The sequence below is a fragment of the Polyangium fumosum genome (assembly GCF_005144585.1).
Taxonomy (GTDB): Bacteria; Myxococcota_A; Polyangia; order Polyangiales; family Polyangiaceae; genus Polyangium; species Polyangium fumosum.
This window is the reverse complement of record NZ_SSMQ01000045.1, coordinates 1-57,671: the sequence shown is the minus strand read 5'-3', so window position 1 is coordinate 57,671 and position 57,671 is coordinate 1. Positions and strand designations below refer to the sequence as shown.

General features: G+C 69.7%; 42 protein-coding genes (1 of these 42 running past the window's edge). 23 read left to right on the top strand and 19 right to left on the bottom strand.

Translation table 11 applies throughout. The features are described from left to right. Window positions 1–4,237 carry the 3' portion of a translocation/assembly module TamB domain-containing protein gene (locus E8A74_RS33650; protein ID WP_136933220.1) on the top strand. 587 nt of this gene lie to the left of the window's left edge, so the window shows 4,237 of its 4,824 coding nt (coding positions 588–4,824); the start codon falls outside the window, past its left edge; its stop codon occupies window positions 4,235–4,237. On the opposite strand, the gene E8A74_RS33645 is transcribed toward E8A74_RS33650, so the two are convergent. Further along, window positions 4,234–4,731 (bottom strand): hypothetical protein, encoded by a 498-nt coding sequence (locus tag E8A74_RS33645; RefSeq protein WP_136933219.1) that lies wholly within the window; start codon window positions 4,729–4,731, stop codon window positions 4,234–4,236. The genes E8A74_RS33650 and E8A74_RS33645 overlap by 4 nt on opposite strands. A gap of 127 nt (window positions 4,732–4,858) precedes the next feature. On the opposite strand from E8A74_RS33645, the gene E8A74_RS33640 reads away from it, so the two are divergent. Further along, window positions 4,859–5,620 (top strand): class I SAM-dependent methyltransferase, encoded by a 762-nt coding sequence (locus E8A74_RS33640; protein ID WP_136933218.1) that lies wholly within the window; start codon window positions 4,859–4,861, stop codon window positions 5,618–5,620. A gap of 194 nt (window positions 5,621–5,814) precedes the next feature. Further along, window positions 5,815–6,447: a hypothetical protein gene (locus tag E8A74_RS33635; RefSeq protein WP_136933217.1), complete on the top strand. Its 633-nt coding sequence runs from the start codon at window positions 5,815–5,817 to the stop codon at window positions 6,445–6,447. A gap of 120 nt (window positions 6,448–6,567) precedes the next feature. Here the strand turns inward: E8A74_RS33635 and E8A74_RS33630 are convergent, their stop codons facing one another. From E8A74_RS33630 to pyk, 3 genes are all read right to left on the bottom strand, one after another. Further along, window positions 6,568–7,512 (bottom strand): hypothetical protein, encoded by a 945-nt coding sequence (locus tag E8A74_RS33630; protein WP_136933216.1) that lies wholly within the window; start codon window positions 7,510–7,512, stop codon window positions 6,568–6,570. Between the two features lie 187 nt (window positions 7,513–7,699). Further along, window positions 7,700–9,652, bottom strand: coding sequence for a serine/threonine-protein kinase (locus E8A74_RS33625; RefSeq protein WP_136933215.1), 1,953 nt, complete (start codon window positions 9,650–9,652; stop codon window positions 7,700–7,702). After that, window positions 9,649–11,070 (bottom strand): pyruvate kinase, encoded by a 1,422-nt coding sequence (pyk, locus tag E8A74_RS33620; protein ID WP_136933214.1) that lies wholly within the window; start codon window positions 11,068–11,070, stop codon window positions 9,649–9,651. The genes E8A74_RS33625 and pyk overlap by 4 nt, the downstream gene beginning before the upstream one ends. A 171-nt stretch (window positions 11,071–11,241) precedes the next feature. On the opposite strand from pyk, the gene lysA reads away from it, so the two are divergent. After that, complete coding sequence (gene lysA / locus E8A74_RS33615; protein ID WP_136933213.1) at window positions 11,242–12,543, top strand: diaminopimelate decarboxylase; 1,302 nt, start codon at window positions 11,242–11,244, stop codon at window positions 12,541–12,543. Between the two features lie 98 nt (window positions 12,544–12,641). Here the strand turns inward: lysA and pnp are convergent, their stop codons facing one another. Then, window positions 12,642–14,915, bottom strand: a complete 2,274-nt coding sequence (pnp, locus tag E8A74_RS33610; RefSeq protein WP_136933212.1) for a polyribonucleotide nucleotidyltransferase — start codon at window positions 14,913–14,915, stop codon at window positions 12,642–12,644. A gap of 369 nt (window positions 14,916–15,284) precedes the next feature. Continuing rightward, complete coding sequence (rpsO, locus tag E8A74_RS33605) at window positions 15,285–15,551, bottom strand: 30S ribosomal protein S15 (protein ID WP_136933211.1); 267 nt, start codon at window positions 15,549–15,551, stop codon at window positions 15,285–15,287. Between the two features lie 289 nt (window positions 15,552–15,840). Between rpsO and E8A74_RS33600 the strand changes: the two genes are divergently transcribed. After that, on the top strand, window positions 15,841–17,457 hold the full coding sequence (locus tag E8A74_RS33600) for a serine/threonine-protein kinase (protein ID WP_170229568.1): 1,617 nt from the start codon (window positions 15,841–15,843) through the stop codon (window positions 17,455–17,457). A gap of 122 nt (window positions 17,458–17,579) precedes the next feature. Here E8A74_RS33600 and ruvX read toward each other — a convergent pair whose 3' ends face one another. After that, the gene (gene ruvX, locus E8A74_RS33595; RefSeq protein WP_136933209.1) at window positions 17,580–18,092 is read right to left on the bottom strand and encodes a Holliday junction resolvase RuvX; all 513 of its coding nucleotides are present in this window, start codon (window positions 18,090–18,092) and stop codon (window positions 17,580–17,582) included. Between the two features lie 92 nt (window positions 18,093–18,184). Between ruvX and hisS the strand changes: the two genes are divergently transcribed. Genes hisS through E8A74_RS33580 form a run of 3 tightly spaced genes read left to right on the top strand, consistent with a single transcriptional unit; the run spans window position 18,185 to window position 22,048 of the window. Next, window positions 18,185–19,474: a histidine--tRNA ligase gene (hisS, locus tag E8A74_RS33590; RefSeq protein ID WP_136933208.1), complete on the top strand. Its 1,290-nt coding sequence runs from the start codon at window positions 18,185–18,187 to the stop codon at window positions 19,472–19,474. Next, window positions 19,471–21,177 (top strand): hypothetical protein, encoded by a 1,707-nt coding sequence (locus tag E8A74_RS33585; RefSeq protein WP_211365505.1) that lies wholly within the window; start codon window positions 19,471–19,473, stop codon window positions 21,175–21,177. Before hisS ends, E8A74_RS33585 begins: the two co-directional genes overlap by 4 nt. Before the next feature lie 52 nt (window positions 21,178–21,229). Further along, window positions 21,230–22,048 (top strand): SGNH/GDSL hydrolase family protein, encoded by an 819-nt coding sequence (locus tag E8A74_RS33580; RefSeq protein ID WP_136933207.1) that lies wholly within the window; start codon window positions 21,230–21,232, stop codon window positions 22,046–22,048. Between the two features lie 6 nt (window positions 22,049–22,054). On the opposite strand, the gene E8A74_RS33575 is transcribed toward E8A74_RS33580, so the two are convergent. Further along, the gene (locus E8A74_RS33575) at window positions 22,055–22,933 is read right to left on the bottom strand and encodes a PAS domain-containing protein (protein WP_136933206.1); all 879 of its coding nucleotides are present in this window, start codon (window positions 22,931–22,933) and stop codon (window positions 22,055–22,057) included. Between the two features lie 17 nt (window positions 22,934–22,950). After that, window positions 22,951–26,937, bottom strand: coding sequence for a serine/threonine-protein kinase (locus tag E8A74_RS33570; protein ID WP_136933205.1), 3,987 nt, complete (start codon window positions 26,935–26,937; stop codon window positions 22,951–22,953). A 183-nt stretch (window positions 26,938–27,120) separates the two neighbouring features. On the opposite strand from E8A74_RS33570, the gene E8A74_RS33565 reads away from it, so the two are divergent. Beyond that, entirely contained in the window at window positions 27,121–28,380 is a 1,260-nt protein-coding gene (locus E8A74_RS33565) for a tetratricopeptide repeat protein (RefSeq protein ID WP_136933204.1), read from the top strand. Between the two features lie 21 nt (window positions 28,381–28,401). Here the strand turns inward: E8A74_RS33565 and E8A74_RS33560 are convergent, their stop codons facing one another. Then, a complete protein-coding gene (locus E8A74_RS33560) occupies window positions 28,402–30,045 on the bottom strand; it encodes a hypothetical protein (protein ID WP_136933203.1) in 1,644 nt (547 codons plus the stop codon). Beyond that, complete coding sequence (locus tag E8A74_RS33555; protein ID WP_136933202.1) at window positions 30,042–31,328, bottom strand: hypothetical protein; 1,287 nt, start codon at window positions 31,326–31,328, stop codon at window positions 30,042–30,044. The genes E8A74_RS33560 and E8A74_RS33555 overlap by 4 nt, the downstream gene beginning before the upstream one ends. A gap of 346 nt (window positions 31,329–31,674) precedes the next feature. Between E8A74_RS33555 and E8A74_RS33550 the strand changes: the two genes are divergently transcribed. Further along, a complete protein-coding gene (locus tag E8A74_RS33550; RefSeq protein WP_136933201.1) occupies window positions 31,675–32,388 on the top strand; it encodes a hypothetical protein in 714 nt (237 codons plus the stop codon). On the opposite strand, the gene E8A74_RS33545 is transcribed toward E8A74_RS33550, so the two are convergent. The 4 genes from E8A74_RS33545 to E8A74_RS33530 form a co-directional block, all read right to left on the bottom strand. Beyond that, window positions 32,389–34,833 carry an ATP-binding protein gene (locus E8A74_RS33545; protein ID WP_232379873.1) on the bottom strand — a complete coding sequence of 815 codons (2,445 nt, stop codon included), beginning with the start codon at window positions 34,831–34,833 and terminating at the stop codon, window positions 32,389–32,391. Window positions 34,834–34,844: 11 nt separating this feature from the next. Continuing rightward, the gene (locus E8A74_RS33540; RefSeq protein ID WP_136933199.1) at window positions 34,845–37,169 is read right to left on the bottom strand and encodes a tetratricopeptide repeat protein; all 2,325 of its coding nucleotides are present in this window, start codon (window positions 37,167–37,169) and stop codon (window positions 34,845–34,847) included. Window positions 37,170–37,171: 2 nt separating this feature from the next. Beyond that, the gene (gene lon, locus E8A74_RS33535) at window positions 37,172–39,571 is read right to left on the bottom strand and encodes an endopeptidase La (RefSeq protein WP_136933198.1); all 2,400 of its coding nucleotides are present in this window, start codon (window positions 39,569–39,571) and stop codon (window positions 37,172–37,174) included. Between the two features lie 66 nt (window positions 39,572–39,637). Next, window positions 39,638–40,402 (bottom strand): hypothetical protein, encoded by a 765-nt coding sequence (locus E8A74_RS33530; protein ID WP_136933197.1) that lies wholly within the window; start codon window positions 40,400–40,402, stop codon window positions 39,638–39,640. A gap of 70 nt (window positions 40,403–40,472) precedes the next feature. Between E8A74_RS33530 and hisB the strand changes: the two genes are divergently transcribed. Next, window positions 40,473–41,060, top strand: a complete 588-nt coding sequence (gene hisB / locus E8A74_RS33525) for an imidazoleglycerol-phosphate dehydratase HisB (RefSeq protein ID WP_136933196.1) — start codon at window positions 40,473–40,475, stop codon at window positions 41,058–41,060. A gap of 2 nt (window positions 41,061–41,062) precedes the next feature. Further along, on the top strand, window positions 41,063–41,707 hold the full coding sequence (hisH, locus tag E8A74_RS33520) for an imidazole glycerol phosphate synthase subunit HisH (RefSeq protein WP_136933195.1): 645 nt from the start codon (window positions 41,063–41,065) through the stop codon (window positions 41,705–41,707). Between the two features lie 3 nt (window positions 41,708–41,710). Here hisH and E8A74_RS33515 read toward each other — a convergent pair whose 3' ends face one another. Genes E8A74_RS33515 through E8A74_RS33505 form a run of 3 tightly spaced genes read right to left on the bottom strand, consistent with a single transcriptional unit; the run spans window position 41,711 to window position 45,212 of the window. Further along, entirely contained in the window at window positions 41,711–42,139 is a 429-nt protein-coding gene (locus E8A74_RS33515) for a nuclear transport factor 2 family protein (protein WP_136933194.1), read from the bottom strand. Window positions 42,140–42,162: 23 nt separating this feature from the next. Further along, window positions 42,163–43,539: a DUF1552 domain-containing protein gene (locus E8A74_RS33510; RefSeq protein ID WP_136933193.1), complete on the bottom strand. Its 1,377-nt coding sequence runs from the start codon at window positions 43,537–43,539 to the stop codon at window positions 42,163–42,165. Then, entirely contained in the window at window positions 43,536–45,212 is a 1,677-nt protein-coding gene (locus tag E8A74_RS33505) for a DUF1592 domain-containing protein (protein WP_136933192.1), read from the bottom strand. The genes E8A74_RS33510 and E8A74_RS33505 overlap by 4 nt, the downstream gene beginning before the upstream one ends. Window positions 45,213–45,414: 202 nt before the next feature. On the opposite strand from E8A74_RS33505, the gene E8A74_RS33500 reads away from it, so the two are divergent. Both E8A74_RS33500 and E8A74_RS52975 read left to right on the top strand, forming a co-directional pair. Next, window positions 45,415–46,791, top strand: a complete 1,377-nt coding sequence (locus E8A74_RS33500; RefSeq protein WP_136933191.1) for a hypothetical protein — start codon at window positions 45,415–45,417, stop codon at window positions 46,789–46,791. Between the two features lie 7 nt (window positions 46,792–46,798). After that, window positions 46,799–47,323 carry a hypothetical protein gene (locus E8A74_RS52975; protein WP_170229567.1) on the top strand — a complete coding sequence of 175 codons (525 nt, stop codon included), beginning with the start codon at window positions 46,799–46,801 and terminating at the stop codon, window positions 47,321–47,323. A 475-nt stretch (window positions 47,324–47,798) separates the two neighbouring features. Here the strand turns inward: E8A74_RS52975 and E8A74_RS33490 are convergent, their stop codons facing one another. Beyond that, window positions 47,799–48,095 (bottom strand): DUF2288 domain-containing protein, encoded by a 297-nt coding sequence (locus tag E8A74_RS33490; protein ID WP_136933190.1) that lies wholly within the window; start codon window positions 48,093–48,095, stop codon window positions 47,799–47,801. Window positions 48,096–48,152: 57 nt separating this feature from the next. On the opposite strand from E8A74_RS33490, the gene E8A74_RS33485 reads away from it, so the two are divergent. From E8A74_RS33485 to E8A74_RS33445, 9 genes are all read left to right on the top strand, one after another. Further along, window positions 48,153–48,875 carry a HisA/HisF-related TIM barrel protein gene (locus E8A74_RS33485; protein ID WP_136933253.1) on the top strand — a complete coding sequence of 241 codons (723 nt, stop codon included), beginning with the start codon at window positions 48,153–48,155 and terminating at the stop codon, window positions 48,873–48,875. Window positions 48,876–48,947: 72 nt separating this feature from the next. Then, the gene (locus tag E8A74_RS33480; RefSeq protein WP_136933189.1) at window positions 48,948–50,285 is read left to right on the top strand and encodes a tetratricopeptide repeat protein; all 1,338 of its coding nucleotides are present in this window, start codon (window positions 48,948–48,950) and stop codon (window positions 50,283–50,285) included. Next, window positions 50,275–50,967 (top strand): CDP-diacylglycerol--glycerol-3-phosphate 3-phosphatidyltransferase, encoded by a 693-nt coding sequence (gene pgsA, locus E8A74_RS33475; protein WP_136933188.1) that lies wholly within the window; start codon window positions 50,275–50,277, stop codon window positions 50,965–50,967. Before E8A74_RS33480 ends, pgsA begins: the two co-directional genes overlap by 11 nt. 13 nt (window positions 50,968–50,980) lie before the next feature. Then, window positions 50,981–51,382 (top strand): hypothetical protein, encoded by a 402-nt coding sequence (locus E8A74_RS33470; RefSeq protein ID WP_136933187.1) that lies wholly within the window; start codon window positions 50,981–50,983, stop codon window positions 51,380–51,382. Between the two features lie 18 nt (window positions 51,383–51,400). Further along, window positions 51,401–52,663 (top strand): EF-P lysine aminoacylase EpmA, encoded by a 1,263-nt coding sequence (epmA, locus tag E8A74_RS33465; protein WP_211365504.1) that lies wholly within the window; start codon window positions 51,401–51,403, stop codon window positions 52,661–52,663. Continuing rightward, on the top strand, window positions 52,660–53,217 hold the full coding sequence (locus E8A74_RS33460; RefSeq protein ID WP_136933186.1) for a hypothetical protein: 558 nt from the start codon (window positions 52,660–52,662) through the stop codon (window positions 53,215–53,217). The genes epmA and E8A74_RS33460 overlap by 4 nt, the downstream gene beginning before the upstream one ends. Before the next feature lie 13 nt (window positions 53,218–53,230). After that, on the top strand, window positions 53,231–54,556 hold the full coding sequence (locus tag E8A74_RS33455; protein ID WP_136933185.1) for an MFS transporter: 1,326 nt from the start codon (window positions 53,231–53,233) through the stop codon (window positions 54,554–54,556). Between the two features lie 160 nt (window positions 54,557–54,716). Continuing rightward, window positions 54,717–56,597: a protein-arginine deiminase family protein gene (locus tag E8A74_RS33450; RefSeq protein WP_136933184.1), complete on the top strand. Its 1,881-nt coding sequence runs from the start codon at window positions 54,717–54,719 to the stop codon at window positions 56,595–56,597. Continuing rightward, complete coding sequence (locus tag E8A74_RS33445; RefSeq protein WP_136933183.1) at window positions 56,594–57,544, top strand: HEAT repeat domain-containing protein; 951 nt, start codon at window positions 56,594–56,596, stop codon at window positions 57,542–57,544. The genes E8A74_RS33450 and E8A74_RS33445 overlap by 4 nt, the downstream gene beginning before the upstream one ends. Window positions 57,545–57,671: the final 127 nt, after the last annotated feature.

Here is a 57,671-nt window from a genome sequence, read left to right as displayed (position 1 = left end):
GTTCGCGTCGGTGCACGTGAGCCCGCGTGGGGTCGCCGTGGACGTGGAGCACACGGGCATCCGGGAGCGCTCGATCGCGCCGGTGCCGCTCGCGGGCACGTTCGATTACCACCTGCACATCGACACGCCGCCCGAGGCGACGACGACGAGCGGAGCGCCCGACCCGACGAGCCCGGCCAGCGTCGTGCGGATGTGGAGCAGCTTCGCGGGGCGCGCGGGGCCGCTCGAGGTGCAAGCGCGCGCGGCGCTCGAAGGCGCGCACGTCACCGCGGCGGTCGAGCTTCCGCGCGCCGAGCCCGCGGATCTCAGGCTGCTCGTGCCGGATTTGCCCCTGCGCGAGCGGGTCTCCGCGAAGGTCACGCTCGAAGGGGATGCGCCCTCGTTCGAGGTCGAGGGGCGGCTCGATGTGATGCCCGCGGAGCGTTCGCCGGGCTCGATCGCGCTGCGGGGCAAGCTCGACGTGGCGAATGGGGCGCGGCTCGCGCTCGACGTGACCGCGGACGACGTCGATCCGCGCATGTTCGTGGAGGGTTTGCCCGAAACGAACGTGGACATGAGCGCGCGGCTCAAGCTCGACACGAACCCCGCGCTGCGGCTCGTGGCCGATGCGAGGACCGAGCCGACGGTCGTGCAGCAGCAGGCGGTGCCGGCGGCCGACGTGCACCTGGTCTACGATCACGGCGAGCTCGAAGGCCGCGTGACGTTGTACGAGCAGGGCGCGCCCACGTCCGGCTCGTTCATCGTGCGCCCGGGCGGCGCCGTGCGGTTCGAGGCGGAGACGTCCGTCGCGTCGCTCGAAGCGGCGCCGCGGCTCGCGGGCCCGGCCACGGGCAGCGCGCGTGTGCAGGTGCAGGGGACGATCAGCGCGGGGAAGATCGACGCGCGTGCCTTCGGCTCGGTGCGCGCTCTGCACGCGAAGGGCGGCGTGTCGCTCGAACGAGGCCGCGTGGAAGGGCGCATCCGCGGGCCCTTCGAAAAACTCGACGTCGAGGCCGCGCTCGAAGGCGAAGGCCTCATCGCGGGCGGGCGCAGCGCGGACAAGGTGACGGCGCGCGTGAGCGGGCCGGTCGTGGCGCCGAGGGTGGAGGCGCGGCTCGAAGGCGGCGACGTGGGCGAGCTCGAAGCGTCGGCGCGCATCGAGACGAAAGAGAAGAGCGCACGCGAGGTGGCGGTGCGGCTCTCGCGCGAGGGCGAGCGGATCGAGGGCAAAGCAAAGCGCATCGCGATGCGCGGTGGGGCGCTCGCGATCGAGGGGATCTCGGCCGAGGGTCCGGGCGTGGGCTCCCTCCAAGGGTCACTCGCGGTGGACGGGCCCGAGTTCACGGGCAAGCTCAAGGGCGAAGGCGTGGACCTCGGGCGGCTCGGTCGGCTGCTGGATCTCGATCGCAACTTGCGGGGCCTCGCGGACGTGGACGTCGCGCTCGCGCGCACGAGGGACGGGCGCAAGGGGCATGTGCACCTGCAGATCGAGGAGGGGACGTTCTCCGCAGGGGGCTTGCCGATCACGGGCGCGAGCGGCTCGCTCGTGGCGACGTTCGACGGCTCGCACGCGGCGATGGATGGCACGTTCCGCCTCGTCGATCGCGACAAGAGCGACGCGGAGGACGCGTGCAACGGTTCGATCGCCGAGGTGCGGATCTCTGGCGCCGAGGGGAACTTGCGCGGGTCGCTCCTGGAGCCGTCGACGTGGGCGCATCTCACGGGCGCGGCGCGCGTGGACGCGCCCGACTGGGATCTGCGGTGCATCGCGCGGCGCCTGCCGGTCGCGCTCGTCCTCAGCGAGGTCTCGGGCCGCCTCGGTACGGGCTTCACGATCGAGCGGCCTGCGGGGCAGCGGTTCGTGTCGGTGCGCGACCTCGACGTGCGCACGCGTGACCTCGTGGTCGCGGGGCCCGTGGGGTTCGGCGAGGACAAACCCGCCTGGGAGTCGCGCGCGATGGACGTCGCGCTCTCCGGATCGGTGAATGGCGCGACGGGCGCGACGGACGTGACGCTCTCGCTGCTCGACACGTCGACGATGGTGGAGCTCGCGACCCACGTGGATCTCGATCTCCCGACGCTCGTCGACGATCCGAAGAAGCGGCGCGCCTCGCTGCTCGCGTCGCGCGGGACGGCCGAGCTCACGATCCCGCGGCGAACGGTGCGCTCGTTCCAGAGCTTGCCCACGGTCCTGCGCGAGGCGCTCCCGCCGATCCGCGGCGCGATCGCGCTCTCCGCGTCGGCGAGCGGGACCTTGGAGCGGCCGGCGATCCGCGTGAACGCGCGTGGGTTCGGCCTCGCGCACGACACACGGACGCTCGGCCCGAGCCCGTGGGCATTCCCCGTCGACGTGGACGCGACCGCGACCTACGACGCGAGCAAGGCGACCCTGCGCGCGGCCGTGCGCAAGGACGCGCGCGAGCTCGCCATGGTCGAGGCGAACGCCGACGTCGACCTCGCCGCATTGCGCGCGGGCCGCGACATCCCGCCGCGCGGCGACGCACGCGCGACGCTCCGGGATCTGCCGCTCGAGCTCATCCCGTTCTTCGCGGATCGAGACGTCGCGGGCCGCGTGAGCGGCGTCCTCCGCTTCGAGCAGCGCGGCACCGAACCCCAAGCCGCGGTGCGGCTCGAGGTGTCGGGCCTGGAGCTCGGCAGCCAGTCGGCCTTCGATCGCGCCACCCTGGAGCTCTCGATCGGAAACCCCGGCGGCGCAGGGAACCCCGCGCGCGGCGTGGCGCAGCTCGAGCTCGTCGGTCGTGGCGGCGGGCGCATCGACGCCACGGGGTACGCGGGCGTAAACTGGCAAGGCATCGTCCCGCAGATCGACGCGACGCGGCCCGCGGACTTGCTCCTCAAGGCGAACCAATTCCGCCTCGCGAGCCTCACGCCGCTCGTCTCCGGGACGCTCTCGCGGCTCGACGGATCGCTCAACGGGGATCTGCGCGTCGGCCTGCATCGCTTCGGCGAGGACGACGGGCGCATCGAGGCGAACATGGAGGTACACAACGGCGTCTTCCACGTCCCGCAGATCGGCCAGGAGTTCAAGAACACGCACGTCTCGATCCGCACGACGGACAAGGGCGAGCTGCGCTTCGACGACCTCCGCGCCGAGGGCATCAGCGGCGCGGTGGAAGGGTTCGCGGTCGTGCAGATGAAGGGCCTCGCCTTCCATAAGGCGAACGGCGAGCTCACGATCGATCGCGACGAGGAGCTGCCCGTGACGTTCGAGGGTGTGCCGCTCGGGCACGCGCACGGGAGGATCGTGCTCGCGGCGGAGAAGAAGGAGCGCGAGGTGTCGCTCATCGTGAGCGTGCCCGATCTTCATCTCGCCCTGCCTGCGTCGAGCACGCGCGGCGTGCAGTCGCTCGATCCCAATCCCGACGTCGTGGTCTCGCACGCGCTCGGCCCGCCGAAGGAGGAGCGCGCGAAGGACGCGCTCGCGTATCTGATCACGTTCGAACTCGGCGACATCACGATCGTGGGGATGGGCGCGGATGTCGACCTCACGGGCGGCAGCACGCCGCCGCGCATCTCGCTCACGGACGAGACGCAGCTCTCGGGCGACGTCGAGGTCAGCCGCGGCTCGTTCGAGATCGTGGGCAAGAAGTTCGAGCTCGAACGAGGCCTGCTGCGCCTGCGGCCGGAAGAAGCAGGCAACCCCTACGTGAACGTGACGGCGCGCTGGGACGCGCCCGACGGCACGCGCGTGTTCGTCGACTACGTGGGAGATCTCAAGCCGATCACCGAGCAAAAGCTCCGCTTCCGATCGAGCCCGCCGATGTCGCAGCAGGCGATCCTGTCGATGATCCTCATCGGCGACACGCCCGAGTCGAAGGACACGCAGTCGCAGGCGACGGCGCAGGCGTCGCCGCGCGCCACCGACGTGGCGGCGGGCGTGGTGGGCGGCGAGATCGCCTCGGCGCAGATCAACGCGATCCTGTCGCAGATCGCCCCGCTCCGAGGTCTGTCCACGCGCGTCGGGACGACCGAGGCCGGCAGGCTCCGCACGACGGTGATCTACGAGCTCGGCGACACCGTGACCGCGCAGGCGAGCTACGAGGGTTCACCCGCGTCGAGCCGCCTCGAAGGCATCCAGAGCCCCACAGGCGCGACGCAGGGCACGGAGAACCGCACGGAGCTGAACCTCGACTGGCGCTTCAAGCGCAACTGGGCGCTGCGCGGATCGTTCGGCTTCGGAGGAATCAACCAGCAGCCGAGCTCCGGCCTCGATCTGTTCTGGCAGTATCGCTACTAGACCGCGCGCTCCGAGAGCTCCGCGGACACGTCGCCCACGCGCACGATCGGAGGCTCCGCCGACACGAGCAGCGGCGCGAGGCCGGCCTGCGCGTGCCGCGAGAACCGCGCGTCCTCCGCGCCCTCCTTGACCCGCGCGAACACCACACCGTCACTCGACACCGAGAGCACGCGCGGATCGAGCCGCTCCTCCGTGCCATCCGAGAGCACGAGGAGCGCCCCGCGGCCCTCGTCCTCGACGCGGACGAAGCGCACGACGAACGGCGTCTCCTCGGCGCGGAAGTAACACCAGTCGTAGCCGTTCGTCAGGATGAGCCGCCCATCCTCGGGGTGCCGCGCGATCCAGCGATGGAGCGCCTCTTCGAGCGCAGGGTGGTCCACGCGCGCGCCGTCGTGCCAGAAGCGACCCTCGCGATCGAGCACGATCGTACTCTCGCGCGACGTGCCCGGCGGGGGCGCGAGCCTGTAAAAGTCGGGGTGATCGCCGGGCTTCATGGTCGTCTCCTGTCCGGCCGCCCGTTCGGCGGTGACCTGTCCATAGGGCCGACGGCGCGAGGCGTCACGCCCCGCTGCACGCCGTCGGGGCTGCGATCACGCCCGCGTTGGGCTACAACCGGCCGGGATGAACGAAGCGCCGCGAGAATCGCTCCCGCACGACGACCACCTCCAGGCGACGCGCGCGTACTACGACGAGTTCGCCGCCCGGTACGAAGACCGACGCGACGGCCGCGATACCTCGGGCTACCACGACCTCGTCGACGATCTCGAGATCGACTTCCTCCGCCGCTTCGGCGAAGGCCGCGACGTGCTCGAGGTCGGCTGCGGCACCGGCCTGCTCCTCCGGCGCATCGCAGACTTCGCGCGGACGGCCCGCGGCGTCGATCTCTCGCCCGGGATGCTGGAAAAAGCCCGCGCGCGCGGCCTCGACGTGACCGTCGGCAGCGCGACCGAGCTCCCCTTCCCCGACGCGAGCTTCGACGTCGCCTGCGCCTTCAAGGTGCTGCCGCACGTCCGCGAGCTGGAACGCGCAATCGCCGAGATGGTACGCGTGGTTCGTCCGGGCGGAACCATCCTCGCCGAGCTCTACAACCCCGTGAGCCTGCGTGGTTTGGTGAAGCGCTTCCTGCCGGCCGGCGCCATCAGCGCGCGCACCAAGGAAGACGCCGTCTACACCCGCTTCGTCAGCCCCTGGGGCGCCCATCGCCTTTTCCCGGCCGGCGTGCGCGTCCGCGCCTCACGCGGCGTACGCATCGTCACGCCCGCGGCCGCCGTGATGCGCGTGCCGCTCGTCCGCGGCGCCCTCGTCCAAGCCGAGCGCGCGCTCTGCGACTCCCCGCTCCGGCACCTCGGGGGCTTCTGGATCGTCGCCCTCGAGAAGCTTTGAGCGGGTGCCCCTCGTCCCTGTTGTTCGGGTCGGAAATCACTGATATTTTTGATCATCGTGGCCTTCGAGGATTCGCGCATCGTGCAGGTGGACCCCCGCTCCCCGGCGTCGATGTTGGCCCCGCCGCGAAGCAGAGCGATACTGCACGTTGCAGGGCCCCCTCCGAGCGCCCGTCGTCGCTGAAAGGACCCGCGATGCCTCCTACGTCCACGAGCTCGATCCCGACCCTCCTCACCGGCGCGGACAACGACCGCGGCGCGCTCATCGGCGCGCTTGCGTTCGTCGAGGGTGTCGGCATCGGGGCCATGGGCGCGCGGGAGCTCAAGACCTGGATCGAGGAGTACCTCGTGCGCGCAGGTCGCATGCAGCGCCCCGTCCAAGTCGCCGAGCCGATGGCAGGCACGCTGCTGCTCGACACGCTGAACACCGTGGGCGCGCCGCCCTCCGCGACGAAAGCGCTGCTCGATCGAATCCTCGGCCGCGCACGGTCGCGTGTCGTCTTCACGTTGCGCGGACTCATCACGGATCCACCCGAAGACGGCTTCCTCGAGCTCGCCACGAAGTCGAGCCGCGTGCAGCCCATCGGCATCGGCACGAAGGCCTCGTGGATCGCGCGGCCGCAAAAGGAAGACTCGCTGAGCGACATCGTCCTCAGCCTCTTCGCCGCCGACATCCTTTCGAACCGCAACCTCTACGACCAGAACCTCTGCGTCTGCGACACGTGCGGTCGCGTGTCGTTCCGCGCAAAGATGATGTCGCGCACCGGCTGCCGCGAGCACAACGACGGCCCTCCCGGTGTGAGGCCGACGAGCAGCCGCAGCACCTGAAAGCGTAGCGCCGGGGTTTCACCCCGGACCCGACGAGGGGTTGTCCACCCCTCGACCCGGACCAGGGCCAGCCCTGGACCTTTGGTGCATCGACCACGATGTGGTCGATGCAAAGGCGCTTCAGAACGCGCCGATGACGCCCACGCCAAACCCGTCGGGCGTCACCGCCACCGTCGGCACGACGCGCACCGCAGGGCGCGGCGGCACGGGGCGTTTTTCGATCGTGACCTTTTGCGGCACGTAGGCGATCTGCGCCTGCACGATGCCCGCGACCGTGAGCCCAGCCCATAGGCCGAACGCGACCTGGTTGATGATCAGCGTGATCTGCTGGCGACGCACGAGCTCCTCGCGCTCGGCGCCCGTCGCGATCGTCTGATCGAAGCTCGCGTAGTAGTTGAAGACCTGCGACGCGACGATCGACGTCGCGCCCGTGAACGCCTGCGTGATGGCGAAGGTCCAGCCGAGCTTCTTGCTGCCGTTCTGAAACTGGCCAATGCCAAACGGCATCGCCGCGACGATGCGCGAATTCTGCATGACGATCTGCCGCTCGGAGGCCGCCTTCACGAGCGACTCGATCCAGCGTTTTTCCTCCTCCTTCGCCTTCTGCTCCGCGATGCGCCGCTGCCGCTCCTCCTCGGCGCGCTTCTGCTCCGCCACGTCGAGCTCCTGGCGCAAGCGACCCCGCACGAGCGTGAAGCGATCCACGACCTCCTGCGGGAAGACCGCGGGGTCGGGCGAATACGTCGGGTTTTGCCGGAGGATCGTGGCAATCTCGGCCTCAGCCTCGTCGTAACGCTTGAGCGCGACGAGCGAGGCCGCGCGGAGCGTGCGCGCGCGCTGGATGAGGTCCGTGTCCGTGAGGCGACACGGCGCGGTGCCGCTCGTCGGGACAGACTCGCAAGGCTTCTGCGCCGGATCGAGCATCGCCGTGAAACGCGAGGCCGCCTCGTCGTACTCGGCCGCGTCGAAGCGCGTCTTGCCGAGTTCGAACTGCTGCAAATCGTCCGCGCGCGCGGCTCGGGACACGAAGGCGAACACGAGGCCCGTCGCTGCGGCGAGCGCCACGCGGCCGAACGAAACGCACCCTTTGGCCCTGGGGCCGCGGCGGTCCCGCCCGAACCGAAGCCCGCCGGGCAAAGCCCGCTGCAGACGAGGTCGCGCCGTCATTCCCCGTAACCGAGTAACCGAGGGACCCTTCTACCGGAATTTGGGCACCGTGGGGACCGCTATCCGCGAAGCGAGGCCCCCCGCCTCACCGCGCCGACCAAGGCACGACGTTGTGCTCGCCGGCGCGCAAACTCACGTTGCGCCGGAAGGCCTCCTCCCCCGGCGCCGTGAACTGACACTTGTTGTCGTACGTGATCTCTTCGAGCTGCACCTTCTTGGTAGCACCTGGAAAGAGCGTCAGCTTGATGTCCGAGCACACCACCTGCGCGTACGCGGGCGCCGGGCCGAGGGCGACGGTCGACGGCAGCGGCGTGAGCCGCACACGGTAACGCTGGACGTCGTCGGGATCATTCTCGGGCGGAGGCTCGACGATGAGGGTGCTGTCGAAGGTCCCGCAGCACTTCGAGTCCTTCACCCGCGCCGACACGGAGTGACCGCCGGGTTTGAGAAGGAACACGCGCGAAAAATGCTTCTCCTCCTTGCCGTCGAGGACGAGGGTTGCGCCCTGCGGGCTGACGAGGAAGACGACCTTGCGCAGGTCCGGAGGTGAAGACGGCGGCGTGGCGGCCGAGGTCGTCGCGGCGCTGAGCGGGAGCTTGATGCGGATGCTGCGCGGCGGATCGACCATGCTGATGGACGACGCTGCGCTGCTCGGCGTGCGGGGATCCGCGGACGCGTCGGGCGCGGTCGGGTCCTTGGGGCGCTCCGTGGTGGCCGTCGTGGCGTCGGCCTTCGGGCCCGCGTCAGGCTCGAGCGCGGCTGCGGGCTTGCGAAACCGCGCGACGGCGAAGGCCGCAAGGCCGAGCGCGACCGTGCCCGCGACGAGGCCGGCCACCCTGCGCGCGAGCTTCTGGCGCTCGGCGCTCGCGGAGAGGCTCGTCACGCGCTTCAGGATCGCGAGGTCGTGCGGCGCGAGCGCGTGCGCACGGTTGAAGTCGGCCGCAGCGCCCGTGCGATCGCCGGCCTTGCGCGCAGCCTCGCCGCGGGCGACGAGGCACGGCACGAGCCGCGTCGTGAGGGCGTCGGCGTAGCCGACCGGGTCCTCGAAATAAGCCTCGATCTCGCGCTGCGGATCGGTGATGCCGAGCGCTTCGAGTTCGGCGCGGATGAGCTCGCCGAGCTTACCAGGGCCCGCGACGCGATCGGCCGCGGCGCGCGCGAGGGCGCCGTCGATGATGCGCGCGAAGCGACCCCCGACGGTGGACCGCTCGTGATCCGCGGGTGGATAGTCGCCTTCGAGCACACGACGAAGGACCTGCGCCGGGTTTTTCCCTTCGAACGGCAGGTGCCCCACGAGGCACTCGTACATGAGCACGCCGAGCGCGAAAACATCCGTGCGCCCGTCGACCTCGCCCGCCTCGATCTGCTCGGGCGCCATGTGCGCCGGCGATCCGAGCACCTGCCCGGTCGACGTCACGCCCTGCGCGTCGAGGATCTTGGCGATGCCGAAGTCCGTCAGCTTGATGAGCACGCCGAGATTTCCGGCGCGGCTTGGGACGGGCCGCGGCGTGGATCGCGGCGCGTCGGGGACGGGCGTCTCGTCGACCTTGTCCACGCGCGCTCGCGACTCGCTCGTACGATCGGTCGGCAGCTCCACGAGCACGTTCTCCGGCTTCACGTCGCGGTGCACGATGCCGCACGCATGCGCGTGCTCGAGCGCCTCGCAAAGCACGAGGACGATCGCCGCGCCGATCTCGGCGGGCATGTCGCGATGACGCTGGAGGACCTTCCGCAACGTGGTGCCGCGGCAGAGCTCGACGACGAGGTACCGCTCGCCGTCCTCCTCACTGGAGACGTCGTAGACCTCGACGATCCTCGGGTGGCGGAGCTTCGCGGCCGCGCGCGCCTCGGCGACGAACCGCGCGCCGACCTCGGCGTTCTCGCGCAGGTGCTTGTGGATGAGCTTGATGGCGACCTCGCGCCCGAGACGTTTGTCCCGGGCGCGATAGACCGTCGCCATCCCACCGTGCCCGATCTCCTCGATGAGCTCGTACTTCGCGAGCCTGGGGAGCCCCGGCAGGGCGGAGGCTTCCGTCATTCCACGACCTTCACGCGAATCGAGTTCGTCGAGCCCCGCACGCCGATGGGCGCGCCGAAGATCGCGACGAACTTGTCCCCCGGCGAGACGAAGCCGTTCGCGAGCAGGATCATGCTCGCGCGATCGACCATCTCGTCCGCGCTCGTGACCTTGTCGATCGGCCACGGAACGACGCCCCAGAGAAGCGCGAGCCTGCGGCGCGTCGCCTCGTTCGGCGAGAACGCGATGATCGGAACGACGGGCCTGTGCTTCGAGGCGTAGAGCGCCGAGGATCCGCTCTCCGTGAAGGCCACGATGACCCGCGCGCCGATGTCGCGCGCGATGTCGCAGCCGTTGCGCGCCACGGCCTCGGGCACGTTCGAGCGCACGCCGGGCATCTCGCTCGAAAGAGGACGGAAGAACTTGCTCTGCTCGGCCTCCATGACGATGCGGCTCATCACCCGCGCGACGAGCGACGGATGCGCGCCCGTCGCCGTCTCCTGCGAGAGCATCACCGCGTCCGTCCCCTCGAAGACCGCCGTCGCCACGTCGCTCGCCTCCGCGCGCGTCGGGCGTGAGTTCGTGACCATCGACTGGAGCATCTCGGTCGCGACGATGACCGGCTTCTGATGCACACGCGCGAGGCCGAGGATCTCGCGCTGGATGACGGGCACACGCTCGGGGTTGAACTCCACGCCGAGATCTCCGCGCGCGACCATGACCGCGTCCGTCGCCTGGATGATCGCCTCGAGGTTCTCCACCGCCGCGGGCGTCTCGACCTTCGCGACGATGGGCGTCGGTCGGCCCCACGCCTCGCAGATGTCGCGCACGAGCCGGATGTCGTCCGCCGTGCGCACGAAGGAGAGCGCGACGTAATCGATGCCGAGCGAGAGGCCAAACGAGAGGTCGGCCTTGTCCTTCTCGGTGAGCGCCGCGAGCCGCACGCGCCGCGCCGGCAGGCTCACGCCTACGCGATCGCGGAGCTGCCCGCCCTGCGTGGCCACGGCGTGCACGCGCCGGCCGTCGACCTTGGTCACCGTGAGGACCATGCGGCCGTCGTCGACGAGCACGATGTCGCCCGGTTGCAGATCTTCGGCGAGGCCCTCGTACAGGATCGGCATCTCGCCGGGCCCGCCGGACGGCTGCTCTTTCGTGGCTTCGGTGAGCACGATGTGAGCGTCCGTGGGCACATCCATCGTGCCGCCCTCGAACTTGCCCGCGCGGATCTTGGGACCACAAAGGTCTTGCAAGATCGCCACGGGTTTGTCGCACGCCTCGGCCGCAGCACGGACGGCCTGGAAGCGGCGCGCGTGCTCGTCGTGGGTGCCGTGGGAAAAATTCAGACGCGCCACATCCATACCGGCGCGGATGAGTTGCTCGAGCTGGGGCTCGGAAGCAGGACCAATCGTGCAGACGATTTTCGCGCGACGTACGACCACGGGCGCAGCATGGCATGACGTCCGCGCGGCTAACAGGGGCCTTCCGCCGGGAAGCTCCGTGAGCCGTCCGACTTGGACCGGGGCGTCCTCCCGGGTCGCGGGACGAGCCCGCTCGACGCCCCGCGCCATGCCGTCTTTACCCCCTGCCCGCGCCGCGCTACCCGAGGGCCCATGCTGAAACGCGACGCGCGCGGGGCCGCCACGATGGGCGGTCTCCGCCTCGAGGACCTCCTCGACCTCGGGACGGAGTCCCCCCAAGGAGAACGACCGCGCACCCCCGCCTACGTGTACGACGTGGATGCGATCGTTCAGGCAGCGCGGGATCTTTCCGCAGGCTTCGAAGGCGCGCCGCACCTGATCGCCTACGCCGTCAAAGCAAATACGGCGGGCCCCATCGTGCGCGCGCTCGGCGCCGCCGGCTGCGGGGCCGAGGTGGTCTCCGGCGGCGAGCTCGCCGCCGCGCTCGGCGCGGGCATCCCCGCGGATTCGATCCTGTTCAGCGGCGTCGCCAAGACGGCACGCGAGATCGATCAAGCGATCGGCGCTGGCGACCGCGGGATCCTCGCGCTGCAGATGGAGAGCGTCGAGGAGATCCCGCGCGTCGTGGCCCGCGCCCGCGCGCTCGGACGCAAGGCACGCGTGGCCTTCCGCGTGAACCCGAGCGTCGAGGCCGACACGCACGCGCACGTGGCGACGGGACACGACGAGGCGAAGTTCGGCATCGCGCTCGCCGATCTTCCGGCGGCGTACGAAAGGGTCGACGCGGCCCGCGACGCGCTCGAGCTCGTGGGCCTCGGCTGTCACGTCGGCTCGCAGCTCACGCGCACGGACGAGTACCTCGAGGGCGCGCGTGTGGTGCTCGATCTCGCGGCCGAGCGCCGCGCCGCGGGCAAGCCCCTCGCCTACGTCGATTGCGGCGGCGGCTACGGCATCGATTACGGCGCGGGTTGCCCCGTGACGCCCGCGGATTTCGCGCGCGCGGCGAGCCGCCTCGTCGCGGAGCGGGGCTTCGGCGGCACGCGCATCGTCGTCGAGCCGGGGCGCGCGCTCGTGGCGCCGTACGGCGTGCTCTGCGCGAGCGTGGTGATGGCGAAGCGCTCGCGGGGGGAGCCGACGCGGCGGTGGCTCATGATCGACGCGGGCATGAATGATCTCATCCGCCCCGCGCTCTACGGCGCCAAGCACCGCATCGAGCCGATCGACGCGCCCCCGCCCGCAGCCGACGCGGCGCCCGGCTACCGCGTCGTGGGCCCCGTCTGCGAAAGCTCCGACGACTTCGGCGAGCATCCCTTCGCAGAGCCGCTGCCGCGCGCCGTGGTCGTCCGCGACGCCGGCGCCTACGGCTTCGTGATGGCGAGTGAATACAACGGGCGTGGGCTGCCCACGGAGATCTTCCTCGCGGGCGGCCGCGTGGTGACGGTCCATGCCTCGCGTGACGCCGCGGCCTGGGCCGCGTCCCGCCTCTTCGGCTGACAAAAACGAAGGGGGCGAGCCCATGAGGCCCGCCCCTTTCACTTGCGGATGTCGACATGATCCACGTCGACGACGTGGATCATGTCGCTCCACGTGGATCAGCGACGATCGCGCGGCGGACGGTCGCCGCGCGGCGGACGATCCCCGCGGTCGCCGCGCGGCGGACGATCCCCGCGGGGGCCGTCACGACCCGGCTCGCTCCGACGCGGCGGCGGACCACCCGCGTCGCGCTCGCGGGCCTGATCGAGCCGCGCCTTCGCCTCCACGCCGGCCTGCCCCTCGGGCAGCGGCAGCACTTCGCGGCGGCTCAGGCGAATCTTGCCCTCGCGGTCGACGCTCACGACCTTCACCTCGACCGTGTCGCCTTCCTTCACCACATCCTCGACACGCTCGACGCGCGTGTGCGCGAGCTCCGAGATGTGCACGAGGCCGTCGGTGCCCGGGAGGATCTCGACGAACGCGCCGAAGTCCGTGATGCGCTTGACCGTGCCCTTGTAGACCGCGCCGACCTCGGGCTCGGCCGTCAGGCCCTTGATGATGTCGAGCGCCCTCTTCACGGCCTCCGAGTCCGCCGACGCCACGTTCACCGTGCCGTCGTCCTCCACGTCGATCGCCACGCCTGTCTGATCGACGATGCCCTTGATGGTCTTGCCGCCGGGGCCGATGATCAGGCGGATCTGGTCGGGCTTGACCTTGATCGTCGTGATACGCGGCGCGTACTGGCTGAGCTCCGGCCGCGGCGCGGGCAGCGCCTCCAGCATCTTGCCGAGGATGTGCAGCCGGCCCTCGCGCGCCTGATCGAGCGCCTGCGCCAGGATCGCCCGCGACAGGCCCGCGATCTTGATGTCCATCTGGATCGCCGTCACGCCGCGCGCCGTGCCGCAGACCTTGAAGTCCATGTCGCCGAGGTGGTCCTCGTCGCCGAGGATGTCGCTCAGGATCGCGTACTTGTTGCCTTCGGCGATGAGGCCCATCGCGATGCCGGCGACGGGCGACTTGATCGGCACGCCCGCGTCCATCAGCGAGAGGCAACCGCCGCAGACGGCCGCCATCGACGACGAGCCGTTCGACTCGAGCGTCTCGCTCACGATGCGGATCGTGTAGGGGAACTGCTCCTGCGCGGGGATCATGCGGGAGAGCGCGCGCTCGGCGAGGGCGCCGTGCCCGATCTCGCGCCGGCCCGGGCCGCGCATCGGCTTCGTCTCGCCCGTCGAGAAGGGCGGGAAGTTGTAGTGGAGGTAGAAGCGCTTCCAGCTCTCCCCCATCAGGCCGTCGATCTTCTGCTCGTCCGTCGAGGTACCGAGCGTCGTCGTCACGATCGCCTGCGTCTCGCCGCGCTGGAAGAGCGAGCTGCCGTGCACGCGCGGGAGCAGCCCCGCCTCGCACATGATCGGCCGGATCGTGCGCGTGTCGCGGCCGTCGATGCGCTTGCCCTCGTCGAGCACGTAGGTACGCACGACGTGCGCCTTGCGCTCCTCGAACTCCGCCTTGATGAGCTTCTCGTTCGCGAGGTACTTCTCCGCGCCGAGCTCTCCGAGCAGCGCCTCGCCGAGCTTCTTCTTGAGCGTCGAGTACCCCTCGTAACGCGCCTTCTTGTCGGTCACGCGGGTCGCCGACTTGAGGTCGTTGTCCACGACCTCGGCGACGCGCGCCTTGATGGCGTCGTCGAGCTGCGGCGCCTGGAACGCCTTCTTCGGCTTGCCCACCGCCTGGCGGACGCGCTCGATGAGGTCGATCACGGGCTGCGCCGTCTCGTGCGCGAACATGAGCGCGTCGATGATGTCGCTCTCGGTCGCCTCGGCAGCGCCGCCCTCGACCATCACGATCGCGTCGCGCGAGCAGGCGACGACGAGGTCGATGTCGCACTCCTCGATCTCGGCCGCCGTCGGGTACGCCACGAACTCGCCGGCCTTGCGGCCCACGCGCACGCCGACGATGGGCCCGTTCCACGGGATGTCCGAGATGTGCAGCGCCGCGCTCGCGCCCGTGAGGGCGAGGACGTCGGCCTTGTTCTGCTTGTCGCTCGAAAGGACGGTCGCGATGATCTGCGTGTCCTTCTTGAAGCCCTCGGGGAAGAGCGGGCGGAGCGGGCGATCCATGATGCGGCAGGCGAGGATCTCCTCGTCGCGCTGGCGTGCCTCGCGCTTGAAGAAGCCGCCGGGGATCTTGCCGGCGGCGTACGTCTTCTCGACGAACTCGCAGGTGAGGGGGAAGAAATCGAGCCCGGGCCGCTCGTCTTGCGACACCGCGGTCACGAGGACCATGGTCTCGCCGTAGGTGACGAGGACGGATCCATGGGCTTGCTTGGCCAGACGGCCGGTCTCGAGCGTGAGGGCTCGGCCGCCGACCATGACGGATTCACGAACGTACATGTATCTTGCGCTCTCTCTCGCGGTCGCGAGCGCGCTCCCGAAGACCCGTGACATCCGAGCGCAAGGCGGATCTTCTTCCTCGATTCCTACCCAGGAGCAGCCTTGCTGCTGGGCACGAAGCGAAGACGAAGACGCTCCGTAGCGCTCACGGCCTCGGGGAACGCCCCCGCGCCCCGTTATTGTCCAAACCGACGTATTTCGGCTCTCTGTGTAGAGCCTCCCGCCCAAACCCGCCACTTTTTTCGGCGGACCGGTGCGCCGTTCTTCCGGAAGCACTTCATGAAGCGCGAAGACAAACGCTACAAAAGCGAAGAGGGCCCGCTCCCCGTGGGGAACGAGCCCTCTCGTCGCTCGCGCGCCTTTGTGCGCTTACTTGCGGATGTTGAGGCGGCTGATGAGCGACCGGTAGCGCTCGATGTCGATGCGCTTCAAGTAGTCGAGCTGGCGGCGGCGCTGGCTGACGAGCTTGAGGAGACCACGGCGCGAGTGGTGGTCCTTCTTGTGCGTCTTGAAGTGCTCCGTGAGCTGCGTGATCCGCTCGCTGAGGAGCGCGATCTGCACCTCGGGCGAGCCGGTGTCGCCCTCGTGCGTGCGGAACTTGTCGATGATCGTCGTCTTGTGAATCGGATGAAGCATCGGTCTGTCACTCCTCGGCGTATCCTGGCGCTGCCGAGCGCCCGGATCGTCCAAGCGTCGCCCGACGGCGAGCGCACGCCCGGAGCGGCGCGTGCCCACGTGATCGGGCCGAACGAAAAACGGACGCGGAGTATACGCATCTCGTCCGTTCGGTCAACGGACCGTGTTGCCCACGGGCGGACGAGCAAGGTTTGCAGCGGGATTGTCCCCCTCGGGAAGCCGACTTCCGCTAGTCTGCCTCGCGATGGCCGGTAATGTTCGGCCCCCCGATTCGGGGGCTTCTCCCCTTATGGCTGCGTCCTCGTCGGCGCAGCCGTCGATCGTCGTGGGACCCGCGACGACGAACCTCACCGGGATCGGCTCCGCGGCCACCGGATACGGATCGGCCGACTCGTTCGTCGCAGGCGTCGCCGCCCCGGAGCGCATCTGCCCGACGTGCAACAGCCGCTACCCGGGCGAGTACAAAATCTGCCCGAAGGACGGTGCCGAGCTCGCGGAGGAGACGCGGGACGAGCTCGTCGGCCAGACCCTGCGCGAGTCGTACACCATCGTCCGCGTGATCGGCGAAGGCGGCATGGGCCGCGTCTACGAGGCGCGCCACACGCGCATCGGCTCGAAGCGCTTCGCCATCAAGATGCTGCACCCGGAGTACGCGCGTCAGGCCGACGTGCTCTCCCGCTTCCAGCGCGAGGCCGAGGCCGCTGCGCAGATCAAGAACCCGCACGTCATCGACGTCTACGACATCGATCGCACAGCCGACGGACGTCCCTTCATCATCAGTGAGCTGCTCGACGGCAAGGAGTTCGCCGACCTGCTCACGCAGCGGGGCAAGATGACCGTGGCGCCGGCCGTGCGCATCGTCCGCCAGGTCTGCAAGGCCCTCGCCGCCGCGCACGCGAAGGGCGTCGTGCATCGCGACATGAAGCCGGAGAACGTCTTCCTCATCGGCGACCTGAACCGCCCGATGGCGAAGGTGATCGACTTCGGCATCTCGAAGGTCGAGGACAACGCCACGGGCAAGGCCCTCACCCGCACCGGGATGATCATGGGCACGCCCTCGTACATGGCGCCCGAACAAGCACGTGGTCACCGCGTCGACCACCGCGCCGACATCTACGCCGTGGGCGCGATGCTCTACTGCGCCCTCACGGGCAAGCGCCCGTTCGACAACGGCGACCCGGCCGCGACGCTCATGGCCGTGCTCTCCGAGGATCCGCCGCGTCCGCGCTCGCTCGAGCCGAGCATCCCCGAGACGCTGGAGATGGTCATCCAGCGGGCGATGGCCAAGGAGCCGGACGATCGTCACCAGAGCATGGCCGAGCTCGACGCCGATCTCGCGGCCTGGGACACGGAGGAGCCGGCCAGCGCCGCGATGGTCCCGATCGGCGATCCGACCGCGACCGGGACCGCGGCGCGCCCGTCGGCCCTCTTCATCAAGCAGCAGCAAGAGGCCACGATGGCGCGGCCGATGCTCGTGCTCATGATGGCGCTCGGCGTCTTCTTCACGCTCGGCGGCCTCATCACGACCGCGGCGTCCATCTTCCGCATCACGCGCGGCGGCGGCGCGACGGCGAACCTGACCGTCTCGGAGTCCGTCCTGCTCCTGCTCCTCATCCCGGTCGCGCTCGCGACGCCCATCATCCTGCTGATCCGCCACATCCGGAAGACGGTCTGGGACAACACGGTCAAGGCGATCGAGATGCTCGGGCGCCTGCGTCGCCCCGTGGTCGTGGGCCTCTGCTCCTATGGGTTCGGCGCGATGCTCGTGCGGCTCATCGAGTCGGTGCTGCTCCGGCGCGCGGTCGGCGTGGCGTGGCCCGTGTGGGACGTGCTCCTGCTCGTCATCGCGTTCATCGCGGCGCTGGTGGCGCACCTGATGCTCGACGACAACAAGAAGGCCGCTTAGCAGCCTGTGGAATTATCGTCGCGAGCGCCCCGAAGCTAGGGCGACGGAGCGAGGAATCCTGAAGGATTTCGAGCGATGTCGACCGACGATTCGGGGCGCGCAGCAGATAAGTCCACAGGCTGTTAGCGCCGGCCGCCCCGTCCGCGCGGCGGCGGGGGTGGTGGCATGACGAGCGCGTCGGCGCTGCCGAGGCCCTGGGCGCGATCGAGGTAGGCCTGGAGCATCACGGCGGCGGCCATGCCGTCGATGACGCCCTTTTGCCGCTTGCCCGAGGTCCCGCTCTCCCGGAGCTTCCGGGCCGCCTCCACGGTCGTCCAACGCTCGTCGAAGAACTCCACAGGCACGCCCGTGGCCTGGCTGATCTCCTGGGCGAGGTCCGTGGCGCGCGTGGCCATGGGGCCGTGCGCGCCCGACATGTCGAGCGGCAGGCCGACCAGGAAGAGGCCCACCCCTTCCTCGCGGGCGAGCTCGCCAAGGGCGCGAATCAGCGCCTTTTTGTCGCGCCCGTCGAGCGGGGGCCGGGGGTGCGCGAGCAGGCCGAGCTCGTCGGCGATCGCCACGCCCACCCGGGCCTTGCCCAGGTCGAGCGCACATACACGCGGGGGGTTTGGAGGACGGCCAGGACGCTCAACCATACCCGGGACAAGGGAGGACAGACCCCGTCGTACGTCAAGAGGTCGGCAAAGCTTGACCCTCATCGGCTCTCCGACCATAAGCCGCGGCGGACATGGAACTTCGCGCGGTCAAGGGGATGAACGACATCCTGCCGGACGAGGCGGCGCGCTGGCAGCGCCTCGAGCAGGCGTTCCGCGAGCACGTCGCTCGGTACGGCTACGACGAGGTGCGCACGCCGATCCTCGAACACACCGCGCTTTTCTCGCGGCAGATCGGCGAGACGACCGACGTCGTGGAGAAAGAGATGTACTCGTTCGCGCGGCACGGCGACGAGCTCACCGTGCGCCCTGAAGGCACGGCCGGCGCGGCGCGCGCGTATGTCGAGCACAAAGTCCACACGAAGGAGCCCGTCTCGCGCTGGTCCTACCTCGGCCCGATGTTCCGCGGCGAACGGCCGGCGAAGGGCCGCTACCGGCAGTTTTACCAGGCGGGCTGCGAGCTCTACGGCGACGCGGGTCCCCTCGCCGACGCCGAGATGATCGAGATGATCCTCTCGCTCCTCAACCAAGGACTCGGCATCGGCAACATCGAGGTGCGGCTGAACTCGCTCGGCGCGGCGGGCACGCGTGCGCGCTACCGCGACGCGCTCGTCGCGTACTTCACGCCGATGAAGGACAAACTCTCCGAGGACTCCCAGCGCCGGCTGGAGAAGAACCCGCTGCGCATCCTCGACTCGAAGGATCCGCGCGACCGCGAGGCCTCGAAGGGCGCGCCCTCGATCCTCGAATTGCTCGACGAGGCCGACGCTGCGCACTTCGCGGGCGTGCGCCGCCACCTCGACGCGCTCGACGTGCGGTACATCGTCGATCCCACGCTCGTGCGCGGGCTCGACTACTACACGCGCACGCTCTTCGAGTTCGTCACGACCAGCGGGGATCTCGGCGCGCAGAGCACGGTCGTCGGCGGGGGCCGCTACGACAACATGATCGAGGGCCTCGGCGGCCCGAGCGTGCCCGCGATCGGCTTCGCGATGGGCATCGAGCGGCTGCTCACGTTGATGCCTGGCGAGGTCTCGCGCGAGCGCCCCGCGGTCTACGTCGCGCCGCTCTCGGACGCGTGCACGAGCCGCGCGCTCGTGCTCGGCCGTGACCTCCGCGCGCGCGGCGTGCGGGTCGAGGTCGACGGCCGCGGCGGCCGCCTCAAGGCGATGCTCCGCCGCGCCGATGCGCTCGGCGCGAAGTTCTGCGTGATTCTCGGCGACGGCGAGCTCGAACGGGGCGTCGCGTCGGTCAAGGACCTCGCGGGTCACAAGCAGGACGAGGTGCCGCTCGCGGATGCGGCGGACGTCCTCGCGGCGCGGGCGCGGGCCGAGGCGTCTCTTCCGCCGGGCGAGGCGCGGTGAGCGTCCTTCGAAGGCGCGGCGCCTCGCTGGCCTCTCTCGTGATCGCGGCGCTCGTCGCGGTCCCACTGGTCTCGCACGCGCAGGGCGGCATGGGTCCGGGTGGGCCTGGCGGGGGCCCTCCTCCCTCGCAGGGGCGCCCGAAGCAGCCGCCTCCGGACCAACCGCAGACGCACGCCGCCTCCGGCGCGGACGAGGCCGGGCAGCTCCAGACGCAAGAACCTTCGCTGCCGCAGGATCCGCTGGCGGTCCCGCCGGGCGTGGCGAAGCGCCTCGGATCGAGCGCCGATCCCGACGCGACGCCGCCCCTCGAGCCGTCCGAGCGCCGCTTTTATGGCCTGTGGTATTCGGAGAAGAGCCCGAAATACGAATTTCGCACGCTCTTTCCTCTGTGGGCCGAGTGGAAGAAGCCGCAGGAGCAGGACCGTTCGAGCCTCTTCGGGCTCTTTTATTACAACCGCCGCAGCCCCAAGGCCGACGCCGACGTCCTCTTCCCGCTGTTTTGGCGGCTCCGTGACGGCGAGACCCGCACGACGGTCGTCGGCCCGTACGTGCACCAGGAGCGCGAGGCGACGGCGAAGCAGCCGGCGAGCCACATGAACCTCCTTCCCCCGCTCTTCTTCGAGGGGAAGACGGGGTCGAAGAGTTATTTGCACATCCCGCCGCTGCTCACGTTCACGCAGCATACGGATCACGACGGCCTCGACATCGTCGGCCCGATGTTCTGCAAATGGAAGGGCGGCCCTGCGTGCGACACGCGCACCGCCGACGAAATCGACCTCGGCGTCGCGCCGCTTTATTTCTACGGCCGGAACGAGACGACCGAATACGAGGTCATCCCGCCGCTCCTCCATTATTATCGTTACAACGAGATCGGCGAGAGCTGGCTCAACGTCTGGGGCCCGTACATCCGCCGCCACGACAAGGAGAGCGACAGCCGCCACGTCGTGCCGTTCTACTGGCACACCTGGGGCAAGAACAAGGAAAACCTCACGGTCTTCCCGCTCTTTCATTACGGCTACGAGGGCAACGCCTCGCGGCTCGCGACGCCGCTCTTTTATTGGGAGCGGGGCGAGAAGGGCGAAAAGACGTTCGCGACCTGGGGCTATGCCCATTACCAGGGCCGCACCGAGCTCGAGATGATCACGCCGCTCTACTGGCATTACCGTGATCCGGACATCGGGCTCGATCGGAAGCTCTTCCTGCCGTTCTTCTACAAGGGCGAATCGCCGCGCGGCAAGGAGCTCGCGATCTTCCCCTTCTATGGCCGGTTCCAGCGGTACGGCCTCAGCGACGAGACCTGGATCACGCCGCTCTTCCGGTATCGCGCCGACACCACGGGCTGGGCGGCGAACCTCTCCCCCATCTTCCACATGGGGCGCACGAATCAATCGTCGCACCTCGTGCTCGCGCCCTTCGTGTGGGATTTCGCCTCGCCGACGTCGCGCGCGACGGTCGTGCTCCCGGGCTTCTTCCGCTTCGCCGACCAGGACGGCGTCTCGCAGCTCGCCCTGAACACGTTCTACCGCGAAAAGAAGCTCGCGAACGGATCCGAATGGGAGTTCCACTTCTTCCCGCTCTTCTCGTACGGCCAATCGCCCACGGGGCACTGGTGGAACGTCCTCTACGGTTTGGCAGGGTATACGCGCGACGGGACGATGTCCAAGATGCGCCTCGCCTACATCCCGATCACGCTCAGCAAATGACCCGGCCGCGCGGAGCCTTTCCGCGCGACGAATGGCGTGGTACCGTAGGCGCGTGCTTGCCTTCCGTCGTGTCGTCTCCCTGGGGATCGCGCTCGCTTCGCTCCTCGTGACCCGCGCGGAAGCGCAGGCGGCGCCGTGCGGGCGGGTCCGATTCGCCACGGTCTACGATTCGCACGGCCTCACGGCCTTCGGCGACCGGCTCGACGCCTGGCTGCTCGCGCAAAAAGACGCCGAACTCGAGAGCTACACGCTCGGCGGCGCGTCCACGGAATGGCTCCTCACGGCGAAGGTATCGCGGAGGGGCTACCATTACCATAGCTGTGGCAAATCGCCGATCCTGGCGCGGGTCCGATTGCCGGAGCGCAAGCTGCGCGCGCCGACGATCGACGACTTGCTCGCGCCGCCTGGCACGTACGAAACGCAGGTCGTGATCGTCGGGCTCGGCAGCAACATGCCCGGGGAGCCCTCGTTGCAGGTCGGGAACGTCGAGCAAACCGTCCGACGCATCCGGTCGCGACCGAATACGGTCTGCGTCTGGATCGGCCCGCCCTCCATGCGGAAATGGTCGCCCGCCTTCGGCGACAAGGTCTACGCGATGCTGCGCGCCGGTATCAAGGCCGCCGGGGACGACCCGAAAGCCGCGCCGGCCTGCCACCTCGTCGACAGCCGGAAGCTCTCGGCCTACCCCGACGGCGGCGACGGCTGGCATTACGGATTTTTCCCGGCTGGCATCGAGGCCGCCACGAAATGGGCGGACGGCGTCACCGGCGAGGTCGAGAAGATCCTGCGCGCCGCGCGACCCGCGCCCGCACCGATGGCCAAAAACGAGACGAGCACGCGGCCGCCTCGGTTCTTGACGCCGAGCCCCTGACGGGGTTCACGCGCGTCCGGCCTGTGGCCCTTTGCGCCGGACGTGTTGCTTCATCGCGAACGCGATCCCGTCCTCCAGCGTGGACCGCGTCGTGACGCGCCCGAAATCCACCTGAAGCTCCACGAGCGTCCGCGCGACCTCCGGGCCGATGCCCACGAGCACGCACGGGCAGCCGAGCAGCTCGGCCGCTTGCACCGCGCGCACGACGTGCCCCGCCACGGCCGTATCGAAGGTCGGCACGCCCGTCACGTCGAGGATCACGATCTCGGCGCGGCGCTCGTGAATCGCGCCGAGCAACGTCTGCAGCGAGCGTTCGGCCCGCCGATCGCTGATCTCGCCGACGAGCGGCAGGAGGAGCACGCCCGGCCCGACCTGGAGCACCGGCATGCTCATCCGATCGAGCATCGTCGTCTGCGCCTCGATGACCGCGCGTTGCTCGCGGTTCTCCGCTTCGAGCCGCTCGGCCCGCTGCAGACGCTCCTTCATCGTCGTGATGTCGGTGACGATGCCGCAGAGGCCCACCACCTCGCCGCCGACGTTCCGAAGCGGGAACTTGCGCGTCCAGATGGTGCGCGTCGCGCCGTCCGAGCTCGTGGCGAGCTCCTCGTTCTCGTTCGGCTGGCCGGTGCGGAACACGACGTTGTCGAAGTGCCAGAAGACGTCGGCCTGCTCCTTCGGCATGAAGTCGGGATCACTCGCGCCGATCACCACCTCGTAGGGCTGGCCGACCAGGCGGCAAAACCCCTGGTTGCAGGCGATCAGCCGGTGATCGAGGTCCTTGACGAAGATGGGATCGGGGATCGTGTCGAGGACGAGCTGCAGGAGCAGGAACGTCTTCCAGTCGGCTCGTTCGATGCTCGGAAGGAGGAATCCCGCGTCGCTCACGATGCCCCCCCGCGCGCTCAGCCCGTGATCCCCCAGGTCTGCGCGATCTCGCGTGTCTCCACGTGCTCGGGGATCGCGGCGAACGTTTGTCGCGCGTCCGGATCGGCGATCGTCGCCGTGCGCCGATCGATCTCCTGCAACGCCTCCACGAGGACGACGCGCGCCTCCTCGACCTCGCCGGCCGCGTGGAGCGCGCGCGCGAGGATCAGCCGCACGAGCCCCTCGCCCTCCTCGAGCGCGCCCACCTCCGTGAGCAGCTTGCGCGACGCGCGCGCGTTCACGAGCGCCTCCTCCACGTTGCCCACCACGAGCAGCACCCGCGCGAGCGTCGCGTGCCCGTGGCAGAGGTACGGCGGCGCGACCGCGAGCCGATCCACCGCGCGCCGCGCCTCGGCCTCTGCCTCCGCGACATCGCCGCGCATCAGGTGGATCGTCGCGAGCTCGTCGCGCCCCACGCCTTCGAGCCGACGATCCCCGTGCGCCGAAAACTCCGCGACGGCCTGCTCTTCGAGCGTCTTGGCCTCGTCGAGCCGGCCCATCCGCGCGAACGCGTACCCGAGGTCGCGCTGCGCCGACGAGACGATGTGCTTCGCGCCCATGCGCTCGGCGTCCACGATCGCCGGCACGAGCGCCTTCTCCGCGCCGATCCAGTCGCCGACTTCGAGACACGACGCGCCGTAGTTCGCGCGCTGGAGACACGCGTTGCGCACGTCGCCGGCCTTTTCAAAACCTTCGGCCGAGAGCGCGAAGAACCGCGCCGACGCGCCCGTCTCGCCCACGAACGGCGCGCGGAACGCCCGCGCGCGCTCGCGCCAGCCGACGGCCAGTGGTTTCTCCGACGCGCCCCCGAGCCGCTCGAGCTCCTTGAACAGCGACTCCGCGAGCTCGTTTTTTCCGAGCAGCAGCGCCGCCGTCGAGGTGCGCGAGAGCGCCGCGATGTGCCCGTCGCTCGCGGGCGCCTCCTGCATACACGCGACCGTGAGCAGCGCGTCGCCGAGGACCTCGACGCGCTCGACGCTGCCGAGCTTGCCGAACACGCTCGCCATCTCGCCGACCGCGAAGAGCCACGGATCGCTGCCCGCGGGCAGGATCTGGATCGCTTCGAGCCCGCGCTCTTCGGCCTCGCTGAACTTGCCTTGCCAGCGGTACGCCTCGGCCTGGCGCAGCCGGAGGCGACCCAGCTCTTCGCCCTGCGCGCCGCAGGTGATCGCTCGCTCGCTCCGCTCGATCACGGCCTCGAAGTCGCTGCCTTCGAGCGCCGTCTCCGCCGCGCGCGCGTACCACGAGGCCGCGCGGATCAGATCCCCGCCACGCTCGTGGTGCTGCGCGAGCACCATCGCCTCGGTCTCGCCCACCGATTCGAGCCATGCGGCCGCGAGGCGATGGCCGAGCATGCGATCGGCGTCCGTGAGCGTCGCGTACGCCGCCTCGCGCACGAGCGCGTTGCGGAACGCGTGATCCTCCTGATCGAGGAACCTGCGCGAGGTGCGGCGCACGACGAGCTCGCGCTCGACGAGCGTGCCGAGCGCCTCGCGTACGGACGCCTCTTTTTTCTCGCCGCCGACGAGCGCGGCCGCGCCCGCGGGCCAGAAGACGTCGCCGAACACGCTCGCGGCGCGGAGGATGCGGCGCTCGACGGCCTCGAGCTCTTCGAGGCGCGCTTGCACCATCGCGAGCACCGTGCCCGGCAGCGCGTCGCCGCGGCCCGAGGCGACGGCGCGCACGATCTCTTCGAGGTAAAACGGATTGCCCGCCGCGCGCTCGATGATACGCGCCGTGAGATCCGGCGTGGCCGTGCTCCCGAGCCACACCTTGCAGAGCTGCTCGCTCGCCCGCCGCCCGAGCTCGCCGAGGCGAACCTCCTGCATGCCGCGCTCCTCCCACAGGCGCGGGAAGACGCGCGAAATTTCGGTGCGCGCGAGCGCGAGCACGCAGAGCGGCTTCTCCCGCGCGTGGCGCAGCGCCGCGTCGATGAGCCGCACCGTCGACAGATCGCCGAAGTGCAGATCGTCGAGCAGCAGCAGCACGGGCGTCTTCGTGCACTCCGCGAAGAGCCAGTCCTCGAACGCGCGGCGCATCTGATCACCCATCAGCATCGCGTCCGCGCGGGCCGCGGCGAGCAGGTGGCTGCGCTCCGCCGGCAAACGCAGGCCGAGGATCTCGCCGAGGAAGACGGTCACGCGCACGACGTCGTCGGCAGCGACGCACGACGCGACACGCGCGAGGAGTTTTTCCTCCTGCACGGACGCGAGCGCGCCGACCTCGATGCCCGCCGCGGCGCGGATGATCTGCGCGAGCATGTTGAACGTGGAGCCCGCGGCCATCGGATCGCCGCGCGCGACCCACACTTCGAGGTCGTGCCCTGCCGCGTCGAGCCTGCGGAGCACCTCCGTCGCGACGCGCGACTTGCCGACGCCCGCGGGCCCCGTCACCAGCGAGACGCGCGCGATCGGCTCCGCGATGCTCTCCTCCATGATCGCGACGAGCGTGCCGATCTCGCGCTCGCGCCCGACACACGGGCTCGGCTTGCCGAGCAACGTGCGCGCGGCATCCGCGCGATCCCGCACCGCCTCGAGCACCCGCGTAACACCCTCTTCCCGCACGTCGAAGCGCGCGTCGAGCAGGCCCGCCGTCACCTCGTCGACGAACACGCGCCCCTCCATTTGCACGCCCTCGCGGCGCGCCGCCGAGAGCGTGCGCGCGGCCGACTCCGCGGCCTCGCCGACCGGGAGCTGCTGGGCCACGAGGCCACGCCCCGTCGCCACCGCGATCGGCACGCCCGGCAAGAGCTCGCGGAGCGCGATCGCCGCCCGCGCGGCCCGCGCCGCGAGATCGATCGCGGCCGCGGCGCCCGTGAACACCGCGAGCAGCGAGCCGTCGACGAGCTGTTCGAGCTTGCCGCCGTACGCCGCCGCGGCGCCGTTCAGATCGTCGAGTGTGCCCGCGGTGCCGCTCACGGCGTCGCCGCCGAAGCTCGGCAGGCTGCGGCGGAGGATGGCCTCCGCCATCATCCCCGGCGTGAGCGTCACGTCCGTCTCGGGGGAGTCGCCGTCCGCGATCGTCTTCGAGAACGTGCTCGTCGCGAGCACGACGCAGAGGAGCTGCTGCTCGCGCACGGTGATCGCCGGCCTGCTCACCACGGACGAGTGCACGAACTCGCTGCTCGACGGCCCTCCGGGCAGCGGCCCGAGCGCGTCGACCGCGGCCACGATCATCGATCCATCGCGCGGCCTGCCTGCGGGATCCTTGCAGAGCATCGACGTGACCAGCAGATCGAGCGCGGCCGGCGTCTCGCTGCGGATCGTGCGCACGCGCGGCGGCTCCTCGAACAGGATGCGCGAAAGCGTGGCCATGAGCTGCTCCGAGGCGAACGCGGGCCGCCCCGTCAGGCACTCGAAGAGCATCGCGCCGAGGGAAAACACGTCGGCGCGCGCGTCCACGTCCTTGCGCCCTTGCGCCTGCTCGGGGGCCATGTACCCGGGCGTCCCGAGCAACGTGCCCGTGCGTGTCGCGAGCGTCCGGCCGTAACCGAGCCGCGCGATGCCGAAGTCGAGCAGCTTCGCCTCGTCCACGTCGCCGCGGGGCAGGAACACGTTGCTCGGCTTCACGTCGCGATGAACGATCCCGCGCGCGTGGGCTGCGCCGAGCGCGTCTGCCACGCGCCGCGCGAGCCGGATCGCCTCGTCGAGCGGCAAGCGGCCGCGCGCGAGGCGATCGGAGAGGTCCTCGCCTTCGAGCCACTCCATCACGAGGAAGAGCTCGCCTGCGGGCAGCGACCCGTGGGAGACGTAGCGGACGATGCCGGGATGCCGGAGCTCGGCGAGCAACACGGCTTCGGCCGAGAAGCGCTCCATCTCGCGCACGTTGCGTCCGCCGAGGACCTTGACCGCGACCACGGCGCCCGTCTCCAGATCACGCGCGCGGTAGATCGTGGCCATCCCGCCCGCGATCGTGTGATCGTCGAGTTCGAAACGCGCGGCGACCCGCATCCCTGGCTTCAACATCGCCCCGGAATTCTATCCGGGCGGATGTGCGATCATCCAAGTCATTTCGCGGCCCTCCGCGTGTCCTCTTCGATCGACCCGGGCGGTTCATGGTCAGGGCCGACACCAAGACAAAAGCCCCAAGGCGGCGCGCCTCCCCCCCTTGCTCGCGCACCTTCCGGCGGCGCATGATGCACGCGTCAAATGGGCCATTTCCTCATCGGTGACGCGGATTTCGAGTACCGGAGCTTCGCGACGTTCCCGCTCCTCGCGCACGTCCTCGGGGTCGGGCGGATGTTCTGCGCGCCGCGCTTCGAGCTCGTCGACGAGGAGGGCGCGCCACTCGACGAGGAGGACGCCTTCCTCGCGGAGCTCGGCGAGGCCGCGCCGCAGCTCTTTCTGCCTTACGGCGAGGACCTCGTCACCCTGCCCTCCACGGCGGACCTCGACCTCGTCCTCGGCCACCTGCTCGCGAGGCTGCGGCAAGCGGACGTGCACATCCGTGTGCTGCGCGATGAGGGCCATGACGGCGCGCGCGTGCGCTGGTCCCTCCCCTTCGTGTGGGAGCTGCGCAAAGACGAATGGGGCGCGTTGCTCGCGACGATCCAGGCGGCCCTGCCTGGAGAGACGTCACTCTCGCTCGAATTTTTGCAGGCAGAGGAGACGGAGGAGCTTCTCGATCGGCTCTTCGATCCGGACACGCCGCTCGGGCGGCTCGTCTCGGTCTTGCCGGAGACCCACGCCTTCGGCCTCGCGGCGCTGGCCTTCGCGGTCGCGCACGACATGCCGGTGTTCACGGTCGAGGACGAGCCCGTGTTTTACACGTTCGACGAAGGTGGCGAGTCGCCGCGGTTCATGAGCCGGCTCGAATCGACGGTGCTCGCCGCGCCGGAGGAGACGCGGATCGAGCAGGTGAACGTGCACGCGGATTCGGCGCTGCAGGCGCTCGAAGAGGAGCGGATCGCGGACGCGCTCGCGGACGCGGCGCAGGCGCGGGCGTGGACGTGGGGCGTGCGGGACGCGGCGGCGATCGCGGGGGCGTATCGATCGAGCGCGACGGCGTGGCTCGAAGCGGGCGAGCTCGATCGGGCGATCACGGACGCGTCGTGGGCGATTTACCTGGAGCCGGACGCGGACGCGTTCGATACCCGCGGGATCGCGCGGCACCTCGTGGGCGACGTGGCGGGGGCGATCGCCGATTACACGAGCTCGCTGGAGCTCGATCCCGAGGCGGCGCGGGTGCTCTCGAACCGGGCCGAGGCGTTTTTCGATCAAGGGGACGACGAGGCGTGTATCGCGGACGCGGAGCGCTCGATGGCGCTGGATCCCGAATACGCGACGGCGTTCGTCTGGCGAGGGCGGGCGCTTTTGCGGATGGGGCGCGCGGACGAGGCGAGAGCGGACGCGGAGCGGGGCGCGGCGCTGGGGGATGCGGCGTTGTGGGAGGAGATGGGCGCCCGGTAGTCAGCGCTTCTTCGGGCGGCGTTACTCCCCGGGCTTCCGTACGAAGGCGCGGAGGGCTTCGATCTTGCCTTTGAGATTCGCCTCTGCGTCAGATTCAACCGGCAGCCGTGCGACGAGTTCCAGGGCCTGCTGGGCAGAATCTTTTGCGCCCTCGACGTCTTCCTTTTCGAGGAGCATGGCGCGCTTGAGATGGCATTGGGCGAGCACCCAGCCGAGCTTCACGTTGTCCGGCGTTCGCTCGAACTGTCGTGTCAAGTTTGAAAGGGCACGCACGCGAACGCGGTCCACCGCATCCGAGTATTTCACCTGGAACGAGAGTACCCTGGCGAGATCCAGGTAGAACCGCTCAAGCACATTTCGCCAAGGAGACCGCATCTCGCCGTACGACTCCAGCTTCTTCGCAAGAGCAGCGACGGCCACCAGCGTTTGGGCGGCGGACCCCCTATCCTTTTTCGCGAGTTGGACCTGGCCCAACATCACGGAATTTCGCAGGCGTTCGAATTCCCATCGCGGGTCTTCCCCGTGCCGGGACGCACATTCCTGGATAATCAACGCGGCTTTCCGAAGCGTGCTCTCTGCTCCGTCGAGGTCTTTATGTTTGGCCAATAAACCAGCAAGCCTGACATAGACCCCCATCAGGTCGGTCTGCATCTCTGGCAGCAAGTCGACGACCGACTCCGGTAGGATTAATTCAACATAGGCAAACAAACTCTGTATTGCCGCGTAAGGCTCACCCATGCGAACGAACAGCCCGGCTTGCTCCTCGGCAATGCGTGTCGTGAGCAGCATGCATCCAAGCGCGTCGTCCGGTTCGCGTGCAGAATGTGCCTCCAGAAGTCGAAGTGCCTCGGCCCAGAAGTCTAGCGCCTCGTTCGTGTCGTCTGCGCGGAGGATGCGGATCCGGGCCAGAATGACGCAAGCCTGCGCTCGCTGGTACGCGTATTTCTCGGGTTCGACGGAACTGGCTTCGAGCCTCGAAAGAAGGTCACGCGCAACCCGCTCCGCCTCGTCATAACGAGCTGTGTTGTAGAGGCTCGTCGTCGCCCCCAGTTCCGCATCGATCCAGTCCTCCGTCGTTGCGAGAGCTTCGAACATCGTGAGCCGCTCCAGCCGCGCGAGTGCAAGATCGGGATCCACGTCGTCCGCAGACACCATCGACGCCAACGAAAATGGTTCCTGCCATTCAGGCAGGTCGGTCGATGCCGCTTTGGGCTCCTCCCCCGGCTCGGCGATGAACGCACGGATCGAGAACAGATCCGGCGCCATTTCTCGCAGGATGCGCTTCAAGGACGAGCGCCCCTCCACCACGATCCCCCCATCGAGCCGTTTCCGATACGCTTCCCGGCGCTCGTTCATCGCCATGAGCATCTGCGTGGCACCCGCGTTCCAGACATCGACGAGCCCCCGCACCCCATCCGCGACGATCCAGTGCACCCCGGGGCTATCGCCACGGGCCAGCTCCACCGCGAGCTGAACGAGACCATCGGGCTCCGGCTCGTGCAACACAAAAGCCCGGCCATGCTCCTTGCACCAGGCCGCCGCCGCCTCACAAAGCCGCGCACGCGGGCGCGGATCATCCCCCACGACCAACCCGAACCAGAACCCTGTCTGGTTCTCCAGGTGGAAAAGGAGCCGCTCGCGCGCCTCCTCCTCTTCGGGGCTCATGGAGTGCGCACGACGTCACGCACGAGCGGGTGAACGTCGTACCAGAAGTCGTCGTTCATGTAACAAAGCACGAGCCCCGAATCGAGGAACCGCAGGAGATATTCCTGCTCGTCGGTATTGATCTCCCGGACGTCTCGCTTCTCGGCAATTCGACGCAAAACGCCGATCTCGTCCTTGTAGAGAGGCATATACGCGCGCCGCGCGACATTCACGATCTTATCGGCCGCCTCAAGGCTCACGCCCTTTCCCGCGAGGTGGATCGCCTCAATGAGCATATTGAGGAGATCCCGCAGGTGTCCGCCGGAAGCTAGAATGAGCTTTTCGAGCGCCTGCTGGTCCGGCAGGATCCGGCGCCAGTCACCGCGCTTGCTCACCAGCGAGATCATCCGGTCCACCACGGCCGTACGTACTCCGGCGCGACTCGTGACACGATAAGCCGGCCACGCCTGGACGGCACCATTGACGAATTGCGCCGGGAGGTTATCGCCCTGGAGCACCAGAAAGGCGGGCACGCTCATCACCATGTGCGTGTTCGGCAGGCCGATTTGGGCCGCATGCGTGAAAAACAGCTCCTCCACGCTGCGCCGCACGCCCTCGGCCCTCTCGAACGTCCCGCGGAGGTGCTCGAGGGAATCCAGGATCACCACCAGCTTCACCGCTTTGCCCGCGCGCTTCGCGAGGGCCTTGAGCACCTCGGCATGATGCGCCCGCACCTGCTCGACCAGCTCGGCGAGCCGGCCGGTGAATGCCGTGCGGACCCGTTCGCGGAAGGACGGGTCGCTCCGGAACGCGAGCTTCAAGTCCCCCACCGGCGTCTTGACCGCGGACTCCTTGACCTCAACCCCACCGGGAACGAGGTCCCGCACGCGCTCCCAGAAGCCCTTTTTCAAGCCCTCGTTGACACCGAGCAACCTCTCATCCGTCAGCCTGTCGCTGATCGCGCCCGCCATGATCAGCAGGAAATCACGAATGTCGACCGCCGAGTGCATGTCAAGGTACTCGTCCAGGTCGACCCGGATCACGAAATACCCCGCCTCCCACAGATCCCTTTCGAGGCGAGAGAACTCCGTCGTCTTGCCCGTCCCGCGAAAGCCAGCGACGAGCTGGACGCTCTCGTTCTCGCTGAACTCGATGTTGTCGAACAGCCGCCGAACAGGGTCGTGATCGTCGTCGTGCAGCGGCTCGTAGAGCTTGCGGTCCGCCTCGTCGAGCAAATCGAGCGGGCGATCACGCAGCGCCTGGAAAAGCGCTTTCTGCACCACGCGAAGATCGGGCTGTTCCATGATCCGTGCGCGAACGCTAGCGGGTCGATCCAAGGACGTCCACCTTCCGAGGTCCCCCCGACCCGCCCGCCCGCGCCACAAGCCGCACCCGACGGCAACCCCGAGCCGCTCCCCCGCCCCGTCGATCGCCCCCGCCCCCTGCCCCGACTCGCTCCCTCCTGCCGTCCACCGCGCCCCCATCCTGCCCCGACTCGCTCCCTCCTACGGTCCACCGCTCCCCCACCCTGCCCCGACGCGCCCACCTGCACGGCCGACCGCACCCCCAAGCGACCCCAGCTCGCCCGAGCATGCCGTCGACCTCATCTTCCGGTGTCCGTCCCACACACTTCACTTACACTCCCGCCCCATGTGGACCCTCACCTCCATCAAGCTCGGCCTCCGGGACCTGCTCGACAAGCGCCGCCCGGACCTCGTCCTCTCGAAGGCCGGCGCCTACTACGAAGCCCAGCTCGAAGAGCAGCTCGCCACGATCGAGGCGCTCCCGCCCGCGCTCACCGGGGGCGCGCCCCACGCGGCGACGCTGGACACGCTCAACGACACACACGACGGATTCGGCGCCGCCATTTACTTCACGACCGAGGTGTATCTGCGACTGCCCGGCGCGAGCCCCCAAACCGTCGCCGCTGCCGAGCGGATCCGCGCCGCGTTTATTCCCCAAATGGCCGAGCTCGGCGCCTCCTATGCCGTCCAAGCCGAGCGCGCCCTCGAACGAAAATCCCTGCTCGTCTCCATGAAAGCCGACCTCGAACGTTTCCCCCTCGCGGACGGCGGCACGTTGCTCGAAACAACCAAAGGATTCCTTGACGCCGGCGAGCAGATCCACCTCACCCTGAGCGATCGCGCCGACGTGCCCAAAGCCGCCCGGAAACAGGCCGCTCAGCTCCGTTCGTCGGCCGTCGGATTGCTCGGGCGCCTGCGAGACGATCTGGTCCGCGAGATCAAGAAAAACCCGGCGCTGCCCCGGGACCTCGAAGCCAAGGTGTTCGGGTACCTCGACACGCTGGAGGCGATGCAGCCAGCCGGAAAGGCCCCGTCACCTGGAGCCACCTCCGGCGGCTGATCACCGCGCCGGCAGCGGCGCCCGCCCGTGCCGCGTGACGACCTTCTGGATCACCGCGAGCGCATCCTCCGCCGAAAACGGCTTTTCGAGCACCGGCCGCCCCGACTCCGCGAGGAACCGCTCCACGTCGGCGCCGAAGCCCACACCCGTCATGAACACGAATCGCTTCGCGACGTCGGGTTTGTCTGCGGCGACCTTCTCGTAAAACGCCTCGCCGCTCATCCCCGGCATCCGGAGATCACAGAGGATCACGTCGAACCGCTGCACCAAAAGGGCCTCCATCGCGCCCTGCGCCCCGCCCGCCACGGAGACCTCGTGCACCCGACCGATCTCCTCGGCAAGAGCACGCGCGAGCGGCGCCTCGTCCTCGACCACGAGCACACGCACGCCGCTCTTGATCGAGCGCGGCGGCGTCGAGGGCATCGGCGGGATTGACGAGTCGCCTCGGCCCGCGGCGGGCAAGACGATCACGAAACGCGCGCCGCGCGGCGGCGCTTCGGCCTCGATGGGGCTCTCGACGTAGATGCGGCCGCCGCTGCGCTCGATGATCTCACGGCTGATCGAGAGGCCGAGCCCCGTGCCCGCGCCAGGCTCCTTCGTGGTGAAGAAGGGATCCCAGATCCGATCGAGGATCTCCGGCGAGATCCCCACGCCCGTGTCGCGCACCTCGATCTCCACCGTGCGTGGATCCTCGCTGCGCGTCGTGACCGTCACGGCGGGCTCGCCGGGCGCGTTGCGCGGGATCGCCTGGGATGCGTTGACGAGCAGGTTCACGAGCACCTGCCCGAGCCGGCCCTCGTCGATGATGACGGGCGGCACGTCGCCGAGGTCGCGGACGATCCGCGCACGCTCGATGATCTGGCCCCGCGTGAGCGAGAGCGCGCTCTCCACCGTGCGGTTCACGTCGACCGCGATGCGGCGGGTGCCGGCCGGCGCGCGCGCGAACATGCGGAGGTCGCGGACGATGTCGACGATGCGGCGCGTCGAGTCGCGCAGCTCGCCGAGCATGTGGTGCACCTGCTCGGAGACGGTCGGGCCGAGATCGACGCCGGGGCCGTCGAGCATGCGCGCCATCATGTCGATGCCGAGCAAGATGAACGCGGCGGGGTTGTTGATCTCGTGCGCGACGCCGGCCGCGAGCGTGCCGAGCGTGGAGAGGCGATCGGCCTGGATGAGGCGCGTGCGCGCGGCGTGCTCGACGCTCACGTCCATGAAGAGGCCCTCGATCGCGACGACCTCGCCGCCCTTGCCGACGAGCGGATAGATCGTGCCGCGCGCGGTGATGGCGTGCGCGCCGCGGCGCGCGAGGCGGGCCTCGTAGGGCGAGGAGCGCATGCCCGCGCGGGCCCGGAGGACGGCCTCGTCGTACGCGGCGGCGCCCTCCTGATCGACGTGCACGCCGCACAAGAACCCCGGCGTGGCGAGCGCCTCGTCGAGCGGGACGCCGAGCAGCCGCTCGGCGCAGTGGTTCAGGTACACGAGCTCGAGCGTCCTCGGATCGAGCCGGAAGATCACGAGCGGAGCGTTGTCGAGCAGCGTGCGGTGTTGCTCTTCGAGCTCACGAATACGCGCGAGGTGCGCGACCACCTCGTGCTCGCTCGCCTCCCACGCCGAGAGATCACGCAGGAGCGCGTGGCAAGCGACGAGCGGATCGTCCTCCACGGCCGTGATCGTCACGGCCACGGGCAGCCGGCGCGCTTCGCCTTCGGGCGTGCGCGCGACGAGGACGAGGCGCGCGTCGGGCTCGGGCAGCCCCACGGCCGGATCGGGCTCGGGATCGAGGAGCGAGCCGATGTTTTGGCCGATGAGCGCCTCGCGCGTGTGGCCCGTGAGCGCGAGCGCGGCGCGGTTCGCGTCGGTGACGCGGCCGCTGCGATCCCACGCGAGCATCGCGTCCCCCGAGGTGTCGAGGATCATCGCGAGCCTGCGCTCCCGCGCGGACCGGAGCGAACGCTCGATGCTCGCGCCGAAGATGTCCCCGATCTCCTCGATCAGATCGACGGGCGCGCGGCTCGCGGCGCCCGGCTCCGCGAAGGTCATGGTGAACGTGGCGAGCGCGCGCTTGCCGTCCGGCGAGCGCACGGGCGCGGCTACGTAGGACCGGTAGCCGGCCTCGCCGACGGAGCGCTCGATCTCGTTGCCGAGGCGCGTGTCGTCGCAAATGTACGGCCGCACCTCGACGTAGACGCGCTGGTAGAAGCTCGGATCGAAGGGGATGCGGGCGCCGAAGCGGACGTTGCCAGGCAGGTTCGGATCGGCGTTGTCGGTGTAGAAGCGCTGGTGTTCCTCGTCGTCGGGCAGGAGCACGGCGATGGAGGCGAACGAGAGGTGCGCCGCGAGCGTGCGCGAGAGGTCCTCGAACGCGGCCGGCGCGAGCAGGCTCGGGTGACGAGCCGCCACGCGGAGCACGGCGTTGAGGACGACGAGCTTGTCCGAATCGGGCACCAATCCCTCCCTCATGGAAGCGCGCCCCCGGCTTTCGTGGCCTCGGGGACGGCCGGCGCCAAAGCGCCCGTGCAACGAGCATACAAGCTCGCCGCGGCCTCGCGTCGCGCGCGTGGCACATCTTTCCGCGCGACGTAGGCGAGCGTCATCCGCTCGGCGGTCGGCCGATCGTCGAGCGCGCAGGCCGTGACCAGGCGCAGGCGCTCGGCCTCGGCCGCGACCCGGCCGATCCCGAGGCGGCGACCGAGCGCGCGATCGAGCCGCCGGGCGGCCTCGGCGAAATCGCCGCTGCCCACGTAGCTGCGCGCGAGCAGGTAGTCGGGCAGACCGTCGTCCGTCGCGCTCGCGGCCCAGGCGCCGAGCTCCTCGGCGGCGCGAATCTTGTCGGGCCCGCGGCCCGTCGTACCCACGAGCAGGGCGACGATCGCGTCCTTGCCGCGCGGGTTTTGCGTGGCTTCGAGCTTCACGTCGAGGGTGCGGAGCGGGTCCTCTTCGACGGTGCGGGACATGACCTCGCGATATTGCACCATCGCCCGCTCGTGATCGCCCTCCGCGAGCGCGAGGTCGCCGAGCTCCTCCAGGGCGCGATCGCGGACGTGCCGGGGAAAACGCGCCTCGTCGGCGATCACCTGGAGCTCGGCCTTGCCTGCGTCTGGCTTGCCGAGACGAACGAGGGCGCGGGCGATGGAGACGCGCGCGCCGCTCTCGCCCGGATCGAGCGCGAGGACTTCACGGAGCGCCTCGATCACGCCCTCGTCGTCGCCGCGGGCCTTCTGCTCCTCGGCGCGCTTGCGGCAGGCGTCGACCACGTGCGGGCACCGCCGGCCGAAGATCCCGGGCCGCTCGAAGCGCGCGCGCGCCTGGGCCGCCGCCGCCTCGGGCAGCACCACGCGGTCGAGGTCCTCGTGAAACGACCGCTCGAGCTCGTCCCAGCTCGCGCCCGTGATCTCCGGCAGCGATCCTCCGCCGTACCACGCGCGCACCGCCGCCGCGCCGTACCGTTCCTTGACGAACCCCACGAACGCGCCGCTCGCTGTGTATGCGACGCTGGAGTTTTCCCCGAGAAACCCGAGCGCGAAGAGGCGCGAGAGCTTCGGGAGCTTGCCGAGGTCCTTCATGGCCTTGGCCCACTCGCGGGCCGAGAGCGCGCCCTCGTGCGGCGAGGTCGCGACGGCGATGCCCTCGATGAGGCCGGGGTTCGGCAAGAGGCCGCCGAGGCTGCCGGCGATGCGGAAGGGGCCTCGACCGAACGATCCGGCCATCACGTGCGCGATCTCGTGGCCGAGCACGGGGTGCGGATAGCCGTTCTGCTGGACGTAGACTTCGTTCCGCCAGGGCTTGGCGATGTAGGTGTCGGCCGCGCCCATGAGCGCGCCTTTTTGCGTGGGATCGGCGAACAAGTACGCCGTGATCTTGGCGGGCCCCTTCGTCTCCAGCCACGCCTCCTGCGCGACGACGTGCGCAGAGCAGTCCCGCGCGAAACGCAGCGCGTCCTCGCGGGGCATGCCGCGCGGGTAGACGACGTCGCAACGCTCGCTCTCCACCCTGCCGCCGAGCGTCTCGGCGATGCTCGTGGGCGTGTGCCAGTGCCCGAGGCGATGACCAAAGAGCGTCATCCCGAGGCTCGCCGTCGCCGCGAACACGCCGAGCACGATCGCGCCCGGCTGGCTTTTCGAGCGGCGCGCGAGCTTGCCTTCCTCCGTACGCGTGAGGTGCGACGCGAGCACGGCGCCCGCGAGCAACGTCGCGGCCGAGCCCGCCCGGTACGCGTAGAGCCCCGAGGCGTCGATGACCGTGTCGTAGAGGCTGCCGCTGAAGTAGCCGACGAACGGGTCGTACGCGAAGACCATCGGGCTCGTGTAGAACCGGACGAGCGAGACTCCCACGGACACGAGCGGCGCCGCGAGCGCGAGCAGCACCGCGCAGAGCCGCCGCCGCTTCACGCGCCCCGCGATCTCGCCTGCCGCCGCGCCCCACGCCCCCGCGAGCAGCGCGCCGACCCCGGGGCCGAGGGCAAACAGGACCGAGCCGGAGAGCGGATCACAGAACCCCGCGCGCAGGCCGTGGACGATCGTCACGAGCCACGCGGCGCCCACGAACATCGCGCCCCGCGCGAGGCCCGAGGCGAACGCGTCGAACGGCGCCGGTCGCGCCTCGCTCGCCGAAAGCGCCGTCGTGATCGCCGCGGCGCTCGGCACGACGAGGCCCGCGGCGAGCGCGCTCTCGTAGCCGGGCCCGTCGAAGAGCGGCAGAAACCCGATCGCGCCCACGAGCAGCACGACCGCCCCGATGCCGATCGAGGACGGCCGCGCGCTCGCCAGTCGTTTCAGGTTCACGCTCACGCCAGGGGCGGCGGCGGCGTGCTCACGGACGTTTGTCGCGGGGGTTCGAGCACGAGCGGGAGGATCTCATCCATCGCGTTGACGAGCGTCACCTTGACCTCGTCGAGGATGTCCTGCGGCACGTCTTCGAGATCCTTGCGGTTCTTCGCCGGGATGATGACGTGCTTGATGCCGGCGCGGTGCGCGGCGAGCAGCTTCTCCTTCACGCCGCCCACGCTCATGATGCGGCCGCGCAGCGAGATCTCGCCCGTCATCGCGATGTCCGAGCGCACCGGGCAGCCGAGCAGGAGCGAGCAGACCGCGGTGAACATCGTCACGCCCGCGCTCGGCCCGTCCTTGGGCGTGCCGTGCTTCGGGATGTGCACGTGCAGGTCGATGTTCTTCAGCCACTCGGGATCGAGGTGCAGCTCGCCGGCCTTGCTGCGGACGAAGGAGACGGCCGTCGTGGCGGACTCCTGCATCACGTTCTTCATGTTGCCGGTCAGCACGACGTTGCCCTTGCCGGGCATCTTCGTGGCCTCGATGAAGAGGATCTCGCCGCCCGTCGGCGTCCACGCGAGGCCCGTCGCCACGCCCGGCTCGAGGTTGCGCTCGGCGATCTCCGGGCGATGCTTGTGCGGCCCGAGGACCTTCTCGACGTGCTCGGGCGAGACGACCTCCAGCACCGCGTTGCCCTCGGCGAGCTTGACCGCCGTGGCCCGACAGACCGCCGCGATCTCGCGCTCGAGCCCGCGCACGCCGGCCTCGCGCGTGTAGTGGTCGATGAGCGTGGCGATGCCGGGCTCGGTGAACTCGAGCCGCTCGTCCGTGAGGCCGTGCGCCGAGAGCTGCTTCGGCACGAGGAACTCGCGCGCGATGCCGAGTTTGTCCGTGCGCGTGTAGCCCGGGACCTCGATGACCTCCATGCGGTCGAAGAGCGCAGGCGGGATCGTCTCGCGGTTGTTCGCCGTGGCCAGGAACATCACCTGCGACAGGTCGAACGGCATGTCGAGGTAGTGATCCTGGAACGTCGAGTTCTGCTCGGGATCCAGCACCTCCAGAAGCGCCGCCGCCGGATCGCCGCGCAGATCGACGCCCATCTTGTCGACCTCGTCGAGGACGAGCACCGGGTTCTTCGTGCCCGCCTTCTTCAGCGCCTGCAGGATGCGGCCCGGCAAGGCGCCGACGTACGTGCGGCGGTGACCACGGACCTCGGCCTCGTCGCGCACGCCGCCGAGCGCGATGCGCTCGTACTGGCGGCCCATCGCGCGGGCGATCGAGCGGCCGAGCGAGGTCTTGCCGACGCCGGGCGGCCCGATGAAGAGCAGGATTGGCCCCTTCTTGTCGGCCCGGAGCTGCCGGATCGCAGCGTACTCGACAATGCGCTTCTTCACCTTTTCGAGGCCCATGTGGTCCTCGTCGAGGCAACGCCGCACCTCCTGCACGCTGATGCGATCGACCGTCGTCTTCGACCACGGCAAGTCCGCGATCCACTCGACGTACGTCCGCGTGACGTTGTACTCGGCCGACTGCTGCGCCATCGAGCGCATGCGGCCGAGCTGCTTCTTCACGACCTTCTCGACCTCGGGCGGGACCTTCGCGCGGCGCACCCGCTCGCGAAGCTCCTCGATCTCGTCGTCCTCGCCCGCCTCGCCGAGCTCCTCGCGGATGCTCTTCATCTGCTGGCGCAGGATGTACTCGCGCTGGCTCTTGCCCATCTCCTCCTGGACCATGGAGGAGATCTCCTTCTTCACGCGCAGCACTTCGAGCTGGCGGCCCACCATCGCGAGCACGAGCCGCACGCGGGCCTTCACGTCGAAGGCTTCGAGGATCTCCTGCTTGTCGCCGACGGACGCCTGCGCCTGCGGGAAGTTCGAGGCGATGAGATCGGCGAGCGCGCCGGGCTCGCGCACGTTGTCGAGGATGCCCGCCGTGTCGCGCGGCAGGTTCGGCATGAGCTGCAGGACCTCGCGCGTGGCTTCGCGCAGGCCCGTGCCGAGCGCGTCGAGCTCGACGTCGCGGACGAGCGACTCGGGGATGCGCTCGATCTTCGCGCGCATGTACGGCTCGAGCGCGACGATGTTCTTCACGCGGAAGCGGCCGAGCCCGTTCAGGACGACGGAGTAGTTGCTCGGTCCGAGGCGGATCACCTTCACGACCCGCGCGATGGTGCCGACCGTGTAGAGCTCCTTGAAGGTCGGCTCGTCGATCTCGGGCGAACGCTGGCTGATCACGCCGACGAGGGCCCGCTCGCGGCCGAGGAGGTCCTCGACGAGCCGGACACTGCGGGGACGCCCGACGTTGATCGGGACCACCGACATCGGAAACAAGACGGAATTCCGCAGCGGGAGGATCGGGACGCTATCCTCACCCGAGGAAGAGGGTGGTCGAGAGGGGGGCGCGCCGTTCGAGGCCATACGCGCGACACCCTAGTACATTTTTTGCGGACCCGCTCGTAACGCGCAGGGCCCGCGCGGGCCGCGTCAGAAGTCGCGAATTTTCCAGAGCCCGTGCTCGCGAACGAGGGCGACCGTACCGCCGGCGCCGTAGGACATCGACGCGCTGTCGCCGGTCTCCTCGATGACGGCCGTCGGAAGCGCGGTGCGGATGGCCTGGGCGATCCGGTTGATCTGGTCCTTCTGCGGGCCTTCCCAGGCCGCGCGGAGCTTCTCCGCCGTGAGCTCCGTGCCGGTCGTCTTCGGCGCGGGCGCGTCGGCCTTTCCGGCCGGCGGGGCCGCCTCGGGCGTCGCGGCGGGCGCGGGCTCCTCGCCGAGGGTGATGCCTTCTTTTTCGGCGTCGGGGACGTAGCGAAGGACGACGTCGTAACGCTTGCGCTCGAAGGCCCGCAAGAAGCCCGCGAGCGCCTGGCGCGGCGTGGCCTGGCTGTAGAGGTCGATCGCGGCGGCGTCGATGCGCCATTTGCCGTCTTCGTAGACGAGGAGCAGCTCGTCGCCGTTCGGCAAGCTCACGGTGGCCGTGACGAGCGGATCACTCGCGGGGCGCGAGACGGCGCGGGCGATCTCGATGACCTCGTCCGGGCTCTCCTTCACGGCGCGGCGAAACGCTTCGAGCGACATCGAGCGCTTCGCGTCGTCGGAGAGCAGGCGATAGGCCTCGTCGACGTGGCCTTCTTCGAGGGCGCGGGCGTAGGCGCGGAGCGTGTCGCTGGGCCCTTGCTGGACGAGGGTGCTCGAGCTGCAGGCCGTGCCGAGGAGCGCGAGGGCGACGAACCAGGCGGAGAGCTTCACGAGGCGGGCATAACACATCCTGGGCGCAGGAGCTTCGCCATGGGCGCGCGGGGCCGCTACGATGGCCGCCATGCCGCGTGCTAGCCGGGTCGAACGCGTGACCCACGAGACCCGCATCGCCGTCGAGGTCGATCTGGACGGGACCGGAAAAAGCCGCATCACGACGCCGCTGCCGTTCCTCTCGCACATGCTCGATCAGATCGCGCGCCACGGGCTCTTCGACCTGAGCGTGGAGGCCCAGGGCGACGTGGAGATCGACGGGCACCACACGACCGAGGATCTCGGGATCGTGCTCGGCTCGGCCGTCGCGCAGGCGCTCGGGGACAAGGCCGGGATCACGCGTTACGGCGAGGCGACGTTGCCGATGGACGAGGCGCTCGTGACGTGCGCGCTCGATCTCTCGGGTCGTCCGTATTTCGTGTTCCGCGTGCCCCTGCCGAAGGCGAAGGTCGGGACGTTCGACGTGGAGCTCGTCCCGGTGTTCTTCGAGGCCTTCGCCCGGTCGGCCCAGTGCAACTTGCACCTCAAAATGCAGGAGGGCGAGAACCTGCACCACATCATCGAGATCAGCTTCAAGGCCTTCGCGAAGGCGCTGATGCGGGCGACGCGGATCGATCCGCGCGTGGCCGGCGTGCCGTCGACGAAGGGGAGCCTCTAGCCATGGCGCGGATCGTCGTCGTGGATCTCGGGATGGGCAACCTGCGCAGCGTGGAGCGGGCGATCACGCGCGCGGCCGAGGATCGCGGCGTGGCGAGCGAGGTCGTCCGCAGCGGGCGGGCGGAGGACGTGCTCGGCGCGGACAAGATCGTGGTGCCCGGGCAAGGCGCGTTCCGCGATTGCGCGACCGCGCTCGCGGGCGAGCTCGGGGAGGCGCTGCGGGAGGCCATTCGTCGAGGCAAACCCTATCTCGGCATTTGCTTGGGGCTGCAGGCGCTGTTCGCGTCGAGCGAGGAGGCGCCGGGGGCCGCGGGGCTCGGCGTGTTTCGCGGCGCCGTGCGAAGGCTCGATCCAGGCGCGGGCGCGGGCGCGGTGAAGATCCCGCACATCGGGTGGAATCGGCTTGAGATGACGCGAACGCCCGAGGGCGCGCTCGGCGCGTGGGGCGCGGAGGCGCCGCACGTGTACTTCGTGCACAGCTATCACGCGGTGCCGGAGGACCCGTCGATCGTCGTGGCGACGGTGACGCACGGGCCGAACGTGGTCACGGCGGCGGTCGCGCGGGACAACGTGACGGCCGTGCAATTCCACCCCGAGAAGAGCCAGGGCGCGGGGCTCGTGCTGCTCGGGGCGTTCGTCGCGGCGTAACGATTAGCGCTCGAAGAACAGGGCGGTGAGGCGCGGATAGAGCTTCCGGACGCCGGGGACACTCGCGGCCACGGACGAGAGCACGTCCCAGTGATCGCGGTGGTAGACGACGACGCCGCTCTCCGCGCGGAACTCGCTCACGCCCGGGGCCGTGATCGTGAGGCCGAGGCGGCTCTCGATCGTCGCGGTCCACGAGAGCATGAAATGGGGCTCCTCGCCGACGAGCGCGAGGTCGTCGAAGCGCATTTCCCGGAGGCGCTTGAAGAGGTTCTCGTTGATGCGGAGGAAGCGGTCCTTGCCCGTGACGTCGTTGAAAGGATCCACGAAGCGGACGTCGGGCGCGTAGAGCGCGTCGAGGTCCACGAGGATCTTCTCGCGGCGAATGTGGTAGGTGGCGAAGAGCGTGAGGATGCGCTCGGGCAGCGTGGGCATGCTGCCCGATATACCATTTCAACTCACGCGATGATCTCGGTGAGCATGCCCTTCGGCAGCTCGGGGTCGCCGAAATCGTCGAGCGGGCCTCCCGCGGCGTTCTTGCAGCCGAGGGCGGCGCCGATCGTGCCGAGGAGGCGGCCGTTGTGAACGCCGTTCACGTCGACGTACTGGCCCGTCTTCAGGTAGCCGTTCGCGCCGCCCACGAGGACGTACGGGACGTCGGTGTACGAGTGGTACTTGTTGCCGAGATCGTTCAGCCAGACCGCGACGCCGAAATCGAGGAGCGATCCGGAGCCGAGATCGTAGGCCGCGAGTTTGTCGAGCAGGTACTTGAACATCCGCGCGTGGATGCGGTCGATCTCGTGGTGGAGCAGGTACGCGCCCTCGATCGGCGGGCCCTCGGAGCCGTCGCTGTCGATGCGGTGCGAGATCTTGTGGAAGCTCTTTTGCCGGACGCCGTTGATGTAATACTCGGTGCTGTCGTTGCCGTCGCCGATCTGGATCGTCGCGGCGCGCGTCGTGCCGCACGCCATCGCGAGCGCGATGATGTCCATCTGCATCCGCGCGACCTTCTCCAGGTTGTCGTTCGCGCGTGCGTCCGGGCTCATCACCTCCATCGCCGCGACCTCTTCCTTCGTGAGCGCGCACTGGAGCCCGACCTCGAGGTCCCGGATCGACTGGAAATGCAGGTCCAATCGATCCCGGTCGGCCTTGCCGAGCTCCTTGCGCGACATGAGCGATTGCATCTGCTCACGCACGAGATCGTTCACGCTCTTGCGTTGCGCGGCGAGCCGCTTCAGGACCTCGGGGTCGAGGTCCGAGAGGCCAAAGAGCGCCTTGTAGGCGTTGATCGGGTTGTGCTCGGCCGCGCGGATGACCTTCGCGTCGCGGTACGAGAGCACCTCATTGATGTAGCCGGCCTTCTTGCCCGCATACAACGTGAGGGGCTCGACGCCCGGCGCGTTGAGCTCGCGCGCGATGCGGTTGTCGATCGACTCGCCCATCGCGAGCGACTCGTTGCCGACCGGGTCCGTCGAGACCTTCTGCGCCGTGAGGCACTGGTTGCCGCCGCCGGAGTGGCCGCAGCCGTTGCCCGGGAACGCGAAGTTGATGCCCTTCACCAGGAGGAGGCGCGAGGCATATTCGCTCAGCTCGCTGACCGCACGATCACTCTCGGCCTTCATCGACTCGGTCGTGAGCGCGCCCGTCTGGCTCGGCCAGAACATCTCCGGCTCGTCGTTGGTCTGCTGCACGACGCCGTTCGCCTGGCGCATGAAGATCGCGAACGGAGGGACGTCGCCCGCGCCGGCCTCGGCCTTGCGCGGCGAGAAGCTCTCGAGGAACGGGAGCGCGAGGGAGACGCCGAAGAGACCTCGAAGCAAATGACGGCGATTCATTGCGCGACCTCCACAGGGCGGCGGGTCGAGAAGGCGTCGGAGGAGACGAGCTCGAGCAGGAGCTCCTTGACGGACATGCCGGTGCGCGAGGCCTCGCCGAGCTTCGCGATGAACTTGGCGTCCTCGACCTCGGCATCCCTGCCGTAGGCGAACTCGAGCCAGTTCTTCGCGAAGCACTCGTTCGCCTCGCGGCTCTCCGCGAGCAGTTGGCTCCACGTGAGGGCGTCGCTGAAGCTCGCCATCCCGCCGCCGAGCGGATAGGCGTCCGCGGCGTCGACCGGGAAGCCGTTGTCCTCGGCCCGGTACCGGCCGATCGCGTCGTAGTTCTCGAACGCGAAGCCGGCCGGGTTGATGAGCGTGCCGTGGCACGAGGCGCCGCACGTGCCCTTGCCCGTGTGGCTGGCGACGATCTCGCGCGTCGTCTTGCCCTCGACGGGCGGCAGCGGCGGGACGTTGTTCGGCGGCGGCGGCAAACGCGCGCAGAGGACACGCAGGTTCACGAAGACGCCGCGGTGGATCGGGTCGGACGCGCGGGCCGTGCCGTTCGCCGCGAGGAAGCCGGCGCGGGTGAGAATGCCGCTTCGTTTTTCCGCGTCGAGCTCGACCTTGCCGAACTCGGCGCCGTTCGGCGCGTCGACCTCGTAGATGCCCGCGAGCCTGTCGTTCACGAACGCGGTGCGCGAGGTGAGCAGCGCGGTCAGGCCACCTTCCTGCTCGAAGACCACGTCCTCGACGAAGAGCTCGGCCTCGCGGACGAGGTCTTTCCCGATCTCGGGGACGAACTCGGGGAAGACGGCGGGATCCTTGTAGAGATCCTCGAACTTCCGGAAGTCGAAGAGCTGGCGGTGGAACGCGAGGACGACGTCGCGCGCCTGCGGATCCGCGAGCATGCGCTCGGCATGGGTGCGCAGGCCCTCCTGCGTGTCGAGTTCGCCCGCTGCGGCAGCCTCGAAGAGCACGTCGTCGGGCATCGTGTTCCAGAGGAGGTACGAGAGCCGCGCGGCGCGCTCGTAGGGGCCGAGCGGGATGAGGCCGTCGGGGCGCGGGGTGCGCGTGCCCTCGACGCGATAGATGAAATGCGGCGACTGGAAGAGGGCCGAGAGGACGTGCTCGACGCCGGCGAGGAAGGGGTCGCCGTCGATGAGGCTCGGGGCCTCGTTGAAGAGCGCGACGAGCTGGTTGATTTCCGGGGCCGTGAGGGGCCGGCGATACGCGCGCTTGCCGACGGCCTCGATGAAGGCGCGGGCGCGGGCCTCGTTCCCTTGTCCCTCATCGGCCGGCACGAGCGCGTCGACCTTCGCGGGATCCGAGACGACCAGGGACGCGAGCTCCTCGGCGGCGCGCTGGTAATCGGCCCACAGGTTCGGCGTGACCGAAAGGACGGCCTCGTTGTTGTCGAAGACGCCGCCGAGCGGGTCCCCGGTAAACGACGCCGAGAATCCCGGGGGCGCATCGAGGCGCAATACGTCGCGCACCGAGTTTTCCCACTGCGCGTGGGTCAAGCGCGGGAAGGCGCTGCGCTCGGGTATCGATTGAACGGCTGCTTGATCCTCCGACGAGCCGCCGATCGTCCCGACGCACGCGGGCGAGAGACAAGCGAGGACGAGCGCTCCGGCGCGCAGGAGCGTCGGAATGCGGCGCATGACGGAGGAAGGGGCGCTAAGAATCTCCATGCCGGCCACCTCCAGGGCTTTGGCAACCCCGGTGGTATGCCGGGCCTCCACGGGCGTCAACGCGCAAGCACGGCGTCCGAACCCAGGATCCGCCGATTCTCTTGGAGCACACACGAATTTCGCAATGGCAAAGGATTTTGCTGCCGAGGACGTCCTTGCGGAGGTCTTTACCCCCGGGCGCGGGCCCCTGTAGGCTCACGCCGTGCTTTTGATGAACGCGGTGCCGCGAAGGGCGGCGAATCGCTCGCGATCCACGCGAACGGCGGCGTGGGCCTTCGCGCTGGTGACGCGCCTCGTGGCGCCCCTCCTCGGCTTCGTGGCCGCGAGCGCGCCGGCCTCGGCCTCGGCCGCGGAGCCTGCGGCGAAGAAGATCTTGGCCGTGCACGTGGAGGGCCCGGACGCAGGCTCGGTGCGCGGGGACATCGAGGCCGTGCTCCCCGATCGGATCGTCGTCGCCACGACGAAGGAGTTTTCCGCAGCGCTGCGCAAGGCGGGCCAGTCGAAGCCGCTCGGCGCCGCGATGACGAACACGAAGCAACGTGATCGGCTCGTGCCTCGCGTGCAGCAAGCGGCGTCGATCCTCGGCGCGGGCGCGGTGCTCGTGGGCATCGTGCAGAAGGCGCGCGGCGAGACGCGCGTGCACCTCGTGTGGGTGAACGCCGAGGACGACGCGACGCCGGTGGACACGGCGGTCTCGCTGAAGGGCTCCGAGGACGAACGGAGGAAGGCGATCACCGCGGCGATCACGAGCGCGGTCGAGACGTACGCGCCGCCGCCGCCGCCCGAGCCGAAGGACACGGAAGCGCCTCCGCCGGCCGAGACGAAGCCGAAGGAGGAGGAGCCTCCGGCGCGGGTGCGGCATCAGGCGGGCTCGTCGATCGTGTCGGCGGAGGTCGGCTTCGAGATCGGCGGGCGCGTGTTCACGTACTCGGACGGGATCTCAGGGAACCTGCGGCGCTACGACGTGTACGGCGCGCCCGTGGGAGCCGTGTCGGTCGAGGTGTTCCCGGCGGCGATGACGACGGTGCCGGTGCTGCGGGATCTCGGGCTCTCGCTCGGGTATGCACGCGCGTTCGGGTTGCAATCCGCGACGGAGGGCGGCGAGCCGGTGGACACGGTCTACCAGCGGGTCACGGCCGCGCTGAAGTACCGGATCCCGATCTCGCGGCCGACGGGGCCGGTGATCGGCGTGCTCGGCGGGGTCCGTTGGCAGCAGTTCCAGATCGACGCGCCCGGCGACCTCGGCAAACAGGTGGCGAACGTGGACTACCTGGCGATCCGCGCGGGCGTCGACGGGTGGATCCCTGTCGGGCCGGTCGCGGTGCTCCTCGGGTTCGAGTGGCTCGAGCCGCTCACGACGGGCGCGGTGTACGAGCGGTTCACGGGCGCGAAGGTGCATGGAATCACGACGGCGGCGGGGCTCGCCGTGCGCTTCGAGTCGGGGCTGCAGATCCGGCTCACGGGCCACTACGATCGGTTCTTCTCGGACTTCGATCCCGTGCTCGGCGACGCGTTCGTGGCGGGCGGCGCGCTCGATCAGTTCTTCGGCGTCCGGCTCGGCCTGGCTTACATGGATTGAGGACACGATGATGAACGCGCGCTTCTTCCGTATCTGCGCCGCGGCGCTCTCCGCCCCCTTCGTCGTCGCGCTCGCGGCTGGTTGTCCGGGTACGCTGACCGAGGAGGAGAAGGCGATCTTCCAGGGCGGCGGGGCCTGCCCGGATGTGCCTGTGATGCTCGCGGCGAAATGCGGCACGGCGAACTGCCATGCGGCGGGCACGACGACGGTGGACCTGGCCTCGCCGAACCTCGAGTCGCGGCTCGTGAGCGTCGCGGGGACCGAGTCTTGCGGGAGCGTGATCCTGGCGAACCCGATCGATGCGGCGGGCAGCCTGATCTACGCGAAGCTCGTGGATCCGCCGCCGTGCGGGCTGAAGATGCCGCTCGGCGGCTCGATGACCGATCTCGAGATCAACTGCGTGAAGCTCTGGATCGAGAGCCTCGATCCGCAGGCGGGCCCGGGCTCCGGCGGCGCCGGTGGCATGGGCGGCGCCGGTGGCATGGGCGGCGCCGGTGGCATGGGCGGCGCCGGTGGCATGGGCGGGACGTAACACACGCGCGCACGCGATCTGGAGACGCCCGCGCGCGACTTGAAGGCGCGTGCACGTGACGAAACACACGTGCGCACGCGACTTGGAGACGCGTGCACGCGCCTTCGAGACGCGCGTTCGTGATGATGGACACGTGCGCACGCGCCTTCGAGGCGTGTGCGCACGACTTGGAGACGTGTGCACGCGACCTGGAGACGTGTGCACGCGACCTGAAAACGCGTGCACGCGACCTGGAGACGCGTGCACGCGACCTGGAGACGTGTGCACGCGACCTGAAAACGCGTGCACGCGACCTGAAAACGCGTGCACGCGACCTGGAGACGTGTGCACGCGACCTGGAGACGCGTGCACGCGACCTGAAGACGCGTGTTCGTGATGAGGAACACGCGCGCACGCGCCTTCGAGACGCGTGCACGCGACCTGGAGACGTGTGCACGCGACCTGGAGACGCGCGCTCACGCCCAGGCCTCGGCCTCTAGGACAGCACCTTCGCGGCGGGCCGTCGGATCAGGACGAACGGCTGCACGATGGCCGCGAGGAAACGCGTGCTCGCGTCGAGCGACCAGCGCGTGAGATCCTCGGTGGTGGGCTTCTGGAGCTTCCCTGCGCGGATCCACGCGTCGACGGTGGGCACGTCGTTCTTCGCGAGGGCCACGCCGACGTCGAGCAGATCGAGCGCGTCGTCGACGATGATGACGGCGCCCCGCGCGATGTGCGCGCGGAGGTCGCTCCAGTGGACGTCTCCGAGGGTCTCGGCGATTCGTTCCCGCATGATGCGCGAGAGCCTAGCTTTTCCTCGGGCTGGTTCCATCGTAGGCCTCGGCTCGTGATGTGGATCCTCCCTGCGATCGATCTCTTCGAGGGCAAGGCGGTCCGCCTGCATCAAGGGCGGTACGACGCTGTCACCATCTACGACGCGGATCCCGTGGGCCTCGCGGCACGGCTCAAGGGCAAGGTCGACGCGCTTCACGTGGTCGATCTGGAGGGCGCGCGGGAAGGTCGGCCCGTGCAGAAGGAGCTCGTCCGCGCGGTCGTGCAGGCGTTCGGGCCGGGGGTGGAGGTCGGCGGTGGGGTGCGCTCGGCCGAGACGGCGGAGGCGTATCTCGCGCTCGGGGCGGACAAGGTCGTGCTCGGGACGGCCGCGATCCAGGATCTCGGGATGGTCCGCGCGCTCGCGACGGCGCACCCGGGGCGCGTGGTCGTCGCGCTCGATGCGAAGGACGGGTTCGTCGCGGTGGAGGGGTGGGTGCGGACGTCGACCCGCACGGCGCTCGACGTCGCGCGTGATCTCGCGGGCGCGCCCGTGGCAGCGCTGCTCTACACGGACGTGGCGCGGGACGGCACGCAGGTGGGGCCGAACGTCACGGCGACGGCGGCGCTCGCCGAGAGGGGAGGGTTTCCCGTGATCGCGTCGGGCGGCGTGGGCAGCCTCGAGCACATTCGCGCGCTCGCGCGTGTCCCGGGCGTGTCCGCCGCGATCGTGGGGCGCGCGCTCTATGAGCGCGTTTTCACGCTGGAAGAGGCCCTCGCGGCGGCGGCCTCCGTTCCCTGACGCACCCGGTTCGGGAGGTGAAACGCCGCGCGCGCCCTTTTCCCGCGGCGATCATCGTGTACCCTGCGCGCCGTGGCCGACCGAGCATCTCCGCCGCGCCCTCCCTCGGGTGATCCCGGGGAAGACTTCCTCTTCCACCTGTATCGTGGTGGCGAACTCCTGCAGGACAACCGCGTCGTGGAGGCGCGGGTCGAGCTGGAGCAGGCGCTCGAGCTCTCGCCCGCGGATCCGAAGGGCCAGGACCTGCTCGGCGTCGTCTACTTCCGGCTCGGCCTCTACCCGCGGGCCATCGCCATCTACGAGAAGCTCGTCCAGGCCTACCCGGAGTCCCTCGAGCCGCGCGTGAACCTCGCGCTCTGCTTCTTGAAGACGGGGCAACCCGCGCGGGCGCGGCAGGAGCTCGAACGGGTGGTCGCGCAACAAGCGGGGCACCAGCGCGCGTGGGGGTACCTCGGCCTCGCGCATCAGGCGCTCGGCGACGCGGATCGCGCGCTCCACGCGTTCACGCGCGGCGGTCACGAGGCGATGGCGCGTCGGATCATGGACGCGACGGGGATGACGCTGAACGGGCAACGCAAGCCCTCGCTCCCGCCGGGATCGTTCCAGGAGATCGATCGCACGATGGACCTCACGCCGTCGAGCGCGCTGCCGCAGTCGATCTCGGCGGGCTGGGACGCGCTCCTCGCCGCCGCGGATGCGGGGCCGCCGCGCGCCACGCCGGCCGCGACCACGACGGCGACCCACGCGGCGAAGTCCGACTCGCCGCCGCGCGGCCCGCTCTCGCCGACCGATCTCGGCCGGCGCCACACGCTCACGTTCCCCGCGGAGGGGAAGATCGCGGCGCACCCGGGCGGCGTCTTGCTCGTCGCGGCGACGAGCGGGTTTGCCGTGCGGCCCTCGCTCGTCCGCTCGATGGCCTACACGAGCGGCCCGCGCCACAAGCCGATGATGCGGAGGATGCGCGGGAAGTCGCTGGAGGAGCCGCTCGGCGGCGAGGGCGACGGGCTCGTCGAGCTCGAAGGGCGCGGGGATCTCGTCCTCACGCCGCCGCCGGAGCACGAGCTCGTGCCGATCAGCCTGGAAGAAGAGCCGCTTTACCTGCGCGAGGATCTGCTCGGTGGCTTCGAAGGGGCGATGAGCTACGAGAACGGCCGCATGCCTGTGGGGGACGGCGAGGCGGTCGGGATGGTGCAGCTTCGCGGCCCGGGGACGCTCGTGGCGCGGCTCAAGGGGCCGATGCTCGCGCTCGACGTCCGCGAGGGCAAGAGCACGGCGCTGCATGCGCCGAGCGTCCTCGGCTGGATGGGGCGCGTGATTCCGCGGGCGCTCCCGCCGAGCGAGGCGCCGGCCGGGGTGAAGAGTTTGGTCGTCTTCTCGGGCGAGGGCACGGTGCTGCTCCATGGTCGCTAGCGGCTCGAAGGTGGACAAGGCGTCGCTCCGGAAGATCAAGGCGGCGCGGCGCAAGACGCTCTGGGAGGACGCGCGGAACGTCCCGAACCTCCTGACGTTCGCCCGGATCATCATGATCCCGGTCGTGCTCATCCTGCTCGGGCGCGGCAGCCCGCACGACTGCTTCTGGGCCGCGGGGGTCTACGCGCTCGCGGCGATCACGGACATGCTCGATGGCTGGCTCGCGCGGCGGCAAGGCCTCGTCAGCGTGCTCGGCAAGTTCCTCGATCCGCTCGCGGACAAACTCATCGTCACGGGCACGCTGGTCTGGCTCGTCCCGATGGGGCGCATCTCGGCGTGGGCGGTGGTGCTCTTGATCTCGCGCGAGATCACGATCACGGCCCTGCGCTCGATCGCCTCGTCCGAGGGCATCATCATCGCCGCGGGCGAGGGCGGCAAGACGAAGACGGCGCTGCAGATGATCGGGATCGTGTGCCTGATCCTCGGCTACCCCTACGGGTTCACGATCGGCATCTTCGACTTCGGGGTCGTCGATCTGGTGCACGTCGGGCGGCTCTTGATCTACACGTCGCTCGTCTTTTCGCTCTGGAGCGCGGGCCGGTACATGAGCCTCTTCGTGGATGCGATCGACGCGAAGAACAAGGCGGCGTACGAGGGACCGGAGCAGGCGCGGGAAAAATGATAAGAGAGCCGGCGTGATTTCACGCCGTATCTTCCCGGGGTTCGTCCTGGTCACGCTCGCCGCGGGCCTCGCCTTCGCCGCGTGTTCGAACCAGAGCGTCGGTCAGGCTTGCAGCATCGACAACAACAACAGCGACTGCGAGGACGGCCTCGTATGCGTGTCGAAGACCGAGCTACTCGGGTCCTCGGACATCTGCTGCCCGCCGACGGGCAGTGACGAGCCCGCGTGCACGCCCGGGGCGCTCACCGGCGGCGTCGGCGGCGCAGGCGGCGCGGGCGGAGGCACCGGAGGCACCGGCGGTACGGGCGGCATGGCCAGCGGCACCGGCGGCACCGGAGGTACGGGCGGCACCGGCGGCATGGGCGGCGCCGGAGGCACGGGCGGGATGGGCGGCGCCGGGGGCAGCGGAGGCTGAGTCCCCGCGCGTGCCGACGTGACCGAACCTCAGGTTTCGCCGTTCGCCCCGGGTGATCTCGATACGCTGGCGGGCGCGCCGGGGCCGATCCGCGTGGGGGGCCGCGTCCTCGACGTCGTGGGCGACGAGATCGTCCTCGCCGACGCGTTCGCGCGCGTGACGATCACGCTCGCGGAGGGCTCCCTCGCGCCGGCGGATCTCGCGATCGTCGAGGCCTCGTTCGTCGCGGGGAAGCTCGCCGGGGGCCGCGTGATCGAGCGGCACACGCCGCACACGCCGAACGTCTCGCGGGGCGCGGCGAGCGAGGCGCCGGAGACGGAGACCGAGCGTCTCGTGTTTCGCGGCGTGGGGCGCGCGCTCCGGGCACGTGCGGAGGCGCTCGCCGAGGTGCGATCGTTCTTCGTGCGCCGGGGGTTTCTGGAGGTCGAGACGCCCTCGATGGTCCCCTGCCCCGGCCTCGATTTGCACCTCGATGCGTTCGGAGTGGAGGGTAGTCCCGAAGGTCGCCCGCTCTGGCTCATCACGTCGCCCGAGTACCAGATGAAGCGCCTGCTCGCGGGCGGCGTGCCGCGTTGTTTTCAGCTCGCGCGGTGTTATCGCCGCGGCGAGATCGGCAGCCGCCACAACCCCGAGTTCACGATGCTCGAGTGGTACCGCGCGTTCGCGTCGATGGACGCGGTCGTCGCGGACACGGAGGAGCTCGTCCGGTCGGTCGTCTCGAAGCTCGCGGGGACACACGTGATCGAGGTCGAGGGGACACGCGTGGATCTCGCGGCGCCGTTCGAGCGGATCTCCGTCGGCGAGGCGTTCGCGCGCTACGCGGGCACGAGCGCGGACGAGGCGATCACGATGGCGAGCGAGGACGAGGACCGCTTCTTTCGGCTGCTCGTCGAGCACATCGAGCCGAGCCTCGCGCGCCTCGGCCGGCCGGTCTTCCTCGTGGAGTACCCGGCCCCGTTCGCGTCGCTCGCGCGCCTCTGCCCGAACGATCCGCGTGTCGCCGAGCGCTTCGAGCTCTACGTGGGCAGCGTGGAGGTGTGCAACGGCTTCGGCGAGCTGACGGATCCGGTCGAGCAGCGCGAGCGCTTCGAACGGGATCAGGCGCAGCGGCGCGCCGAGGGCAAACCCGTGTATCCGATCGACGAGCGTTTCCTCGCGGCGCTGGCGGAGGGCATGCCGCCCGCGGCCGGCAACGCGCTCGGGATCGATCGGCTGATCGCGCTCGGCCTCGGCGCGCGCGCGATCGGCGACGTCACGGCCTTCCCGTACGCCTGGTTGTGAAGACGTCCGCGCCGAGCCAAGAGGCGCTCGCCGCCCTCGAAGGCAAATACGCCGAGATCGCGGCGCTCCGGCGCGCCCGGGATCGCGGCGAGCCCCTACCCGCACGGGCCGTGTTCAAGGCGCTCGCCGAGCGCTTCCCGGGCGCGCTGCACGAGCTCGACACGTTGCCGCTCGACGTCGTCGACGCGCGCCTCGCCGCGCTCCGGGCGGCCCGCGCGGGCGGCGCGATCGAGCCGTGGATGGCGTGGATGGCGAGCTACCACGCGCTCCTCCGCGCGGGCCTGCATCTCCGGATCCGCACGACGAAGGACCGCGCGCGTGGCCACGAACGGGCGAGCGAGCTCGCGGCGGACGCCTCGGCGCACGCGGGCATCACGATCGACGTGACGTTCGTGCACGCCGCGCTTCGGCCGCCCAAAGGCCGGCTCGTCGGCGTCGTGTACACGCGCCTCGAAGCCCTCTTCGACGAGCCGGCCGCGTCGATCCGCGCGACGCTCTTCCCGCGGCTCCGGGATCGCTCCGCCCCGGAGACCTCGGGCGACGACGAGGCGTGATAGCCTCGGCGCGATGAGCGAGCCGGCCGAGAACCTCTACGCTGCTCCCGAGGCGACCGCTCCGCCGAAGCCACGCGGCAAGACGCTCGCGGACAGCCGGATCCTCCGCTTCGTCTTCTTCGGCTTGATGTACTTCGCGCAGGGGATCCCCTGGGGCTTTCTCGCGGGCGGCTACCGCGTCTTCCTGATCGATCGCGGGCTCAGCAACGAGGCGCTCGGCACGGTCATGGGGATCGCCTACCTGCCCTGGAGCTTCAAGGTCTTCCTCGGGCCGCTGCTCGATCGGTACCGCGGCGGCCGGTTCGGCCGGCGGCGCCCGTTCATCCTCCTCGCCGAGCTCCTGATGGGGCTGCCGCTGCTCGCGCTCGCCGCCGCGGATCCGAACCGACTCGGCGTGATCAACGTGCTCTTGTTCGTCCACAACTCGTTCGCCGCGCTCCAGGACGTGGCGTCGGACGGGCTCGCGGTGGACATCCTGCCGGCCGACGAGACCGGGCGCGCCAACAGCATCATGTGGGCCGCGAAGATCATCGGCGTCGCGATCGGCGCCGGCGGCGCGAAGCTCGCGAAGCACATCGGATGGGAAGCCACGTTCGTCGCGATGGCCCTGCCGGTGTGGGTGATCATGCTGGCGCCGCTGCTCGTGCGGGAGCGACCTCGCAGCGAGGGCGCCGAGCTCGCGCCGGAGGGCAAGCGGCTGAACGTGAAGGAGCTCGTCCGGACGCTGCGGTTCTGGCCGGGGCTCGGGGGGTTCGTCATCGGCTTCTGCGCGCCGGCCGGGTTCGCGCTCGTCGGCACCTTCACGACGCGCCTCTACCGCAAGGACCTCGGGCTCTCCGAGGAGGCGCTCTGGGCGCTCAGCACCTTCGACGCGCCCGCGGGCGTCGTGGGCTCGCTCGTCGGGGGCGCGCTCGCGGATCGCTTCGGCAAGCGGAGCATCATGGCCGTGAGCATGCTCCTCATCGGGCTCGTGATGGCGACCTTCGCGGCGCACCCAGAGCTCTGGCCGCGGTTCGGCTTCCTCGTCGCGTACCAGGTGGCGCACCAGTTCGCGTACTGCATGTACAGCGCGGCGACGCTCGGCTTCTTCATGACGATCTCGAACCCGGCGCTCGGCGCGACCCATTTCACGGCCTACATGGCCATGACGAACCTCTGCTACTCGTTCACGGCGTGGTACGGCGGATGGTTGGCGGATCGCATGGGGTATTCGCGCGCGATCCTCATCGCCGCATTCGTCCAGGTCGTGGCGATCCCGCTCTTGCTCCTCTGCGATCCCAAGAAGGCCGAGGCTTACTTCCGCGGCGAAAAAGACGCGCAGACTGCAACGCCGGCGTGAGTTCCGCGGCGCGCGTTTTCCCGTCGAGAGCACACTCGGCGAACAATTCCCACGTCACGTGAACGGACACATTTCGTAACGATTCGGTCGTTGCGGCGAGGCATTCGCCGGCCTACATCGATGCCTCACGCAGGACGGACAATCGTTCGAGGTGAAACGAATGCGTAGACGATGGACGTGGCTGTGCGCCGCGACGCTCTCCGGAGCCGCGCTCGCGGCCGGGTGCGGCGGAGCGGACGAGGATCTCGGGCTCAGCTCGGGCCCAGGCGTCGGGGGCGGCGCAGGACAAGGCGGCGCGGGACAGGGCGGAGCCGCGCAAGGCGGCGCGGGGCAAGGCGGCGGCGGGCCCACGGGCCCCGTCGATCTGCGCGCCGACGTGAACCGCAACGGCACGATCGATTTCGACGATCCCACGGAGGATCAAGGCGAGGACACGTGGGACGCCGCGCACGGCGCGATCTTCCTCGCCAACATCGACGACGATGAGGACCAGTGCCCCGCGGGCGGTCAGAACGACGCGCAGCTCATCGGGTGCAACGACGCCGCCGATACGGTGGTGAACGGCGAGGAGGATCTCGCCGACCTCGCGCGGATCGTGGCCGCGCCGTGGCCGGCGGCCTACGCCGACGCCACGGGCACGATCACGGTGAGCGCGCCGGAGCAGGTGCGGCTCTTCCGGAAGACGGCCGTCGGCGCGTTCGAGTTCTTCGATCCCGCGACGAAGCTCGGCCAGGCGGATCTCGCGGCCGGTGTCGAGCTGGCGATCGAGGCGCGCGACATCACGCGCGATACGGCCGTGTGGGACGGGTTCGTCGACGTCTCGCTGACAGTGACGGGCACCGATCCCTCGGGCGCGCCGATGCCGGAGGAGAAGGACACCGTGCGGCTCCGCGTGGCGCCGGTGCTCTTCCGCCACCACCTCCACCCGGCGCGCACGATCTACGCAGCGAACGTCCAGGGAGAGGCCTCGTCGACCGCGTTCCGCAACGACCTGAAGGCGGCCATGCAGACCGCAGGTCTCGCCGAGCCGCTCTACGAGTACGCGAACTCGGATCAGTGGACGCAGGACTACTTCGAGACCGCGTACACCTCGATGCCCGGCGCGGGCGGCAAGCAACACGTGATGCACGTGAACGTGCGCTCGGCGAACCACACGGGCAGCCTGCGCAGCGCCGGGCGGATCGTGTTCGCGCTCCGCGGCAAGGACGTCGGCGCCCTCGCGCAGTTCGATCCGCAGCACTCGAACGGGATGGATTCGCTGAACTCGTTCGGGAACCTGGAGACCGTGCCGCCCTACACCCACGACGGGAAGAGCTACCCGAACGGGCGGGTGCTGCGCGGCTCGACGCCCACGTACTACCCGGACAAGAGCTTCGATCGCATGGTGAGCGCGCAGAACGCGCAGCCCATCATCAACATCAGCACGGAGTGGCTGCTGGTCGGGCACGTCGACGAGACGACGACGTTCGTCAAAGCCAACACGCCGCGCGGCTGGGCGCTCGGCCTGAACGACGCGGGGCTCGCGAAGTCGATGCTCGAGGAAGCGAAGGCGGCCGGCCACGGCAGCGTGCGCATGTTCATCGGCAAATACTGGTGGGGGAACTCGCCCGCGGAGGTCACGATCGACGAGGTGCTGAACGACCCCGACGTGATGAACGAGAGCGCGTCGTCCGCGGTCGAGGTCGCTGAGCAGCTCGAGGTGCTGAAGCAGGAGACGGGCATCACGGACGCCGAGATCATCCGCATCCCGTTCTTGCATCAGCCGGCGCAGGGCTACTCGGTCGCCTACCAGCCGGGCACGGTGAACGGCATCTACCTCTCGGACACGGTCTTCGGCCCGCCGAAGCCACACGGCCCGAACATCAACGGCCAGGACATCTTCGAGGCGCAGCTCGTCGAGGCGTTCAAGCCCTACGGCATCACGGTGAGCTTCATCGAGAACTGGAACCTTTATCACCGCAACGACGGAGAGGTGCATTGCGGGTCGAACACGACGCGGGTCGTGCCGGAAGCGAACCCCTGGTGGGAAGGTGCTCTATGAAGGCAAAGCGTATCCTGGGGATCAGCCTGGTCGCCGCAGGTCTCGTGCTCTCGGCGTTCACGGGTGCGGCGAACGCGGCCGATGGCGTGTGGATCGGGCCGGAGCGGCTCGCCGCGCAGGATCGGGCGACGCTCGTCCAGGCGATCAACGTCGCGCGCCGCGAGAACCCAGCCGCCTTCGACACGCTCGCGCGGCTGCGAGAAGACATGCCCACGCTCGACGCACAGAAGCGCGGTCGCTACGTGCCAGTCGCAGCCATCCTGAAGGGCCTCGGCAAGGACGCGCTCCTGCCGATGCTGAACGAGCTCGCGATCGAGGCGAAGCCCCGCGGCGACATGTCCGACGACGCATGGCACGCATGGCGCGTGGGCCTCGTGGAAGCCGTGGGCTCGCTCCGAGACGGCCGCGCCGCGCCGGTGCTCTTCGCGATCATCGACACGACCGAGATGCACACGGATCTCGTGCGTGCCGCGGCCTCGGCGCTCGGGAAGCTGGGCACGGACGCCGCCGCGCAGAAGCTCGTGGCCCTAGCGAAAAAAGAAGGCCCGAAGCAGAAGGGCGTGCTCGCAGGGATGGGCGACTGCCGAAGGCTCGTGGTAGCCGAGGCGCTCGCCTCCACGCTGCTCGCGCACCCGGACGCAGAGACCGCGATCCTCGTGGCCCGATCCCTCGGCGACGTAGGCTCGGCCTGGGCCTGGAAGACGCCCATCATCGCAGCAAGCGGTGAAGAAGCCGTCGTACGCGCGACCGCAGCACGGGCCCTCGTGGCCTCGTACCTGCGCTACGAAGGCGACGCACGCGTGGCCATCACGAAAGCCGTGCTGATGGTGGATCACGCATCAACGCCGGACCTCGCGGAGGCCGCAAAGCGCGGCGCTCGCCCAGGGGATCAAGCAGCACTCGACGCGCTGGTCGAGCGGTTCCGGAACAGCCCGCTCCGGCGCTGAACGACCCCTGGGGCCGCTGCGCTGGGGCGTTGCCCCAGACCCCACCCGGGGCTGTCCGCCCCGGGACCCGGACCAGGCACGGCCTGGACCGAGGGTGGAAGAACTGCGCTCCGCGCAGTTCTTCCAC

What these genes read in the sequence shown, in the direction of transcription:
- E8A74_RS33450 (WP_136933184.1), top strand. Translation starts at nt 54,717, where the DNA reads ATGCGTAGACGATGGACGTGGCTGTGCGCCGCGACGCTCTCCGGAGCC.
- E8A74_RS33505 (WP_136933192.1), bottom strand. Translation starts at nt 45,212, where the DNA reads ATGGAGATTCTTAGCGCCCCTTCCTCCGTCATGCGCCGCATTCCGACG.
- lon (WP_136933198.1), bottom strand. Translation starts at nt 39,571, where the DNA reads ATGGCCTCGAACGGCGCGCCCCCCTCTCGACCACCCTCTTCCTCGGGT.
- E8A74_RS33550 (WP_136933201.1), top strand. Translation starts at nt 31,675, where the DNA reads ATGTGGACCCTCACCTCCATCAAGCTCGGCCTCCGGGACCTGCTCGAC.
- E8A74_RS33600 (WP_170229568.1), top strand. Translation starts at nt 15,841, where the DNA reads ATGGCTGCGTCCTCGTCGGCGCAGCCGTCGATCGTCGTGGGACCCGCG.
- lysA (WP_136933213.1), top strand. Translation starts at nt 11,242, where the DNA reads ATGCTGAAACGCGACGCGCGCGGGGCCGCCACGATGGGCGGTCTCCGC.
- E8A74_RS33625 (WP_136933215.1), bottom strand. Translation starts at nt 9,652, where the DNA reads ATGACGGAAGCCTCCGCCCTGCCGGGGCTCCCCAGGCTCGCGAAGTAC.
- E8A74_RS33510 (WP_136933193.1), bottom strand. Translation starts at nt 43,539, where the DNA reads ATGAATCGCCGTCATTTGCTTCGAGGTCTCTTCGGCGTCTCCCTCGCG.
- ruvX (WP_136933209.1), bottom strand. Translation starts at nt 18,092, where the DNA reads ATGGTTGAGCGTCCTGGCCGTCCTCCAAACCCCCCGCGTGTATGTGCG.
- hisH (WP_136933195.1), top strand. Translation starts at nt 41,063, where the DNA reads ATGGCGCGGATCGTCGTCGTGGATCTCGGGATGGGCAACCTGCGCAGC.
- E8A74_RS33490 (WP_136933190.1), bottom strand. Translation starts at nt 48,095, where the DNA reads ATGCGGGAACGAATCGCCGAGACCCTCGGAGACGTCCACTGGAGCGAC.
- E8A74_RS33565 (WP_136933204.1), top strand. Translation starts at nt 27,121, where the DNA reads ATGGGCCATTTCCTCATCGGTGACGCGGATTTCGAGTACCGGAGCTTC.
- E8A74_RS33560 (WP_136933203.1), bottom strand. Translation starts at nt 30,045, where the DNA reads ATGAGCCCCGAAGAGGAGGAGGCGCGCGAGCGGCTCCTTTTCCACCTG.
- pnp (WP_136933212.1), bottom strand. Translation starts at nt 14,915, where the DNA reads ATGTACGTTCGTGAATCCGTCATGGTCGGCGGCCGAGCCCTCACGCTC.
- rpsO (WP_136933211.1), bottom strand. Translation starts at nt 15,551, where the DNA reads ATGCTTCATCCGATTCACAAGACGACGATCATCGACAAGTTCCGCACG.
- E8A74_RS52975 (WP_170229567.1), top strand. Translation starts at nt 46,799, where the DNA reads ATGATGAACGCGCGCTTCTTCCGTATCTGCGCCGCGGCGCTCTCCGCC.
- E8A74_RS33485 (WP_136933253.1), top strand. Translation starts at nt 48,153, where the DNA reads ATGTGGATCCTCCCTGCGATCGATCTCTTCGAGGGCAAGGCGGTCCGC.
- E8A74_RS33645 (WP_136933219.1), bottom strand. Translation starts at nt 4,731, where the DNA reads ATGAAGCCCGGCGATCACCCCGACTTTTACAGGCTCGCGCCCCCGCCG.
- pgsA (WP_136933188.1), top strand. Translation starts at nt 50,275, where the DNA reads ATGGTCGCTAGCGGCTCGAAGGTGGACAAGGCGTCGCTCCGGAAGATC.
- E8A74_RS33445 (WP_136933183.1), top strand. Translation starts at nt 56,594, where the DNA reads ATGAAGGCAAAGCGTATCCTGGGGATCAGCCTGGTCGCCGCAGGTCTC.
- hisS (WP_136933208.1), top strand. Translation starts at nt 18,185, where the DNA reads ATGGAACTTCGCGCGGTCAAGGGGATGAACGACATCCTGCCGGACGAG.
- E8A74_RS33570 (WP_136933205.1), bottom strand. Translation starts at nt 26,937, where the DNA reads ATGTTGAAGCCAGGGATGCGGGTCGCCGCGCGTTTCGAACTCGACGAT.
- E8A74_RS33555 (WP_136933202.1), bottom strand. Translation starts at nt 31,328, where the DNA reads ATGGAACAGCCCGATCTTCGCGTGGTGCAGAAAGCGCTTTTCCAGGCG.
- E8A74_RS33640 (WP_136933218.1), top strand. Translation starts at nt 4,859, where the DNA reads ATGAACGAAGCGCCGCGAGAATCGCTCCCGCACGACGACCACCTCCAG.
- E8A74_RS33515 (WP_136933194.1), bottom strand. Translation starts at nt 42,139, where the DNA reads ATGCCCACGCTGCCCGAGCGCATCCTCACGCTCTTCGCCACCTACCAC.
- hisB (WP_136933196.1), top strand. Translation starts at nt 40,473, where the DNA reads ATGCCGCGTGCTAGCCGGGTCGAACGCGTGACCCACGAGACCCGCATC.
- E8A74_RS33455 (WP_136933185.1), top strand. Translation starts at nt 53,231, where the DNA reads ATGAGCGAGCCGGCCGAGAACCTCTACGCTGCTCCCGAGGCGACCGCT.
- E8A74_RS33635 (WP_136933217.1), top strand. Translation starts at nt 5,815, where the DNA reads ATGCCTCCTACGTCCACGAGCTCGATCCCGACCCTCCTCACCGGCGCG.